The 55,026-nt window shown below is 67.0% G+C and carries 46 protein-coding genes and 2 tRNA genes; 16 read left to right on the top strand and 32 right to left on the bottom strand.

What is annotated here, in order from left to right; all coding sequences use genetic code 11:
• The 5 genes from U1E69_RS11500 to U1E69_RS11480 form a co-directional block, all read left to right on the top strand.
• Nucleotides 1-419: tetratricopeptide repeat protein (locus tag U1E69_RS11500; RefSeq protein WP_322244515.1), on the top strand; the 419-nt coding region annotated here is incomplete at its 5' end.
• 18 nt (nt 420-437) lie between these two features.
• Nucleotides 438-602, top strand: coding sequence for an adenylosuccinate lyase (locus U1E69_RS11495; protein ID WP_322244514.1), 165 nt, complete (start codon nt 438-440; stop codon nt 600-602).
• Nucleotides 603-668: 66 nt separating this feature from the next.
• Nucleotides 669-1,745: a flagellar motor switch protein FliG gene (locus U1E69_RS11490; RefSeq protein WP_416200277.1), complete on the top strand. Its 1,077-nt coding sequence runs from the start codon at nt 669-671 to the stop codon at nt 1,743-1,745.
• Nucleotides 1,746-1,999: 254 nt separating this feature from the next.
• Entirely contained in the window at nt 2,000-2,881 is an 882-nt protein-coding gene (locus U1E69_RS11485) for a DMT family transporter (RefSeq protein ID WP_322244513.1), read from the top strand.
• A 7-nt stretch (nt 2,882-2,888) separates the two neighbouring features.
• On the top strand, nt 2,889-3,776 hold the full coding sequence (locus U1E69_RS11480; protein ID WP_322244512.1) for a lysophospholipid acyltransferase family protein: 888 nt from the start codon (nt 2,889-2,891) through the stop codon (nt 3,774-3,776).
• 50 nt (nt 3,777-3,826) lie between these two features.
• Here U1E69_RS11480 and U1E69_RS11475 read toward each other — a convergent pair whose 3' ends face one another.
• Nucleotides 3,827-4,522, bottom strand: coding sequence for a DUF1223 domain-containing protein (locus tag U1E69_RS11475; protein WP_322244511.1), 696 nt, complete (start codon nt 4,520-4,522; stop codon nt 3,827-3,829).
• 176 nt (nt 4,523-4,698) lie between these two features.
• Here U1E69_RS11475 and acnA point away from each other — a divergent pair, with 176 nt between their 5' ends.
• Together acnA and U1E69_RS11465 are read left to right on the top strand one after the other, a co-directional pair.
• On the top strand, nt 4,699-7,386 hold the full coding sequence (acnA, locus tag U1E69_RS11470; protein ID WP_322244510.1) for an aconitate hydratase AcnA: 2,688 nt from the start codon (nt 4,699-4,701) through the stop codon (nt 7,384-7,386).
• Between the two features lie 111 nt (nt 7,387-7,497).
• On the top strand, nt 7,498-7,635 hold the full coding sequence (locus U1E69_RS11465) for a hypothetical protein (RefSeq protein ID WP_322244509.1): 138 nt from the start codon (nt 7,498-7,500) through the stop codon (nt 7,633-7,635).
• 138 nt (nt 7,636-7,773) lie between these two features.
• Here the strand turns inward: U1E69_RS11465 and U1E69_RS11460 are convergent, their stop codons facing one another.
• Genes U1E69_RS11460 through U1E69_RS11435 form a run of 6 tightly spaced genes read right to left on the bottom strand, consistent with a single transcriptional unit; the run spans nt 7,774 to nt 12,138 of the window.
• Nucleotides 7,774-8,313, bottom strand: a complete 540-nt coding sequence (locus U1E69_RS11460; protein ID WP_322244508.1) for a DsbE family thiol:disulfide interchange protein — start codon at nt 8,311-8,313, stop codon at nt 7,774-7,776.
• Nucleotides 8,306-8,464, bottom strand: coding sequence for a heme exporter protein CcmD (gene ccmD, locus U1E69_RS11455; RefSeq protein ID WP_416200276.1), 159 nt, complete (start codon nt 8,462-8,464; stop codon nt 8,306-8,308). Before ccmD ends, U1E69_RS11460 begins: the two co-directional genes overlap by 8 nt.
• Nucleotides 8,464-9,192, bottom strand: a complete 729-nt coding sequence (locus tag U1E69_RS11450; protein WP_322244506.1) for a heme ABC transporter permease — start codon at nt 9,190-9,192, stop codon at nt 8,464-8,466. Before U1E69_RS11450 ends, ccmD begins: the two co-directional genes overlap by 1 nt.
• Before the next feature lie 56 nt (nt 9,193-9,248).
• A complete protein-coding gene (ccmB, locus tag U1E69_RS11445) occupies nt 9,249-9,905 on the bottom strand; it encodes a heme exporter protein CcmB (RefSeq protein ID WP_322244505.1) in 657 nt (218 codons plus the stop codon).
• Nucleotides 9,902-10,516: a heme ABC exporter ATP-binding protein CcmA gene (gene ccmA / locus U1E69_RS11440; protein WP_322244504.1), complete on the bottom strand. Its 615-nt coding sequence runs from the start codon at nt 10,514-10,516 to the stop codon at nt 9,902-9,904. The genes ccmB and ccmA overlap by 4 nt, the downstream gene beginning before the upstream one ends.
• A 44-nt stretch (nt 10,517-10,560) precedes the next feature.
• A complete protein-coding gene (locus U1E69_RS11435) occupies nt 10,561-12,138 on the bottom strand; it encodes a N,N-dimethylformamidase beta subunit family domain-containing protein (RefSeq protein ID WP_322244503.1) in 1,578 nt (525 codons plus the stop codon).
• A gap of 115 nt (nt 12,139-12,253) precedes the next feature.
• Here U1E69_RS11435 and U1E69_RS11430 point away from each other — a divergent pair, with 115 nt between their 5' ends.
• From U1E69_RS11430 to U1E69_RS11415, 4 genes are all read left to right on the top strand, one after another.
• Entirely contained in the window at nt 12,254-13,627 is a 1,374-nt protein-coding gene (locus tag U1E69_RS11430; RefSeq protein WP_322244502.1) for an FAD-binding oxidoreductase, read from the top strand.
• Between the two features lie 72 nt (nt 13,628-13,699).
• On the top strand, nt 13,700-15,019 hold the full coding sequence (locus U1E69_RS11425) for a vanadium-dependent haloperoxidase (RefSeq protein WP_322244501.1): 1,320 nt from the start codon (nt 13,700-13,702) through the stop codon (nt 15,017-15,019).
• Nucleotides 15,019-16,581 carry a CRTAC1 family protein gene (locus U1E69_RS11420; protein WP_322244500.1) on the top strand — a complete coding sequence of 521 codons (1,563 nt, stop codon included), beginning with the start codon at nt 15,019-15,021 and terminating at the stop codon, nt 16,579-16,581. Before U1E69_RS11425 ends, U1E69_RS11420 begins: the two co-directional genes overlap by 1 nt.
• A gap of 452 nt (nt 16,582-17,033) precedes the next feature.
• Nucleotides 17,034-18,167, top strand: coding sequence for a serine/threonine-protein kinase (locus tag U1E69_RS11415; protein WP_322244499.1), 1,134 nt, complete (start codon nt 17,034-17,036; stop codon nt 18,165-18,167).
• Here the strand turns inward: U1E69_RS11415 and U1E69_RS11410 are convergent, their stop codons facing one another.
• The 9 genes from U1E69_RS11410 to tgt form a co-directional block, all read right to left on the bottom strand.
• A complete protein-coding gene (locus tag U1E69_RS11410; RefSeq protein ID WP_322244498.1) occupies nt 18,168-19,352 on the bottom strand; it encodes an efflux RND transporter periplasmic adaptor subunit in 1,185 nt (394 codons plus the stop codon). It lies immediately after the preceding gene.
• A 3-nt stretch (nt 19,353-19,355) separates the two neighbouring features.
• Entirely contained in the window at nt 19,356-21,713 is a 2,358-nt protein-coding gene (locus U1E69_RS11405) for an ABC transporter permease (RefSeq protein ID WP_322244497.1), read from the bottom strand.
• Nucleotides 21,710-22,426 carry an ABC transporter ATP-binding protein gene (locus U1E69_RS11400; protein ID WP_322244496.1) on the bottom strand — a complete coding sequence of 239 codons (717 nt, stop codon included), beginning with the start codon at nt 22,424-22,426 and terminating at the stop codon, nt 21,710-21,712. Before U1E69_RS11400 ends, U1E69_RS11405 begins: the two co-directional genes overlap by 4 nt.
• Nucleotides 22,427-22,511: 85 nt before the next feature.
• Nucleotides 22,512-22,587 (bottom strand) — tRNA-Val (locus U1E69_RS11395).
• An 86-nt stretch (nt 22,588-22,673) separates the two neighbouring features.
• Nucleotides 22,674-22,748, bottom strand: a tRNA-Val gene (locus U1E69_RS11390).
• A 13-nt stretch (nt 22,749-22,761) separates the two neighbouring features.
• Nucleotides 22,762-23,169 (bottom strand): HU family DNA-binding protein, encoded by a 408-nt coding sequence (locus tag U1E69_RS11385; protein WP_322244495.1) that lies wholly within the window; start codon nt 23,167-23,169, stop codon nt 22,762-22,764.
• Between the two features lie 173 nt (nt 23,170-23,342).
• Entirely contained in the window at nt 23,343-25,742 is a 2,400-nt protein-coding gene (gene lon, locus U1E69_RS11380; RefSeq protein WP_322244494.1) for an endopeptidase La, read from the bottom strand.
• Nucleotides 25,743-25,942: 200 nt separating this feature from the next.
• Nucleotides 25,943-27,037 (bottom strand): alkene reductase, encoded by a 1,095-nt coding sequence (locus tag U1E69_RS11375; RefSeq protein WP_322244493.1) that lies wholly within the window; start codon nt 27,035-27,037, stop codon nt 25,943-25,945.
• Between the two features lie 127 nt (nt 27,038-27,164).
• Nucleotides 27,165-28,295 (bottom strand): tRNA guanosine(34) transglycosylase Tgt, encoded by a 1,131-nt coding sequence (gene tgt, locus U1E69_RS11370; RefSeq protein WP_322244492.1) that lies wholly within the window; start codon nt 28,293-28,295, stop codon nt 27,165-27,167.
• Between the two features lie 155 nt (nt 28,296-28,450).
• Here tgt and U1E69_RS11365 point away from each other — a divergent pair, with 155 nt between their 5' ends.
• From U1E69_RS11365 to U1E69_RS11355, 3 genes are read left to right on the top strand one after another with little or no spacing between them, the layout of a single operon-like run.
• Nucleotides 28,451-29,068 (top strand): TetR/AcrR family transcriptional regulator, encoded by a 618-nt coding sequence (locus U1E69_RS11365; RefSeq protein WP_322244491.1) that lies wholly within the window; start codon nt 28,451-28,453, stop codon nt 29,066-29,068.
• Nucleotides 29,069-29,072: 4 nt separating this feature from the next.
• On the top strand, nt 29,073-30,260 hold the full coding sequence (locus U1E69_RS11360) for an efflux RND transporter periplasmic adaptor subunit (protein WP_322244490.1): 1,188 nt from the start codon (nt 29,073-29,075) through the stop codon (nt 30,258-30,260).
• 11 nt (nt 30,261-30,271) lie between these two features.
• Entirely contained in the window at nt 30,272-33,595 is a 3,324-nt protein-coding gene (locus U1E69_RS11355; RefSeq protein WP_322244489.1) for an efflux RND transporter permease subunit, read from the top strand.
• Nucleotides 33,596-33,854: 259 nt separating this feature from the next.
• Here U1E69_RS11355 and U1E69_RS11350 read toward each other — a convergent pair whose 3' ends face one another.
• From U1E69_RS11350 to U1E69_RS11290, 13 genes are all read right to left on the bottom strand, one after another.
• Nucleotides 33,855-35,537, bottom strand: a complete 1,683-nt coding sequence (locus U1E69_RS11350; RefSeq protein ID WP_322244488.1) for a hydantoinase B/oxoprolinase family protein — start codon at nt 35,535-35,537, stop codon at nt 33,855-33,857.
• Entirely contained in the window at nt 35,534-37,552 is a 2,019-nt protein-coding gene (locus U1E69_RS11345; RefSeq protein ID WP_322244487.1) for a hydantoinase/oxoprolinase family protein, read from the bottom strand. The genes U1E69_RS11350 and U1E69_RS11345 overlap by 4 nt, the downstream gene beginning before the upstream one ends.
• Nucleotides 37,553-38,254, bottom strand: coding sequence for an ABC transporter ATP-binding protein (locus tag U1E69_RS11340; protein WP_416200278.1), 702 nt, complete (start codon nt 38,252-38,254; stop codon nt 37,553-37,555).
• Nucleotides 38,241-38,951 (bottom strand): ABC transporter ATP-binding protein, encoded by a 711-nt coding sequence (locus U1E69_RS11335; protein ID WP_322244516.1) that lies wholly within the window; start codon nt 38,949-38,951, stop codon nt 38,241-38,243. Before U1E69_RS11335 ends, U1E69_RS11340 begins: the two co-directional genes overlap by 14 nt.
• Nucleotides 38,948-39,880 (bottom strand): branched-chain amino acid ABC transporter permease, encoded by a 933-nt coding sequence (locus U1E69_RS11330; RefSeq protein ID WP_322244485.1) that lies wholly within the window; start codon nt 39,878-39,880, stop codon nt 38,948-38,950. Before U1E69_RS11330 ends, U1E69_RS11335 begins: the two co-directional genes overlap by 4 nt.
• Nucleotides 39,877-40,755: a branched-chain amino acid ABC transporter permease gene (locus U1E69_RS11325; protein ID WP_322244484.1), complete on the bottom strand. Its 879-nt coding sequence runs from the start codon at nt 40,753-40,755 to the stop codon at nt 39,877-39,879. Before U1E69_RS11325 ends, U1E69_RS11330 begins: the two co-directional genes overlap by 4 nt.
• Before the next feature lie 83 nt (nt 40,756-40,838).
• Nucleotides 40,839-42,113 carry an ABC transporter substrate-binding protein gene (locus U1E69_RS11320; RefSeq protein ID WP_322244483.1) on the bottom strand — a complete coding sequence of 425 codons (1,275 nt, stop codon included), beginning with the start codon at nt 42,111-42,113 and terminating at the stop codon, nt 40,839-40,841.
• 80 nt (nt 42,114-42,193) lie between these two features.
• Complete coding sequence (locus tag U1E69_RS11315) at nt 42,194-43,594, bottom strand: hypothetical protein (protein ID WP_322244482.1); 1,401 nt, start codon at nt 43,592-43,594, stop codon at nt 42,194-42,196.
• The gene (locus tag U1E69_RS11310) at nt 43,591-44,172 is read right to left on the bottom strand and encodes an amino acid synthesis family protein (protein WP_322244481.1); all 582 of its coding nucleotides are present in this window, start codon (nt 44,170-44,172) and stop codon (nt 43,591-43,593) included. The genes U1E69_RS11315 and U1E69_RS11310 overlap by 4 nt, the downstream gene beginning before the upstream one ends.
• Nucleotides 44,165-45,016 (bottom strand): UPF0280 family protein, encoded by an 852-nt coding sequence (locus U1E69_RS11305; RefSeq protein WP_322244480.1) that lies wholly within the window; start codon nt 45,014-45,016, stop codon nt 44,165-44,167. Before U1E69_RS11305 ends, U1E69_RS11310 begins: the two co-directional genes overlap by 8 nt.
• Nucleotides 45,007-46,437, bottom strand: coding sequence for a 6-hydroxynicotinate reductase (locus U1E69_RS11300; RefSeq protein ID WP_322244479.1), 1,431 nt, complete (start codon nt 46,435-46,437; stop codon nt 45,007-45,009). The genes U1E69_RS11305 and U1E69_RS11300 overlap by 10 nt, the downstream gene beginning before the upstream one ends.
• Nucleotides 46,434-49,160 (bottom strand): molybdopterin-dependent oxidoreductase, encoded by a 2,727-nt coding sequence (locus tag U1E69_RS11295; protein ID WP_322244478.1) that lies wholly within the window; start codon nt 49,158-49,160, stop codon nt 46,434-46,436. Before U1E69_RS11295 ends, U1E69_RS11300 begins: the two co-directional genes overlap by 4 nt.
• Nucleotides 49,157-50,008, bottom strand: a complete 852-nt coding sequence (locus tag U1E69_RS11290) for an FAD binding domain-containing protein (RefSeq protein WP_322244477.1) — start codon at nt 50,006-50,008, stop codon at nt 49,157-49,159. The genes U1E69_RS11295 and U1E69_RS11290 overlap by 4 nt, the downstream gene beginning before the upstream one ends.
• Nucleotides 50,009-50,106: 98 nt before the next feature.
• Between U1E69_RS11290 and U1E69_RS11285 the strand changes: the two genes are divergently transcribed.
• Nucleotides 50,107-50,526 carry a MarR family winged helix-turn-helix transcriptional regulator gene (locus tag U1E69_RS11285; RefSeq protein WP_322244476.1) on the top strand — a complete coding sequence of 140 codons (420 nt, stop codon included), beginning with the start codon at nt 50,107-50,109 and terminating at the stop codon, nt 50,524-50,526.
• Here the strand turns inward: U1E69_RS11285 and U1E69_RS11280 are convergent.
• The gene (locus tag U1E69_RS11280) at nt 50,498-51,142 is read right to left on the bottom strand and encodes a TetR/AcrR family transcriptional regulator (protein WP_322244475.1); all 645 of its coding nucleotides are present in this window, start codon (nt 51,140-51,142) and stop codon (nt 50,498-50,500) included. The genes U1E69_RS11285 and U1E69_RS11280 overlap by 29 nt on opposite strands.
• A 124-nt stretch (nt 51,143-51,266) precedes the next feature.
• On the opposite strand from U1E69_RS11280, the gene U1E69_RS11275 reads away from it, so the two are divergent.
• Nucleotides 51,267-53,291 (top strand): NADH:flavin oxidoreductase, encoded by a 2,025-nt coding sequence (locus U1E69_RS11275; protein WP_322244474.1) that lies wholly within the window; start codon nt 51,267-51,269, stop codon nt 53,289-53,291.
• On the opposite strand, the gene U1E69_RS11270 is transcribed toward U1E69_RS11275, so the two are convergent.
• Both U1E69_RS11270 and U1E69_RS11265 read right to left on the bottom strand, forming a co-directional pair.
• Nucleotides 53,288-53,695 carry a Fur family transcriptional regulator gene (locus U1E69_RS11270; protein WP_322244473.1) on the bottom strand — a complete coding sequence of 136 codons (408 nt, stop codon included), beginning with the start codon at nt 53,693-53,695 and terminating at the stop codon, nt 53,288-53,290. The two genes, U1E69_RS11275 and U1E69_RS11270, sit on opposite strands and share 4 nt — an antisense overlap.
• A gap of 150 nt (nt 53,696-53,845) precedes the next feature.
• A complete protein-coding gene (locus tag U1E69_RS11265) occupies nt 53,846-54,844 on the bottom strand; it encodes an LLM class flavin-dependent oxidoreductase (RefSeq protein ID WP_322244472.1) in 999 nt (332 codons plus the stop codon).
• Nucleotides 54,845-55,026: the final 182 nt, after the last annotated feature.

Below are 55,026 nucleotides of genomic sequence, written 5' to 3'. Positions count from 1 at the left end.
GCACGGTCTGGGATGAAAAGACCAAGGCCTGCATCAAGGCCGAGGATCAAAGCCTCAACGACGACCAGCGCTACGACGCGGTGCGCGAACTGGCCTATGCGGGCCGCTATGACGATGCTCTGGCGGTCCTGGCCCTGATGACCGAGGGCGAGACGTCCCGCGTCATGACCTACCAGGGCTTCCTTCTGCGCAAGACCGGCCGGATCGACGCCGGCATCGCCGCCTACCAACGGGCCATAGCGTTGAACCCCGATAATATCCTTGCCCGCAGCTACTACGGCCAGCTTCTTGTCCAGATGGACGACACGGCGCGGGCACAGGTGCAACTTGACGCGATCCGCGCCCGCGGCGGCCAGGGCACCTGGGCCGAAACCGCGCTCGCCACCGCCATTTCCACCGGAGCAACCTACACCTACTGACCAGAAGGAGGACGACCGATGAAGACTGCAACGACCCTCGCCGCCCTGGCGATAGCCCTTCTCCCCGGCTTTGCCTTCGCCCAGTGCGTCGGCCAGCACAGCGAACAGACGGCGGCCAGCTGCATGGCCGGGACGACCTGGGACGCCGTGAAGGGCACCTGCGTCGAAACTCCGTCCAGCTAGGTCGCGGTCAAGCAGCCGTTAACCTGCCGGCGTCTAGGCTGACCTTGTCGAATCGATGAGGACCTGATGCCGCAAGACATGGCGCCCCTGGCCCGGATCACCCCGGATCGCCGGATCACGACGATGCAGACCCTGCCGAGGCGGGCTTTGACCTCACGGCAGAAGGCGGCGGTGATTGTCCGCTACCTTCTGACCGAGGGCAGTTCGCTGCCGTTGTCCTCGCTGCCCGAACACATGCAGTCCGCCCTGGCCGAACAGATGGGGCAGATGCGGCTGGTGGACCGGACCACGCTGGACGAGGTGGTGTCGGAATTCCTGGCCGAACTTGAATCCGTCGGTCTTGCCTTCCCCGGCGGGATCGAAGGGGCGCTGGCCATGATGGACGGCCACATCTCGCAATCCGCGGCCCAGCGGCTGAGGCGGATGTCTTCGGCCTCGTCCAAGGTCGACCCGTGGGAGCGGATCATCCAGCTGCCGATTGACCGTCTGATGCCGATCCTGCTGAACGAGGCGGTCGAGGTTGGCGCCGTGATGCTGTCGAAGCTTCCTGTCGCCAAGGCGGCCGAAATCCTGGGCAAGCTGCCCGGCGAACGCGCGCGCCGGGTGGCCTATGCCGTGTCGATGACCGGCAATGTCGATCCCGAGACCGTCCGCCGCATCGGTGCGGCCCTTTTGGCGGAACTGGACAACCAGCCGCCCAAGGCCTTTGACCAAGGTCCGGTGCAACGGGTGGGCGCGATCCTGAACATCTCGCCTTCGCTGACCCGCGATGACGTCCTGCTGGGTCTGGAAGCCGAGGATGCCGCCTTCGCGGCCGAGGTGCGCAAGGCGATCTTCACCTTCGTCCACATCCCGGCCCGCCTGAACCCGCGCGACGCACCGAAGATCACCCGCCTGGTGGAACAGCCCCAGCTTGTCACCGCACTTGCCGCCGCAGCGGGCAAGCCCGGCCTGGAGGAGGCGGCCGACTTCCTGCTGTCCAACATCTCGCAACGCCTGGCCCAGGGCCTGCGGGAGGAAATGGCCACTCGGGGCCGCGTCAAGGACAAGGACGCAGAAGAGGCGATGAACGCGATCATCGGCGCGATCCGCACGCTGGAAGCCTCGGGCGAGATCACCCTGATCCAGGAGGAGGAGGACTGAGGGCCGCTCGCCGTTCGCCCAAGCCGGGGCCATGCGCGCAGGAAGGTCTGCCGCGCTGGTCTGTGCGCAATACTTCAGATCCCGCGCTGGTCACTGGTTCCAGCCTTGCGCGATACTGGCTGACCCGGCCCGGGCAAACCGGCCCTGCAGCGACCTGCGGCGCGTGGCAGGTCGCCGCGCCGATATGACGGCCTCCGTCGGCCGCAGGACAGCCCACCCTTGCAGCCTCGCGCCCTGCCGCCTAGAACGGACCCATGTCCGCCGTCACCATCCCTTCCGTCACGCGCGGCGTGGCCTTGATGATCCTTGCGATCTTCCTCTTCACCGCGATGGATGCCACGGCCAAGGGCCTGATCGCGCGCTATCCCGCGCCACAGGTGATCTGGGTCCGGTTTGCCGGTCAGCTGGTGCTGGTCCTGCTGATCCTGCGCCACCACCTTGTCCCGGTCCTGCGCACCCGGTTCCCGGTCCTGCATTTCTGGCGTTCGGCCTCGCAGTTCGGGGCGACCACCTTCTTCTTTCTGTCGCTGCCGTTCATCGGTTTGGCCGAGGCCACCGCCATCGCCGACATCAACCCGGTTCTCATCACTCTTGGGGCGGCACTCTTCCTGGGCGAAAAGCTTGGCCCCCGGCGCATTGCGGGCGTCGTTGTCGCCCTGATCGGCGCGCTGATCGTGATCCGGCCGGGCGCGGGCGTCTTCACCTGGTGGGCGATCCTGCCGCTGATGTGCGCGCTGTCCTACACGATCAGCGCGCTGCTGACCCGCAAGATCGGCGCGCAGGAAAGCGTCTGGGCCTCGATGGTCTACGCCGCCCTCTTCGGCACCATCGTGGCCGGGGCCGCCCTGCCCTTCGTCTGGCAACCCATTGCCACGCAGGACCTCTGGCAGTTCGGCCTGATCGCCTGCCTTGGCACCGGGGCGCAGCTGTGCATCATCCGCAGCTTTTCCATCACCGAGGCCGGGATCGTCGCCCCCTTTGCCTATCTGGGGATCGTCTTCGCCACGTTCTGGGGCGCGGTGCTCTATGACCAGTGGCCCGACCGCTGGACGGTGATCGGTGCGCTTGTGATCGTGGGGGCGGGTCTTTATGTCTGGCACCGCGAACACCGGGCGTCGCGCGCGCCTGCAGCCTAGAAGCCGCATGTCACAGGATGCCGATCCCCCTTTCCGCCCCGACCATTTCCTGGTCAACCTCGCGGCGCGCGGGCTGATCGGGCTGGCCCTGGCCCTGCCCTATCCCTGGCGTGTGGGCCTGATGGGCTGGCTGATGCGGCGGGTGATCGGCCCCCTCGCGGGCTACCGTCAGCGCGCGCTGGAAAATCTCGCGCTCGTCTGGCCCGACCTGCCCGCAGCGCAGCGGCAGGCCATCGCGGCGGCCTCGCTGGACAATGCCGGTCGCACCCTGATCGAGAACTACTCGACCCGCGCCTTCACCGCCCGCGCCGCCAGAATAGAACCGCAGGGTCCGGGTTATCCCGCCCTTCTTGCCGCACGTCAGGCGAAGCGACCCGTGATCCTCGTCTCCGGCCATTTCGGAAATTACGAAGCCGCGCGCGCGGCTCTGGTGGCGCAAGGCTTCGACATCGGCGGGCTCTACCGGAACCTCTCGAACCGCTACTTCAACGCGCATTACGTCCGCACGATGGAGGCGTTCGGCGGCCCGGTCTTCCCGCAAGGGCGCGCCGGGACGGCCGGATTCGTGCGGCACCTGAAAGAGGGCGGGCAACTGGTGCTGCTCTTTGATCAGGACGTGGCCACCGGCGTCGCCCTGCCGTTCCTCGGCCACCCGGCCCGCACGGCCCTATCGGCCGCACAGCTGGCCCTCCGGCTGAAGGCCGACCTGATCCCCTTCTTCGCGACCCGCCAGCCGGACGGCCTAAGCTTCCAGGTCGATCTCGACGCTCCCATCCCGCACAGCGACGCCCGGACGATGACCGAGGCGCTGACCCGGGCGCTGGAGGCGCGGGTCAAGGACCATCCCGGCCAATGGTTCTGGATCCACCGGCGCTGGAAGGGCGGCGGCCAGTAGGGTGGGTCGTTCCGCGCCCTGGCGCGGGTTGACCCACCGCCCGCTCGGGATCAGTCGACCCGGGCCGCCGCCAGGATCGCTGCCGGTCCATCGTGCTGCACGATCACCGCGCCCGGCTGGTCCCCCGCGAACGGAGCCGTCAGCTCCAGCGGCTCCTGCCCGGACCAGTCGCCGATCCGCTCCCACGACGTCACGATATTGGTATAGGTCACCGTCTTGCCCGCATTCTCGCCACGCTCGATCAGCACCGTCTCTTCGGGCTTGTAGCGCACCAGCTGCACCCGCACCGGTTCGGTCAGCGGTGGATCGGCCTCGGCCCGGATCACCAGCCGGTCGCCCTCGCGCGTGACCATCAGCCGCACTGTCGTCCCCGCCTCCATATGGGCGCGGAGCCGGTTAGCGGTCTCTTCCGGCGCGAATCCCTCGATCCGGTCCGCCCCGCCGATGATCAGCTGTGGCGTGTAGATCGTCCGCGACCCCACCGCCTTGGCATAGGCGCGCTGGCGGTCGGTGAACTTCGGATTGGCGAACTTGTCCGCCCAGCCGATGTAATCCCAATAGTCGACATGCAGCGCCAGCGGCAGGATCTGCGGGTTCGAGGCCAGCATCGCCACGAAATCATCCGCCGGCGGGCAGGACGAACACCCTTGCGAGGTGTAAAGCTCGACAACCACCACCGGCTCGGCCTGAACCTGCGCTGCGGCCGCAAGCCACAACCCGCATGCCGCGCTGACGAAATGTCGCATGGTGCCTATCCCGATCATTTATCCCCACCTCGTTATAGGAAGCTGTCCCGCCACGAGCCAATCAAGGTTTTGCGAGAGACCTGTCACATGCTGTAGGAATGGCGCACAGCAGGGCTGGATATTCGGCATACAATGGTATACAAGCAGCAAGCCACCGCCTTTCAAGGGAGCAAGAGATGACCGTCACCGTTGGACATGACCTGTCGAAGACCCGCAAGACCCTGACCGCAGGGGGCCAGACGGTCCACTACTATTCCATCCCGGCAGCCGAGGCCGCGGGCCTGGGCGATTTCTCCCGGCTCCCCGCCGCGCTGAAGGTGGTGCTCGAAAACATGCTGCGGTTCGAGGATGCCAAGACCGTCACGGTCGATGACATCAAGGCCTTCTCCACCTGGGGCAAGAACGGCGGCCAGAACCCGATCGAGATCGCCTATCGCCCGGCCCGCGTGCTGATGCAGGACTTCACCGGCGTCCCCGCCGTCGTCGACCTTGCCGCGATGCGCGACGGGATCAAGGGCCTCAAGGGCTCGGCCGCCAAGATCAACCCGCTGGTTCCGGTGGACCTTGTGATCGACCACTCGGTGATGATCGACGAATTCGGCCACCCCCGCGCCTTCCAGATGAACGTGGACCGCGAATATGAGCGGAACATGGAGCGTTACGTCTTCCTGAAATGGGGCCAGAACGCCTTCAACAACTTCCGCGTCGTGCCCCCCGGCACCGGCATCTGCCACCAGGTGAACCTGGAATACCTCGCCCAGACCGTCTGGACCGACACCGACCAGAACGGCAACCTGGTCGCCTATCCCGACACCCTTGTCGGCACCGACAGCCACACCACGATGGTCAACGGCCTTGCCGTCCTTGGCTGGGGCGTCGGCGGGATCGAGGCCGAGGCCGCGATGCTGGGCCAGCCCGTCTCGATGCTGATCCCCGAGGTCGTCGGCTTCAAGCTGACCGGCGCGATGATGGAAGGCACCACGGCGACCGACCTGGTCCTGAAGGTCGTCCAGATGCTGCGGAAACACGGCGTGGTGAACAAGTTCGTCGAATTCTACGGTGAGGGGCTGGACCACCTCCCACTCGCCGACCGCGCGACCATCGCCAACATGGCCCCGGAATACGGCGCCACCTGTGGCTTCTTCCCGATCGACGATGAAACCCTGCGCTACATGCACATGACCGGCCGCGACGAAGGCCGCATCGCCCTCGTCGAAGCCTATGCCAAAGCCAACGGCATGTGGCGCGGCCCAGACTACGACCCGGTCTACACCTCGACCCTGCACCTCGACATGTCCACTATTGTCCCCGCCATTTCCGGCCCGAAGCGCCCGCAGGACTACCTGCCGCTGACCGACGCCAAGGCGTCCTTCGCCAAGGAGATGGAGGCCAGTTTCAAGCGCCCGCAGGGCAAGGAAGTGGCCGTCGAGGGCGAAGGCTACACCCTCTCCTCGGGCAAGGTCGTGATCGCCTCGATCACCTCCTGCACCAACACGTCGAACCCCTATGTGCTGATCGGCGCAGGTCTGGTGGCGCGCAAGGCCCGCGCTTTGGGTCTGAACCGCAAGCCGTGGGTCAAGACCTCGCTCGCCCCCGGAAGCCAAGTCGTGTCGGAATACCTGAACGCCGCGGGCCTGCAGGAAGACCTCGACGCCGTCGGCTTCAACCTTGTCGGCTACGGCTGCACCACCTGCATTGGCAACTCGGGTCCCCTGCAGCCCGAGATTTCCAAGGCGATCAACGAAGGCGACCTCGTGGCCGCCGCCGTCCTGTCGGGCAACCGCAACTTCGAGGGCCGGATTTCCCCCGATGTCCGCGCCAACTACCTCGCCTCGCCGCCGCTGGTCGTCGCCTATGCGCTGGCGGGCGACATGAACATCGACCTCACGACCGAACCGCTCGGCACAGGGTCGAACGGGCAGCCGGTCTATCTGAAAGACATCTGGCCGACGAACAAGGAAATCGCCGACATCGTCCACGCGGTCGTGACGCGCGAAGCCTTCCAGTCGAAATACGCCGATGTCTTCAAGGGCGACGCCAAGTGGCAGGCCGTCGAGATCACCGATAGCGAGGTCTACGACTGGCCGCCGACCTCGACCTACATCCAGAACCCGCCCTATTTCCAGGGCATGTCGGCCACGCCCGGGGTCATCAGGAACATCACCGGCGCGCGGGTGCTGGCGCTTCTGGGCGACATGATCACCACCGACCACATCTCGCCTGCCGGTTCATTCAAAGCCTCAACTCCGGCTGGCAAGTATCTGACGGAACGGCAAGTTCCGGTCAGCGAGTTCAACTCCTACGGGGCCCGGCGCGGCAACCATGAGGTGATGATGCGCGGCACCTTCGCCAACATCCGCATCAAGAACGAGATGCTCGATGGGGTCGAGGGCGGCTACACCAAGGGGCCGGACGGGCAGCAGACCTCGATCTACGACGCCTCGATGGCCTATCAGGCGCAGGGCACACCGCTGGTGATCTTCGGCGGCATCGAATACGGCGCAGGCTCGTCGCGCGACTGGGCCGCCAAGGGCACCGCGCTTCTGGGCGTCAAGGCCGTCATCGCCGAATCGTTCGAGCGTATCCACCGCTCGAACCTTGTCGGCATGGGCGTCATCCCGTTCGAGTTCACCGGCGGCGACACCCGCAAGTCGCTGGGCCTGAAAGGCGACGAGGTGGTCAGCATCGGCGGGCTGGAAGGCGGGCTGAAGCCGCTTTCGACCGTGCCCTGCACCATCCGCTATGCCGACGGCACCGAGAAGGTCATCCAGCTGAAATGCCGGATCGATACCGAGATCGAGGTCGAATACGTCGAGAACGGCGGCGTCCTGCATTACGTCCTGCGGAACCTCGCAGCGTCCTGATTCTGGAAACCGATTGTTTCCCAAGAAAGCCCGGGCAATCCCCGGGCTTTCACTTTTTGTTCTCACTTCGGCGCGCAATCTGGCCCTATCCCCAGCCAGAAGGCTTATGTCATGTCAGACCGTTTCCCGCCGCTCCGTCCGCAGTCCGCGCTGACCCGTTCCGACAGCCGCACCCTGCCCGTCCCGGCCCCCGTCGACCTCACGCTCCTCGCCGCGCTGGCCTTCGTCCTGGCGCTGGCGTTGATCTAAGGCGCAAGGCACGTAGGGTGGGCCGTTCCCGCGCCTTCGCGCGGGGTTGGCCCACCGCCCGATCAGGTTGACCGTTCCTGACCACCGGCGCCCAAGCCCTTGATGTCAGGGACACCTAACCCTGCCCAAGCGCGGTTTCTACGCCCCGCCGGCCAGCGCCTTCTGAAGTTCGGGCAGGAATCGGGTCTCGTAATCCGTCCCGATCAGCGGACCGACAAAGCGGAAAAGGACGGTCCCGTCCCCGCCGACGATGAAGGTCTCCGGCGGGGCGGTCACCCCCCATTCCACCCGGTTGCGTCCGTTCGGGTCGGTCGCGACGCCGATGAAGGGGTTCCCCTCCTCGGCCAGGTAGGCGACCGCCTTTTCGTCGTCGTCCATGATGTTGACGCCCGCCACCCGCACCCCGTCCGCCGCCATTGCCAGAAGCTGAGGATGCTCGGCCCGGCACGGCGGGCACCAGGTCGCCCAGAAGTTGACCACCGTCACCTCTCCGGTCCGCAGGTCGGCATCGGCCACGCCCGGGATGCCCGGCAGCGCCGTCATTGGCAGGACGGGGGCCGGTCGGCCGACGAAGACCGATTGCAGTTCGCCCGGATTGTCGCGGTACATCCCCGCGTAAAACAGCCCCGCCAGCCCCGCGAAGAGGACCGGGGGCAGCACCATCAGCCACCTAGCCATCCGACTTCCCCTGCCGCGCCTCGACCTCGGCCAGCGCACGGCGCGTCCGCGCCGCTTGCCACAGCGTCAGCCCCACCAGGGCTGCGATCAGCACCGCCGTCGCCAGATAGGACCCCAGTACCGCCACGGCGTATTTTCCCAGGTCCGGCATCATGCCACCCTCTCCCGCGCCAAGAGCGCCTTCAGCCGCCGCGCCCGGATTTCCGTCCGGGTCCGCAGCAGGACCATCGTCACGAACAGAAGGACAAACCCCGCGATGCAGACGAGGAGCGGGACCCAGAAGACGTCCGCGACGTTCTCTTCCTTGTCCAGGCTGAGGGATGCCCCCTGGTGCAGCCCCTGGTTCCAGAAGTTCACCGCATAGCGCGACAAAAGCGCGAAGACCGACCCCACCAGGCACAGGATCGAGGTCAGGTCGGCCGCCGTATCCGGGTCCTCGATCGCGGCCCACAGCGCCATGTAGCCAAAGTAGAACAGGGTCAGGATCAGGAACGAGGTCAGCCTTGGGTCCCAGGCCCACCAGGTCCCCCACATCGGCTGGCCCCAAAGCGCCCCGGTGACCAGCGCGATCAACGTGAAGGTCAGGCCCACGGGGGCGGCTGCCTTGGCGGCCAGTGCGCTGACATGGTGGCGGCGGACGATCCAGATCAGCGAGGTGACCAGCATCATCACCCAGGCATTGATCGCCATCATCGCCGAGGGCACATGCAGGTAGATGATCTTGACCGTCGAGCCCTGCTTGTAGTCGTCCGGCGTGAAGAAAAAGCCCCAGACCAGGCCCACCACCAGCAGAATGACCGTCAGCCCCACCGCCCAGGGCAAGGCCCGGGCCGAGAGTGCCATGAACTTCTTCGGGTTCGCATATTCCCAGATCGACATGGGCCGTTGCCTATCCTGTCCTTGGTTCCCGCTCAACACACCATCGCGCGAGAGGTTTAGCGCAAATTGACGCGGATCGCACTTGCGGCCGCAAAGGGCAGCAGGGCCGCCGCACCCAGGCTGATGGCCGCCAAAAGCGCAAGGGGGGTGGTCAGCGCCATTCCCTCGGCCCCGCGGCGCACGACCTCTCCGCCGAAGATCAGCGTCGGCACGTAAAGCGGCAGGACCAGAAGGCTCAGGAGAAGGCCGCCACGCCGCAGACCGACGGTCAGGGCGGCCCCGAAAGCTCCGATCACCGACAGCGCCGGGGTGCCAAGAAGAAGACTTGCCACCAGCCAGCCATAGCCGCCCGCAGGCAGGTTCAGGAACACGGCCAGACCGGGCGCGATCAGGGTCAGCGGCAGGCCGGTGACCAGCCAATGCGCCAGCGCCTTGATGGCAACAACGGCCTCCAGCGGGATCGGCGCGGTGGCCAGAAGGTCAAGCGAGCCGTCCTCGAAGTCCAGCGCAAAGATGCGGTCCAGCGACAGAAGGCAGGCCAGAAGCGCGCCCACCCACAGGATGCCGGGGGCGATGCGGCCCAGCGTCCCACCCTCGGGTCCGACGCCCAGGGGGACCAGGACCGACAGCAGGAAAAAGAATGCCAGCCCCAGCCCGAAGCCGCCACCCGACCGGAACGCCAGTGCCAGATCGCGAAGGAGCAGGGCCTTCATGCGAAAGCCTCGTCAAAGCCGGTGCTCTGGATCACCCGCGCGCGGTAGGGGTCAAGGTCCAGGATCGTCGCCTCGGGCAGGCCCAGGTCGACATGGGTGGCGATCACGGCAAGGCCCCCGTTGCCAAGGTGGCCGCGGACCACATCGGCGAACATCGCGACCGAGGCCACGTCCAGGCTGACGGTCGGCTCGTCCAGAAGCCAGACCGGACGACCCGTCACCAGCAGGCGCGCCAGGCCCAGGCGGCGCTTCTGACCGGCAGAGAGCTCCCCCGCGCGGCGGCGGGTCAGCTGGGTCAGGTTCAGCGCGGTCAGGGCGTGGTCAATCGCCGGGCCGCCATAGATACGCGACCAGAAGCTCAGGTTTTCGGCCACAGTCAGCGTCGATTTCAGCCCGTCGGCATGGGCGGCATAGGCGACGCTGTCAGGGGGCAGAGCGCAAGTCCCCTCCGCAGGCGGTTGCAGGCCAGCGAGCGTCCGCAGCAGCGTCGTCTTGCCCGACCCGTTCGGCCCGCGCAGGATCAGCGCCTGACCGGCCGCGACTGTCAGCGTCACGCCGCGCAGGACCGTGACGCCGCCCCGGGCCACCGCAAGGTTCGTCAGGCTCAACATGGCGCAAGGCCTAGCCTAAGGCCGCGCGCGGGGGAAGGGGGTGCTCAGCCCCAGGTCCCAAGCAGGATGTTCCGCGTCACCGCTTCGACCGGGCCGTCCCGGGCGATCAGCCCCGCGACCCATTCGCAAGAACCCGCATTGAACACCGCCCCCCTGCCCCGACGGTAGTCCGCCATGCAGCCATTGCCGCGGCTGGCAAGGCCCAGGGTCTCGGGCGTGACCGCGCCGTAGACCTTCTGCGCAACCTCCTCGGCGTCCAGCGTGCCGATGAACTGGTCCATGTCCTGCGCGCCGGTGTGGTGGGCCAGCGTCGTGGCGGGCGAAAGGGCGACGATGGTCAGCTCACCTTCCAGCCCGGTGTCCGCCGCAGGGTAAGGCAGACCCTTCCGGATCTCGTAGTCGATCCCGTCGACCTCGTAGCCGAAGATCGTCGATTTCGCGCCAAGGACGTCGCCATAGCCAAGCCCGGTCCCCGCCATCGACCAGTGGTCGGGGCGGTAAAGGGTGAAGCCGCCGGACCCGTGCGCGGCGCAGCGGCTCCATCCAGCATAGACACCCATGCTGCCGGTGAGGCCCATCGTGGCCACGGCAGGGCGGCGGGCCTGGGGGTGGTCCCAGTAGCTGGTGATCCGGTCGGTAGCCGCAAGGGGGTCCTCGGCCTCGGCCCGGGACTTGTAGCAGGTCTGGGTCAGCAGGTCGGACGAAAGCCGCGTCTGCCAGAAGAAGTTCCCGCCAAAGCGCGCCAGCTGGCCGCCCCGGTCTACCCAGGCGTCCAGGTGGTCGCGCATCTCCCAGGTCCAGTATTCGTCATGGCCGACGATGACGGCGCGGCCATATCCGTCCAGAAGCCGGGGATCGGCGTGCAGGTCGTGCTGGGTGACATAGTCCAGCGCGATGCCCTGCGCTTCCGCCCACAAGGCAAAGGGCCGCTCGAAGGCCGCCCAGCCCGACGAGGCGTATTTCTTCGAAATGCCGTTGGCGCGGGCGTAGTCCATATGCGGATAGCGCGGGCGGGTCAGCAGGGGCGAGGCATGGGGAATGCGGGGCGCATCTTCGGGCCAGCGGACAAAGCCCGTGGTCCAGGGGCGCAAGGTGCTGACCTCGGCCGCGAAATCGCCGCCCGTCGGGCCGCAAAGGCCCTGATAATGGTTCGAGCCACCCCAGTCGTTGTAGGCGCACCAGGTCCCGGTCGCCAGGATCAGCGCCAGCTTTGCGGTGGCTTGGGCGGGCTTCAGGACGAACATCGCATGTGAGCGGTGGCCCTCGACCTCCAGCGTTGCGGTGTAGACGCCCGTAGGCCAGTGGTCGGGGATCGCGGTTTCGAAAGCCACCGGCCAGCCGCAGCCCGTGACCGAACAGTCGGCGGGGGTCGTGGCGAAACGGGTGGCAATGGTCGTCTGCACCACACTGAACGGGGTCAGCCCGTCGCGGGCGATGGTCAGCCGGGCCGTTGGGGCGCTGGACATGGCGTGCAGGCGCAGGGTCTCGCCCGGCCGATAAGACAGCGCCGCCGTATAGCCCCAGACCTGCGGGCGCGCGGGGTCGTTCGAGGCGACCTCGTAATAATGCCCGGTGACCGGATCGCCGTCGTCAGCTGGCCCGGCAACGAAGAAGCCCTGCATCTCACTCCCCGTGGTTTTTGCGCAGCATCGGTGGAGGACAGGGCGAAGGCAACCGGCTTTCGGCCTTGAAAAGCGGGCAGGCCTGTGGCCCCTTGGCCGGAAACAAGGGGGAGCCATGCGGATCGGAGACGTCTCGTTCTGGTATGCCGACATCGGGCAGCCCTACCGCCGCGCGCCCCTGGCGGGGGACCGGACGGCGGATGTGGCGATCATCGGGGCGGGCTATACCGGCCTTTGGACCGCCTACTACCTGAAGCAGGCGATGCCCTCGCTGGATGTTCTGGTGATCGAGAAGGACTTCGCAGGCTTTGGCGCCTCGGGGCGGAACGGTGGCTGGCTCACGGGCGGCTTCGCCTGGAACCACGCGCGGTATCTGGAAAGCTCGTCCGAACACGCGGTCCGCAGCATGGTCGAGGCGATGAACGGCACGGTGGACGAGGTGATCCGCGTGGCCGGGGCAGAAGGGATCGACGCCGACATCCAGCGCACGGATGAGCTGATGGTGGCGACGAAACCCGCCCAGGTCGGCCGGATGCAAGCCGAGGTCGCGCATCGCCGCCACTGGGGCGAAGAGGGCCGGGTGTTCGAGATGAACGCCCGCGACCTGTCGGACCGCATCCGCATCCCCGGCGCGCTGGGGGCGATGGTGGTGACGAATGTGGCGCGCATCCAGCCGGCCAAGCTGGTCCGCGGGCTGGCGCGCACGGTCGAACGCCTGGGGGTGCGCATCGTCGAAGGCACCACAGTCACGGGCTACGAGCCGGGCGTCGTGACAACCGACCACGGCACGGTGCAGGCCCCGGTCATCCTGCGCTGCACCGAAGGCTTTACCGCAGGGCTGCCGGGGCGAAAGCGCGAGTGGTTGCCGATGAACTCGGCCCAAATCGCGACCGAACCGCTGCCGCCCGAGGTCTGGGATCAGATCGGCTGGCAGGCCCATGAAATTGTGGGGGATTTCGCCAATGCCTACTGCTACTGCCAGCGCACCCGCGAAGGCCGGATCACCGTCGGCGCGCGGGGGGTGCCGTACCGCTATGGCTCCAGCCTTGACACCAACGGCGCGCCCGACCCCGAGACGATCCGGCGGCTGACGGCGATCCTGCACCGGCATTTCCCGGCGGCTCGCAACGCGCAGATCGACCACGCCTGGTGCGGCGTCCTGGGTGTCCCACGCGACTGGTGCGCGACCGTGGGGCTGGACCCGGTGACGGGGCTTGGCTGGGCCGGGGGCTATGTGGGCGTGGGGGTGTCCACCTCGAACCTTGCCGGCCGGACGCTGGCCGACCTGACGCTGGCCCGCGACACCGACCTTGTGCACCTGCCCTGGGTCAACCGCCGCGTAAAGGACTGGGAGCCAGAGCCCTTCCGCTGGCTGGGCGTCCACGGGATGTATGCGCTTCTGAACGCCGCCGACCGGCGCGAGGACCGGCCCGGCGCGGGGCCGTCAAAGCTGGCGGCGGTGGGAAACTGGCTGACCGGGCGGCACTGACTACGGCCACACGGAAAGGATTTGCCTCACCTCTTGCCGCGTGACAGAAACGCAGCGATTGGGGAGGATACCATGCCATTTCATCGCCGCCAGGTGCTTGGGTTCACCATTTCCGCGCCGTTCGCGTTGTCACTGAAGCCCGCCCATGCTGCCAACCGCGCCGACGTCTCGCGCGAGGTGCTCTTGATGTGGCACAAGCTGATCCTGGAACTGGTGCGCCACACCGCGACCTATGTCCCCCCCGTTGCCGCCCGCGCCTTCGCCTATATCGGCATCACCGCGCATGAGGCGCTGGCGACCGGCAACCCCGCCTTGCGCAGCCTCGCCGGGCAGCTGACCGCCTTGCCCCCCCTTCCCCCGCGCGCCGCGGGTGAGCATGACGAGCCTTGCGTCCTGCACGCCGCCCTGACCGCCGCTGTGACCAACCTTTTCTCGAACACCGGCCCCACCGGCCAGCGCGCGATGGAGGCGATGGCGCGCAAGATGGGCGAGATGGCCAGCGACGGCATCGCCGCCGAGGTGGTGGCGCGCAGCGTGGCCGCCGGTCAGGCCGTGGCGGACCATATCCTGACCTGGGCCGCAACCGACGGCGGCGCGGTGATCGCAAACATGGGCTTCCCGATTGAGTATACCCCCGGGACCCGCCCGCAGGACTGGGTGCCCACGAACCTGATCCGGCTCCAGCAGGCCCCGCTTCTGCCGCAGTGGGCGCAGAACCGCCCCTTCGCCATGCCTGCCGCCGACGCCTGCGACGCCCCCCCGCACCCCGCCTATGACGAGGCGCCGGGCACAGACTTCCATGCCGCCGCGCTGGAGGTCTACGACACGTCCCGCGCCCTGACTGACGAACAACGGCTGATCGCCCGCTTCTGGTCCGACGACCCGATGCTGACCCCGACCCCGGCGGGCCACTGGATCGCCATCGTCCTGCAGATCGCCGACCGCGACGCGCTTCCGGTCGAGGTCATTTCCTCGACACTCGCAAAGCTGGGCGTGGCACAGGCGGATGCCTTCATCTCGTGCTGGTCCACCAAGTTCAAATACAACCTTCTGCGCCCCGTCACCTACATCAAGCGCCACATCGACCCGGCGTGGGAGCCGCTGCTGATCACCCCGCCCTTCCCCGAGTACACCTCGGGCCATTCCACCCAATCCGGCGCGGCCTCGACAGTTCTGACTTCGGTTCTGGGCAAGGATTTCGCCTTCGACGACGCGACGCACGTCGATGAGGGGTTCGAGCCGCGCCGCTTCCCTTCCTTCGCCGCCGCTGCGGAAGAAGCTGCGCTTTCAAGGCTTTACGGCGGCATCCACTTCCGCTTTGGCAATCAGGCCGGTCTGGACCAGGGCCGCGCCGTCGGGGCCTATGCCGCCGCCTTGCGGACGGAAGCCTGATGCGCGCAGCCCTTCTGACACTGGCCCTTGCCGCCCCCGCCCTGGCCGAGCCGGTGGTCCCGACCTTTACCGAGGAAACCGCCAGCGCCGGGATCACCACGGTCTTTGACGGCGACTGGGACTACATGGTCGGCGGCGGGGTTGCGACTTTCGACTGTTCCGGCGACGGTTTCCCCGAGCTCTTCCTGTCGGGGGGCGCGGGCGCCTCGGCGCTTTATCTGAACCGCAGCCCGCAAGGTGGGGCGCTGGCGTTCCAGAAGACCGATGCCGTGACGCTGGATGCCGTTCTGGGGGCCTATCCCCTGGACATCGACAGCGACGGCACGATGGACCTCGTGGTCCTGCGTCTGGGCGAAAACCGCCTGCTCCGCGGCCTTGGCGACTGCAGGTTCGAGGATGCGACCCAGGTTTGGGGCTTTGACGGCGGCGACGCCTGGTCGACCGCCTTTGCCGCGATCTGGGAACGCGGGCAGACCTGGCCCACGCTGGCCGTCGGCAACTATGTCGACCGCACCGAAGAGGCCTTTCCCTGGGGGTCCTGCACCGACAACTGGCTGCATCGGCCAGAGGGTGACCGGTTCGCCTCGCCGTTGCCGCTGACCCCGTCGCATTGCGCCTTGTCGATGCTCTTCACCGACTGGAACCGCTCGGGCCACCCGTCCTTGCGCGTGTCGAACGACCGGGAATACTACAAGGGCGGGCAGGAACAGATGTGGCATCTGGAACCCGGTCAGCCGCCACGCCTGTACACCGAGGCCGAGGATGGTTGGAAGCGTCTGCGCATCTGGGGAATGGGGATCGCCAGCGCCGACGTGAACCTGGACGGCTACCCGGATTATTACCTGACCTCGATGGCCGACAACAAGCTGCAGGTCCTGAAGGACCCTGCCTCGGGCAAGCCCGAATTTGCCGATATCGCCTTCAAGTACGGGATCACGGCGCACCGGCCCTATACCGGGGGCGACCTCAAACCCTCGACCGCCTGGCATCCGCAATTCGCGGACGTGAACAATGACGGGGTTCTGGACCTTTTTGTTGCCAAAGGGAACGTGGCGCAGATGCCCGACTTTGCGGCAAAGGACCCCAACAACCTGCTCCTGGGCCAGCCGGACGGCGTCTTCGTCGAAGCCGGGGACCGCGCCGGCGTCGCAAGCCTTGCGATCAGCCGCGGCGCGCAGCTGGTGGACTTCAACCTGGACGGCCTGCTGGACCTCGCCGTGGTGAACCGGTGGCAGACCGCACAGCTTTGGCGGCAGACCGGGGCGCTGGACGGCGGCTGGGTCCAGGTCCGCCTGCAACAGGACACCCCCAACCGCGATGCCATCGGCGCGGTCATCGAGATCCGGCGCGGCGACAAGGTCGAACGGCACGAGATCACCTCGGGCGGCGGGCATGTCTCGGGCTCGGTCGGCTGGCTGCATTTCGGGCTTGGCAGAGCGCAGACGGTCGAGATGCGGGTCCTTTGGCCGGATGGGACCGCAGGCGACTGGCAGACCCTGCCCGCACGCACATTCCAGATCCTGCGGCCAGGGCGCGCGCCGGAACCCTGGACTGCTGAGTGAACAAATCGAATCGCTTTGGAAGGATTAACCCTCAACGCGATTGCAATCCTGGGTTGTCGAAGGGGCCACTTCTGCGCGCACTGGATGACATTGCGGCGGGATAGCGGCGCATCCCACTGGGATTACTGACGTTTTTGTCACAGTGGATGCAAGCGAAAGTCGCGGCTCACGCGGCCGTCTGTTCCATTTTTACAATCAGGATCAACATGTTGCGCCCATGCCGAAACTGATGCCAAACTGCGCATACTGGAATGTGCGCATTTGCGCAGTCGAACCCATGCGTTGCAGGTTTGCGCGCCAAAGGTCGGATTGCGTAGAATGACCCACGGGCAGATCGCCGAGGGGGCGTAGTCTAAGGCGATTTACCCAGGGGAAAGCTTGTTCTGTGATGCTGGCGCGGCTCCGCTCTGCCGCCAGCGAGTGATGAGTGACCAGCCGTTTGGGAATGACCAGTGACGCAGAGCCCGACACAGATCAGCAATCAGCTCGAGGCCGAGTTGGGCCGCGTCGATCCCGACGCGTTCGCCGATGATCTGAAGCCGGGGACCCAGCTTCTGGGCGGGCACTACACGATCATCGGCTTTCTCAACAGCGGCGGCTTCGGGATCACCTATCTGGCCAAGGACAGCCTGGACCGGACCGTGGTCATCAAAGAGTGTTTTCCGAACACGCTGTGCCGTCGGTCGACCAGCTTTGTCCGCGCCCGGTCGCGCAAGCATCAGGGCGATTTCCGGGGTTTCGTCGACAGTTTCCTCGCGGAAGCGAAAAGCCTGGCCCGCCTGGTGCATCCGAACATCGTCGGCGTCCATCAGGTGTTCGAGGATAACGACACCGCCTACATGGCGATCGACTATATCGACGGGCGCGATCTGCACGACATCCTGGATTCCACCGACCAGGCCTTCACGCCCGACCAGATCGTCGGCCTGCTGAAGAAGATGCTCTCGGCGGTCGAATTCATTCACCAGGTCGGCATCCTGCACCGCGACATCTCGCCCGACAACATCCTGGTCGACAAGTCCGGCAATCCGATCCTGATCGACTTTGGCGCGGCCAGCGAACAGGTCGCCCGCGCGACCCGGGTCCTGACCGGGCGGCGGGTGATCAAGGAAGGCTACTCGCCACAGGAATTCTATCTGACCGGGGCCGAACAAAGCCCCGCCAGCGACCTTTATTCGCTGGGTGCCACCTTCTACCACGTCATCACCGGCCAGGCCCCGCCGGAAAGCCAGCGCCGTCTCGCCCGCGTGGCCGAAGGCGAGGCTGATCCCTACGTGCCGCTGGCCGGCCGGTACGAGGGCTACCCCAAGGGCTTTCTCGAGGCGATCGACAAGTCCGTCCGCGTCATGCCGCGCGACCGCATCCAGTCGGCCGGCGACTGGCTGGACTGGATCCGCATCGCCGAAGAGGGCGGCCCCCTGCCCGCCGCCCTGACCGACGCGCCGCCAAAGTCGCAGACCCCGCCCCTGGCCCATCATGTCCCGGAAGGCCGGTCCAGCCTTTGGCAGGACTACATGGGCTACATGATCGGCGCGGGCGCGGTTTTCGTGGTGGCGGGGCTGGCCGCGCTGTGGTCGATGCTGTGACTACTGTCCCGGCACCGGCGCAACGCTGACCCCGGCCGTCACCTGATCGGACGGGTGCAGGATCACCCGGTCCCCCGCCGCCAGACCATCCAGCACCTGAGCAAAATCCTCGTTCCGCTCGCCCAAAGTGATGCGCTGCACCTCGGCCCGGCCATCGCGGACGGCGTAAGTCGCCCAGTCCGGCCCATCGCGAAAGAGGGCCCCCACCGGAATGGTCAGAACCCCTTCCTCCCGCCAAAGCGCGATCCGCGCGATGACGCGAAAGCCGTGGCCCAGCCCCTGCCAGTCCCCGGCCGCGCCGGTCAGGCGCAGCACCACCGTCACCCGCTGCTCGTCAATCCCCAGGGCCGAGACCCGGGTCACCGCCGAAGGCTCCACCCGCTCCACCACCGCCGCGACCGAGGGACCGCCCCAGCCATAGACCGTGGCCGCTGCACCCTCGGCCACCCGCACCGCGTCGCGCGACAGAAGCTCGACCACAATCTCCAGATTGCCGGGATCACCCAGCTCCAGGATCGGCGTGCCGGGTTGCACCACCTGCTCGCTTTCCGTCAGCACCCGCAGGACCTTGCCCGACACCGGAGCAAGCATGTCGACGCAGCAGAAGGACCCATTGCCCGGACCCTCAGACCGCAGCATGGCAACCGCGCTTTCCAGTTCCTTTTCGCGCACGGCCAGGTTCGCCACCGCGCTTGAGACCGCAGCCTCGGCCGTCTTCTGTTCGCGGATCGCCGTATCATAGGCGCGGGCCGACATCGCCCCCTTCTGGAACAGCGCCACCGCCCGGTTCGCCTCGCCTTGCGCGAAGTCCCGGTTGGCTTCGGCCTGTGCCAGCTGCGCGCGGGCAAGGTCCGTGGCAGCCTGCGCCGCCGCCGCCGCCGCTTCGGCCACCGCGCGTGCGCGGCTGTCCAAGAGGACGGGCGCTGCCGGGCCGATGCTGGCGACGGGTTGGCCTTCGCTTACCTCATCCCCGGCATGAAGCCCGATGCGCTGCAACTTGCCCGCAATGGTGGCCGAGACGGTGAAGACCTCGCGGATGCGCGCCTCGCCCTCTTCCTCGACGGCCACTTCCAGCGGGCGGGCGGCAACCTCGGCCAGTTCCACCTCGACCGCGCGCGGCAGGAAGGCCCAGACCAGGAAGGCCAGCACGGCAAGGGCGGCAGCGATGGGGATCAGGCGGCGCATTGGCTACTCCCGTGTCTTGAGGACTTCGATCATGTCCAGATTGTTGATCCGCCCCCGGATCGCCCAGGCCGAGACCAGGGCCGCGGCGCAGACCACAAGGCTGGCGATGGCATAGACGTCGCGCTGAACGACGAAGGGCACGCGGTAAAGGTCCGACGAGAACGCCGCCGCCATCGCCGAGGCAATGCCGTAGCCGATCAGCCAGCCCAAGGGCTGCGCCAGCAGGACCACTATGCCCAGCTCGCCAAAAAGCACCCCTGAAACCTTACGGTTGGTGAAGCCCAGGACCCGAAGGCTGGCCAGCTCCCGCCCCTGTTCGGACAGCGCAATGCGGGAAAAGTTGTAGACGACGCCCACCGCAATGATCCCGGCCAGGACGACATAGACCGTAACCATCACGGTGATGTTTTCGGCCAGCGTCTCGCGGAAACGGGTCAGCATCAGGCTGGTGACGCTGACCAGCTCGGTCTTTGGCGTGGCCTTGGCGGCGGCATAGAAGGCGGCAGTCTGCAGCGGGTCAAGCTGAAGGCTGACGCCCGAAACGAGCGCCCCCTCGCCCATCAGCCGGTTCAGCGCGCCGATCTCCATCGCGGCACCAAGGCCCACGTAGCCGACCGACAGCCCGCTGACCGGCAAGGTAACGGTCATGCGGCGGCCCTCTTGCACCTTCACCGTCACCCGGTCGCCGGGGCGGACCTGCAGGGCCTCGGCCAAGGCCTCGGACAGGATCAGGCCCGCGTCCGGCATCGGCATCGGCCGCAACTCCGGGTCCAGGACCCGCGACAGGCGCGGATCGGTCGGGCGGCCGATGATGGCCAGCGTCTTCTCGCGCCCCCGGTGACTGATCGTCGCCGCAACCTGGCGGAAGGGTTCGGCTGCCATCACACCGGGCAGGTTGCGCGCGGCAAAGACCGCCGGCATCGGCTCGGGTGTGCCAAAGACGATCTGCGCATCGTGACGTTCGGATCGGAAGAAGGTGATGTCGATCATCCGGTCAATGGACCCGAAGGACCACAGCGAGGCGACCAGGATCGCCACCGCCATCGCCACGCCCAAGGTGGAACTGGCGGTCCGGAACGGCCAGCGCATCAAGTGGCGCGCGACCATCACCCCGGTCTGCCGCAACTGCATAACCCCGCGAAGCCAAGCGCCACGCGCGCGGTAGACCGCAGGCGACGGGGGGGCCATCGCGACGGCGGGCGGCAGTTGCACCACCGACCGCACCGCGTAAAGCGCACCCGCCACCGCGGCAGCCAGAGTGATGACCGCCGCCACCCCGTAAAGCTGCGGATCACGGGTAAAGACCAGGTAGGGAAACGAAAAGAACCGCGCATACATCTGCGCCAGCCCCACCCCCAGCCAGGCCCCTGCGGCAAAGCCGATCCCGATGCCCGCCACCGCGATCAGCACCACGAATTCCACATAATGCTGCGCCACCGCGCGCGAGGTATAGCCGATGGCTTTCAGAAGCCCGATCTGCTCGCGCTCCAGGGCGATCAGGCGGGTCAGCGTCATGTTCACCAGCATCGCGGCAACCAGCAGAAAGATCGGCGGCAGGACGCGGACCATCGCCCGTAGCTGCTTCAACTCGGCATCCAGGAAGGCATGGCTGATCTGGTCCGCGCGGCCCGTGGCCCCCACCCCGCCATAGCGTTCGGTCAGCCGGTCCAGCGCCTCGATCACGCGGTCAGGGTTGGCACCGGGGGCCAGGTTCAGGACCAGGTTCGAGAACGCGCCCTCCAGGTCATAGGCGGCCTCCAGCCCGGCGCGCGGCGCCCAGACCACGCCGAACCGGCGCGGGTCGGGCATCATCTGGCCGGGACCAAGCGCATAGATGAACTCGGGCGAGAGCGCGACGCCCGTGATCCGCAACGCGCGCCGCTGGCCGTTCATCAGCACCGGCAAAAGGTCCCCCGGCCCCAGCCGATGCGCAGCGGCGAACCCCTCGCTGACCACGATCTCGTCCGCCGACAGCGGCTCGGGCAGGCGTCCCCGCCGCAGATAAAGCCGGTTCAGCCCGCCCGGTTCCGGCAGCGAGACGAACAGGACCGACCCCGGCTCGACCATGCCCGGCAGGTCCATCAGCCCCAGCTTGACGATCCGCGCCTCGGCGTCCAGCACACCCTCGAGCGCGGCCACCTCGCCCAGCAGCGCCCTTGGCGCGCGGGTCACGTCCGCGAAGATCTCGGCAAAGCGGTTCTCGTCGTAATAGCGCGCCCGCGTCTCATAAAGCGAACTGTAGGCGCCGTTCCCCAGGATCAGCGTCGCCACCCCCGCCGCCAGCACCAGCGCGATGGCCAGCACCTGCGCCCAAAGCCGGGCGAGGTCGCGCAGAACCTTGCGTCGCAGGGGTGCGATCACCACGCCACCTCTGACGGCTGCTTTTTCACCGCGTTGACCACTTCCTCGACGATCCGCCCGTCGGCAAAGCGGATCACCCGGTCGGCGATATCTCGGATGGCGGCGTTATGGGTGATGACCAGCGTCGTCGCCCCCACGGTCCGGTTCACCTGGGTCAGCGCCTCCAGCACCTTGATGCCCGTGGCACTGTCCAGAGCCCCCGTGGGTTCATCGCACAGCAGCACCTCGGGGTTCTTGGCGATGGCCCGCGCGATGGCGACCCGTTGCTGCTCGCCGCCGGACAGTTGCGCCGGAAAGTGGTTCGCCCGGTCCTGCAGACCGACCAGCGCCAAGGCCTCGTCGGCCCGCATCGGGCGGCGGGCGATCTCGGTCACCAGCTGGACGTTTTCTCGCGCGGTCAGGCTGGGCACCAGATTGTAGAACTGGAAGACAAAGCCGACATGGTCGCGGCGGTATTGCGTCAGCTGGCCTTCGTCCAGGGCGGTCAGCTGATGGTCCTCGAACCAGACCTCACCGCCCGAGGCCCGGTCCAGCCCGCCGACGATGTTCAGGAACGTCGACTTCCCCGACCCCGAGGGCCCCAGGATGACGATGAACTCTCCTTTGCGCGCCTGGAAGTCGATCCCGCGCAAGGCATGCACCTCCAGCGCGCCGTTGCGATAGACCTTGGTCAGGCCGGTCGCGCGGAAAACGATGTCGCTGGCGTCGGGCATGGGGGGTCCTTTCGGGCCACCAGCCTAACCCGCAGGCCAGGTCCGGGCCTTGATCCGCATCAACAGGATCGGAAAGGATCGGGGATGGTGGGCGGTGAGGGACTCGAACCCCCGACATTCTCGGTGTAAACGAGACGCTCTACCAACTGAGCTAACCGCCCCCGAAATTTCCCTACCGCGATGGCCCGGACCTGACAAGCCCCGGAATGCCGAAGGCGCGCCGGTTGGGGCGCGCCTTGGGGAAGCATGGTGGGCGATAACGGATTTGAACCGCTGACATCTTCGATGTGAACGAAGCGCTCTACCGCTGAGCTAATCGCCCGATGGGCAGGCTTTTAGTCGTCCTCTCCATCGTCTGCAAGGGCCAATCCAGCCGCCTTCGCACCATCAGCCAGGCGCAACTTCAAAGTCAGCGCCGGACCCTTGTTCTTGACCCCGCGCAGCTTGCCCAAGGGTGGGATGGCCAGCGACTTGCCGGTGGCCAGCGCCTCGCCCAGGGCGGCCAGCGTCGCCTCGACCGTGGCTTTCACGTCGGCCTTCTTGCCGCCGGTCGTGCTGGCCACGCTGTCGATCAGGTCCTTCAGCTTGACCACCGCGGCCCTGGTTTCCGGCGCAGCCGTCTCGACCACGGTCAGGACGGGCTTGGCTCCGGCTTCGGCCCCGGGCTTTGCCTTGGCCGGCCGCGCGGGCTTGGGGTCCTTCACGGGTTTGGTCTCGGGGTCCTTGGGCGTGCGCGGAGCCATGATGCCTTCTTCCGGTTAGGTGTGCTGCCGCGATAGTACGCAGCGATTGTCGGGGCGACCAGCGATATGTGGTGCAGCCGGTCCCCCGATGCCACCATGCAAAGACGTCGCCCCGCAAAAAGACAACGGGCGCGCCAGTCTGGCGCGCCCGTCTGCATCTGTGGGTCGGACGATCAGTGCGCGGTCTGGACCGGAGGCACCACACCGCCCGCTGCCCGCGCCGCTGCGGCCGCTTCTTCCGCCGCTTCGTCCCATTCCACCGGCTCGGGCTGGCGCACCAGCGCCTGGGCCAGAACCTCACGGACGTGGGTCACGGGGATGATCGTCAGGCCTTCCTTCACATTCGCCGGAATCTCCGCCAGGTCCTTGGCGTTTTCCTCCGGGATGAAGACCGTCTTGATCCCGCCCCGCAGCGCGGCAAGCAGCTTCTCCTTAAGCCCGCCGATCGGCATCGCATTGCCGCGCAAGCTGACCTCGCCGGTCATGGCGATGTCCTTGCGGACCGGAATCCCGGTCAGGACCGACACGATCGACACAACCATCGCCAGACCGGCCGAGGGCCCGTCCTTCGGCGTCGCCCCGTCCGGCACGTGGACGTGGATGTCCATCGTCTCGAACTTCGGCGGTTTCACCCCGATCTTCGGGCTGATCGAGCGGACATAGCTTGCCGCCGCGTCGATCGATTCCTTCATCACGTCGCCCAGTTTCCCGGTCGTCTTCATCCGGCCCTTGCCCGGCAGCTTCAGCGCCTCGATCTGCAGCAGATCGCCGCCGACGCTGGTCCAGGCCAGACCCGTGACCACGCCGACCTGGTCTTCCTTTTCGGCCAGGCCATAGCGGTGACGCTGGACGCCCAGGAATTCCTCGACCTTGGCCGGATCGACGTCCACCCGTCTGGTCTTGCCCTTCAGGATTTCCGTCACGGCTTTCCGGGCCAGCTTGGCGATCTCACGCTCCAGGTTCCGCACGCCCGCCTCGCGGGTGTAGTAGCGGATGACATGGGTCAGCGCCTCATCGCTGACGCTGAATTCGCCCTTCTTCAGGCCGTTCGCGGCGATCTGCTTGGGCAGAAGGTGCCCCCGCGCGATCTCGCGCTTTTCATCCTCGGTGTAGCCGGCCAGAGGGATGATCTCCATCCGGTCAAGCAGGGGACCCGGCATGTTGTAGCTGTTCGACGTGGTGATGAACATCACGTTGGACAGGTCGTACTCCACCTCCAGGTAGTGATCGACGAAGGTGTTGTTCTGTTCGGGGTCCAGGACCTCCAACAGCGCCGACGCCGGGTCGCCCCGGAAGTCCTGGCCCATCTTGTCGATTTCATCCAGAAGGATCAGCGGGTTGGTGGTCTTGGCCTTCTTCAGCGACTGGATGATCTTGCCGGGCATGGACCCGATATAGGTCCGCCGGTGACCGCGGATTTCGGATTCGTCGCGCACGCCGCCAAGGCTGATGCGGATGAACTCGCGCCCCGTGGCCTTCGCCACCGACCGCCCCAGCGAGGTCTTGCCCACACCCGGAGGTCCGACAAGGCACAGGATCGGCCCTTTCAGCTTGGTCGACCGCGCCTGCACCGCCAGATACTCGACGATCCGCTCCTTCACCTTGTCGAGGCCGAAGTGATCGGTATCCAGCACCTTTTGCGCAGCGCCCAGGTCCTTCTTGACGCGGGACTTCACGCCCCACGGCACGCCCAGAAGCCAGTCAAGGTAGTTGCGCACCACAGTCGCTTCCGCCGACATCGGCGACATCGACTTCAACTTCTTCAGCTCGGCATCCGCCTTCTCGCGCGCTTCCTTGGAAAGCTCGGTCTTGGCGATGCGGGCCTCAAGCTCGGCGACCTCGTTCTGGCCGTCCTCGCCGTCACCCAGTTCCTTCTGAATGGCCTTCATCTGCTCGTTCAGATAGTACTCGCGCTGGGTCTTCTCCATCTGCGTCTTCACGCGGGTCTTGATCTTCTTCTCGACCTGCAGGACCGAAAGTTCGCCCTGCATGTGGCCGTAGACCTTCTCAAGCCGCTCGGCGACGTCAAGCGTTTCCAGGATCACCTGCTTTTGCGCCACATCGACGCCCAGATGGCCCGCCACCAGGTCAGCCAGACGCGCAGGCTCACGCGTGTCCGAAACGGCGGCCAGCGCCTCTTCGGGGATGTTCTTCTTCACCTTGGAATAGCGTTCGAATTCCTCGCTGACCGCGCGGACCAGCGCCTCGACCGAGGTGGTGTCGCCTTCCGTTTCCGGCAGGGTCTCGGCCGTCGCCTCGAAGAAGGACGGGTTCTCGACGAAACCGGTGATCTTCACGCGCGACTTGCCCTCGACCAGAACCTTCACGGTGCCGTCGGGCAGCTTCAGCAGCTGCAGCACATTCGCCAGCACGCCCACGCGGAAGATGTCGTCCGACGCCGGATCATCGGCCGTCGGGTCCTTCTGCGAGGACAGAAGGATCTGCTTGTCATCCTGCATCACCTCTTCCAGCGCGCGGACCGATTTCTCGCGGCCGACAAAAAGCGGCACGATCATGTGGGGAAACACCACGATGTCGCGCAGGGGCAGGACCGGATAGCTTTGGGTGCTCATGTGTCTACCTTCGTTCGCGGCAGCGCTGCGGGGTCCCGACCATCGGCAACCCTGCCCGCTCCGCCTTCAGAATTGTTAACTTGTGGTCCCTTTGCGGGGGATTCAAGTTCTGCTTTGGTTCGACAGAATGAACCTCTGCGTGAAGGGGTGCAAGATGGGAAAGCGCCGGACCCGTCACCGGGTCCGGGCATGGATATGGATCACGCGGCGGTTTTGGCCAGAGCCGGATAGTCGGTGTACCCCGCACGCCCGCCGCCATAAAGGCCTTCGGTCGGCAAGGGGTTCAACGGCGCATCCTGGGCCAGACGCTCGGCCAGATCGGGGTTCGAGATGTAAAGCTTGCCGAACGCCACCAGATCGACCTTGCCGGACGCCACGGCCGCCACCGCCGTCTCGCGGGTATAGCCGTTGTTGGCGATATAGGTGCCCTTGAAGCGATCACGCAGCGCTTCCAGCGCGCCCTCGGGCCAGTCGCGCGGGCCGCCGGTCTGCCCCTCGACCATATGCAGGAAGGCCACGCCCGCCGCGTTCAAGACGTCGATCGCCGCGCCAAAGGTGGCCATCGTATCGCTGTCGATGCCGACGTTGTTGGCGTTCGAGAACGGGCTGAGCCGCACCCCGACGCGTCCCGGTCCAAGGATCTCGGTCACAGCCGTCACCACCTCGGCCAGGAAGCGGACGCGGTTGGCGACCGACCCGCCATAGGCATCGGTCCGGGTGTTCGAGGTGTCGCGCAGGAACTGGTCGATCAGATAGCCATTGGCCGCGTGAATCTCGACCCCGTCAAAGCCCGCCGCATCGGCGTTGCGGGCGGCCTGGCGGTAGTCTTCGATCACACGCGGAATCTCGGCCAGGTCCAGCGCGCGCGGGACCGAGGTTTCGACGAACCCCGTGCCGTCAAAGGTCTTCGACGCAGCCCCGATGGCCGACGGCGCAACGGGTGCCGCCCCGCCGGGCTGCAGCGAGGTATGGCTGATCCGGCCGACGTGCCAGATCTGGGCCGCGATCTTGCCGCCCTTGGCATGGACCGCCTCGGTCACGGCCTTCCACCCGGCAACCTGCGCGGCCGAATAGATGCCAGGTGTCCAGGCATATCCCTTGCCCTCGGGCGAGATCTGGGTGCCCTCGGTGATGATCAGACCGGCCCCGGCCCGCTGGGCGTAGTATTCGGCGTGAATGTCATAGGGGGTGTCATCCTCGGCCCGGGCGCGGTTGCGCGTCAGCGGGGCCATGACGATGCGGTTCCTGACGGCGATGTCGCCAACAGTGGTCGCGGTGAAAAGCAGGTCGGTCATCTGGATACTTCCTTGAACGGTAGGTTCGGTATCCTAGGTAAGCCCTGCAAAAATCGTCACAACCCGCGTTTCAGCCCGGACCTTCGTGCAAATTTGCACAGGCCCGGATGCCTCACGCAGCCTCGGGTCAAAGCGGGTCAATATCCCCACCGGCCCGTGTCGCATGGAAACCGGCCACGAAAGCGGCCAGACTGCCCGCTGCAATCGCATCGCGCAGCCCCTGCATCAGCACCTGATAATAATGCAGGTTGTGCCAGGTCAAAAGCATGCTGCCGATGATCTCGTCCGCCTTCACGACATGGTGCAGATAGGCGCGCGAATAGCTTCGGCAGGCCGGGCACTGACAGCCGTCCTCCAAGGGGCGCGGGTCGTCCTTGTGCCGCGCGTTCCGCAAGTTCACCTGCCCCCGCGCCGTCCAGGCCTGTCCCGTCCGCCCGGACCGTGAGGGCAGCACGCAGTCCATCATGTCGATGCCCCGCTCTACCGCGCCCACGATGTCGTCAGGCTTGCCCACCCCCATCAGGTAGCGCGGCTTGTCGGCGGGCAGGAACCCCGGCGCGTAGTCAAGGACGCCAAACATCGCCTCCTGCCCCTCGCCCACGGCCAACCCGCCCACCGCATAGCCGTCGAAGCCGATGGCCTTCAACGCCTCGGCCGATTCCTCGCGCAACGCGCGCGTCACCCCGCCCTGCATGATCCCGAAGAGGGCATGTCCCGGCCGGTCGCCAAAGGCATCGCGAGACCGCTGCGCCCAGCGCATCGACAGGCGCATCGACTTGGCCACCTCATCCTCGGTCGCGGGCAAGGCGGGGCATTCGTCGAAACACATCACGATGTCCGACCCCAGAAGCTTCTGGATCTCCATGCTGCGTTCCGGCGTCAGCATGTGCTTGGACCCGTCGATGTGCGAGGAAAACCGGACGCCCTCCTCGGTCAGCTTGCGCAAGGCCCCCAGGGACATCACCTGAAAACCGCCACTGTCGGTCAGGATCGGCTTTGACCAGTTCATGAAGCGGTGCAACCCGCCCAAGGCCGCCACCCGCTCTGCCGTCGGTCGCAGCATCAGGTGGTAGGTGTTGCCCAGAAGGATGTCTGCCCCCGTCGCCGCCACGCTTTCCGGCAGCATCGCCTTCACGGTCGCAGCCGTCCCCACCGGCATGAAGGCGGGTGTCCGAATCTGCCCCCTCGGGGTCGAGATCACCCCGGTCCGCGCCGCACCATCCGTCGCCGCCACGTTGAAACTGATGCCCGTCGCCATGCCATTCGTCCTTGTGTTGCCGCTCCTTTGGGCCAAATCCGGCGAAAAGTGAAGCACAACACATCCAGTGTGCCCCATCTGCCGTAAAGACACTTGACCTCTGCGGAAGCTTCGCTATTTGCAGTGAATGAACGTTCATTCCCAGGCCCACTGACATGCCCCCGCTGCCACACCCCATCCCCGCGGCCGATATTCGCAGCCATGAGATTCTGGCCTCGATCCGTCAGGCTTTCGCCGAAAAGGGGTTTGACGGTGCCTCGATGCAGGACCTGGCCCGCGCCGCGGGGATGAGCGTCGGCAACTTCTACCGCTACTTTCCGTCCAAGGCCGCCATCGTCCAGGCGATGTGCGGCTATGACCTGGCCGAAATCGAAGGCGAGTTCGCGCAGATCCAGACCTCGGACACCCCGATGATCTGCCTGCGCGACCGCATCCTGAACCACTTCTCGGAAGAGTCGCTGAAGGACGGCCAGCTTTGGGCCGAAATCACCGCCGCCGCGATCCGCAAACCCGAAATCGGCGAGGCCGCGCGCCAGATGGAAGAGACGATCGTCTCCCTTCTGACCGCGATCTTCGCCCACACCACCCGCCGCCCGCTTGAAGACGCCCGCACCCGCTATGAAGGCCAGTGCCAGATGCTGGTCATGCTGGTGAAGGCGATGGCGACCCGCACGGCCCAGTGCGGCCCGGCCAGCCCCGCCCTTGCGGCCCAGGTGGTCGCCGTGATCGACGGCATCCTTGCCCATATCTCCAACGACAAAGCTGAAGGCTAAGCCCATGCGCCCGACCCTGATCCTTGCCGCCCTTATCGCCTTCGCCCCCCTTGTGCCCGTCCAGGCGCAAGAGGCTGTCGCCGCCGAGAACATCCCCGAAACCGCCCCGGTTCTGCCCGCCATCACCGTCAGCACGGTGGGGATGGCGCAGCTTTCCGACCGGATCATCGCCTCGGGCCTGATCGCCGCCGTCGAAGAGGTGCAGGTCGCCCCCCTGGTCGAAGGCCAGCCACTGGATCAGCTGCTCGTCGACGTCGGCGACATGGTGACGGAAGGCCAGGTCCTTGCCGTCCTGTCCAGGACCACGCTGGAGCTGCAGATGACCGAATCCGCCGCCTCGCTCGCCGCCGCGAAATCCGCCATCGCCCAGGCCGAGGCGCAGCTGGTCGAAGCCCAGACCGCCCGGGATGAGGCCCAGCGCGTCGCCGACCGCACGACGAAACTTCGCGAACAGGGCACCGCGCCCCAGGCCCAGGCCGATACGGCGCGCGCCAATGCGCTTTCGGCCAACGCCCGCGTCATGGTCGCCACGCAGGGCCTGGAATCCGCCCGCGCGCAACTCGCCCTGGCCGAAGCGCGGCTGGAGAATGTCAGCCTCATGCTGTCGCGCACCGAGGTGAAAGCCCCCGTCGCCGGCAAGATCGTCGCGCGGAACGCCAGGATCGGGGCCATCGCCACATCCGCCGGTCAGCCGATGTTCGTCATCACCCGTGATGCCGCCCTGGAACTGCGCGCCGATGTGGCCGAAACCGACCTTCTGCGCCTGGCCCCCGGCCAGAAAGCGCATCTGCGCGCCGTCGGCATGGGCGGCGTGCTGGACGGCACCCTCCGCCTTGTGGAACCGTCCATCGACCCGGTGACGCGCCTGGGCCGCGTGCGGATCACGGTCGACAGCTCCAACGCCTCGCTCCGCACTGGCATGTTCGTCGAAGCCGAGATTCTGGCCGCCCAGACCGACGCCCTGGCCGTCCCCGTGACCGCCATCGGCTCCTCGCCCGAGGGGGCCACCGTGATGCGGGTCACGGATGGCGTGGTCGAGCGCGTCGCCGTCAAGACCGGCATCCGCGACGGCGGCCTGGTCGAGATCACCGAGGGGCTGGCTCAGGGCGACCTTGTCGTGACCAAGGCCGGGGCCTTCGTCCGTCCCGGTGACCGGATCAACCCGGTCCCCGCCCCCACCCCCGTGAACTGAGGAGCGCGACCATGAACTTCTCCGCCTGGTCGATCCGAAACCCGGTCGCGCCGCTCCTCGGCTTCTTCCTTCTGCTGGTCCTGGGCTGGCAAAGCTTCAACGCCCTGCCGATCACCCGTTTCCCGAACATCGACGTCCCGCTCGTCGCCGTGTCCGTCGCCCAGTCCGGCGCTGCCCCGGCCGAGATGGAAAGCCAAGTCACCAAGGAAATCGAGGACGCCGTCGCCGGCCTGACCGGCGCCAAACGCGTCACCTCGACCGTCACCGACGGCGTATCGACCACCGTCGTCGAATTCCGCATGGAGGTGCCCACCGACAAGGCCGTCCAGGACGTCAAGGACGCCGTCGACCAGATCCGCGGCGACCTGCCCGGCGGGATCGAGGCCCCGATCGTCACCCGCATCGACGTCGAAGGCCAGGCGATCATGACCTTCTCGGTCACCGCCCCTGACATGACGATGGAGGAAATCTCCTGGTTCGTCGACAACACCGTGACCCGCGCCTTGCAGGGCAAACCCGGCATCGGCCGCGTGACCCGCATCGGCGGGGCCGACCGCGAGATCCGGGTGGAACTCGACCCGGTGCGGCTGGACAGCTACGGCGTCACCGCCCAGGCCATCAGCGCCCAGATCGCCCAGACCAACGCCAACCTTGGCGCGGGCAAGATCAGCCTTGGCACCGGCGAACAGGTGATCCGCACTCTGGGTGACCAGGGCACCGTGGAAAGCCTTGCCAACACCACCATCGCCCTTCCTTCAGGACGCTTCGTCAAGCTTTCAGACCTGGGCCAGGTGATCGACAGCTATGAAGAGCTGAAAAGCTTCTCCCGCATCAACGGCGAGCCGGGCGTCACCTTCCTGGTCTTCCGCGCCAAGGGCGCCTCCGAGGTTTCGGTCGCCGAAATCACCAACGGCGTGGTCGACGACCTGCGCCAGCAATTCCCGAACGTCGGCATCACGATGGTCGACGATTCCGTCTTCTACACCTACGGCAACTACGAAGCGGCCATCCACACCCTCCTGGAAGGCGCGCTGCTGGCGATCCTCGTCGTGCTGGCCTTCCTGCGCAACTGGCGCGCCACGCTGATCTCGGCCATCGCGCTGCCATTGTCCGCGATCCCGACCTTCTGGCTGATGGACATGCTGGGCTTCTCCTTGAACCTGGTCAGCTTCCTTGCGCTCACGCTGGCCACCGGCATCCTGGTCGACGACGCCATCGTCGAAATCGAGAACATCGCCCGCCACATCCGCATGGGCAAAACCCCCTACCGCGCCGCGATCGAGGCCGCGGACGAGATCGGCCTGGCCGTCATCGCCACCACCTTCACCATCGTCGCGGTCTTTGTCCCGGTCAGCTTCATGCCCGGTATTCCCGGCCAGTACTTCCGACAATTCGGCCTGACCGTCGCCATCGCCGTCCTCTTCTCGCTCTTGGTCGCGCGCCTCATCACCCCGATGATGGCCGCCTACCTGATGCGCACCAAGGACGCCCAGGGGCACGAAGACCAGTCCGACGGTTTCATCATGCGCGGCTACATGTGGCTGGTCCACGCGACGACCAAGGTCCGCCGGTCGAAGACCCGCAGCTGGCTGGCCCTGCCGACCTATTACATCACCCTTGTCGTCGCGGTGATCGTGGTGATCTTCTCGGTCATCGCCATGCTGCAGGTCCCCGGCAGCCTGTTCCCGCCCGAGGATGAAAGCCGCATCGTCGTGTCCGTGGAACTTCCCCCCGGCTCAACCCTCGACGACACCTCCGCCACCACCGACGCGATGCGCGAGATCGTCAAGGACATCGACGGGGTGCAATCCGTCCTTGTCATCGGCGGCTCCACCCCGCTGGGCGAACGCGACACCCGCCGCGCGACCTTCACCATCATCCTCGACCGGCTGGACAACGGGTTGCAGCGCAAGCTGATCGAACTGGGCGAGGCCCTGCCCGGCATCAATGCGCTCATCCCCGAAATCCCCTCCGAAGGCCGCATCCGCCCGCAAAGCGCGATCGAGACCGAGGTCTTCGACGCCCTGAAAACCATCCCCGACGTCCGCGCCTTCAAGGCCGCGACGATGGGCGGCGGCGCGCGTCCGTTCTCGTATGACATCCTGTCGGACGACGCCGACGACCTGGACCTCGCGATCCAGAAGATCGAAGAGGCGCTGCGCGAGGAACCGATGTTCCTCAACACCTCGACCGAGGCCGCCCTGCCGCGTCCCGAAATCCAGATCACGCCAAAGGCGGACGAGGCCGCGCGTCTGGGCGTCACTGTCCAGCAGATTGCCTCCGTAGTCCGCGTCGCCACCATCGGCGATGTCTCGGCCGCCCTTGGCAAGCTTTCCATCGACAACCGGCTGATCCCGATCCGGGTGCAGCTGGACGAGGTGTCGCGCGACAACCTCGCCCGCATCTCGGCGCTGAAGGTGATGACCGCAAGCGGCCCGGTGCCGCTGGCAACCGTCGCCACGGTCGAGGTTGCCGAAGGCCCCTCGGTCGTGAAACGCCTGAACCGCCTGCGCGTCGCCACTCTGGGCGCCGACATCGCGCCGGGCTTCGTCCTCGACCAGGCCACCGCGCGCTTCCAGGAACTGCTGCCAAGCCTGGGCCTGCCCGCGTCGGTCCAGGTCACGCCTTCGGGCGACGCCGAGGTTCAGGCCGAACTGCTGGGCAGCTTCCAGAATGCGATGATCCTGGGCGTCCTTCTGATGATGTTCGTGCTGATCCTTCTCTTTCATTCAGTCCTGCAGCCGATCACCATCATCTTCTCGCTGCTGCTGTCGGTGGGCGGCGTGGCGACGGCGCTGATCGTCACGCAGAACCCGCTCTCGATGCCCGTGCTGATCGGCATCCTGATGCTGATGGGGATCGTGGCGAAGAACGCGATCCTGCTCATCGACTTCGCCATCGAGATGCGGGCCCGCGGCATGGACCGCATCGAAGCGGTGATCGAAGCCGGCCACAAGCGCGCCCGCCCCATCGTGATGACCTCCATCGCGATGTCCGCCGGGATGCTGCCCTCGGCCCTAGGGGTTGGTGAAGGCGGTGCCTTCCGCGCCCCGATGGCCATCGCCGTGATGGGCGGGATCATCGTCTCGACGGTGCTCAGCCTGGTCGTGGTGCCGTCGATGTATCTGGTGATGGACGACCTGTCGCGGCTCTTCTCCTGGGTTCTGGGCCGGTTCATCGGCAAGAAGGACATCGAACCCGTCGCGCCGGATGCCCTTGTCCTGGCCGACAACATCGCCCGCAACCAGGTCGACGTGGCACTGCTGCAGGGCCGGATCTCGCTTCTGGAGGACGCCCTCGCCCGTCGCACGCCGAAACCGCACGCGGCCGAATAGGGCGCTGCCTTCGACCCTCGCGTCCCCTCTCCCCTCCGGGGGAGAGGGTCAGGGTGAGGGGGGGCTCCGGGTTCCCCCCGATTCGCCCAGACTGGTTAACGACCTGCTGTCCCGCCGCACGTCCATACGAAAGCCAGACGCTTTCCATACGCGTTCCAGACGTGGAAATTCGGTGGCTTCCCGCAGTTTAACCCAGCGCTCCCAGACACTTGCCAGAAGCCACACGTCCCGTTGCGCAGACCGCTCCACCACCCGCCCGTTATTCCGGCCTCGGCCACATCCGCGCGGCTTCCTCTGCCGAATACCGGCCCAACCGGACATCCTCGGCCACCAGCGCCGGATCGCGCTTTTCCGGCGGCCCATACCCCCCGCCCCCCGGCGTCCGGACCCGCACCCGGTCCCCCGGCTTCAGCGCGATGTCCTGCGCCTTCGACAGATGCTCCGGCACCATGACCACGCCGTCGCGGATCACCTCCACCCGGTTCACCGCGCCATCGCTACCCCCCAACGCCCCCTGCGGCCCGACCCGCCCGTGGTCCATCACGAAGGAGGCCCGCGCTTCACCACGCAACAGCTCGATCTCGTAGTCCAGCCCAAAGCCCCCCCGATGCTGCCCCGCCCCGCCCGAGCCTTCATGCAGCGCGTAGCGGCGGTACAGTACCGGATAGGTCTGCTCCATGATCTCGACGGGGGGAGCCTTGGAGATCCCGATGGTGGAACAGCCATTCGCGATCCCGTCGCCCCCCGCAAAGCCGCCATACCCCCCGCCCGAGATCTGGTACATCACGTAATCCCTGCCCTTCTCCGGGTCATGTCCGCCCAACCCGAAGTTGCCGGAAGTCCCCGCCGGGGCCGCCGTGACATGCTCTGGCACCGCCTGCACCAGAGCGGCAAAGACCGCCTCGGCGATCCGCTGGCTGACCTCGGCCGCGCAGCCCGACACCGGGCGGGGATACTGAGCGTCCAGAAAAGTGCCTTCAATCCCAAAGACTTCCAGCGGCTCGAACGCGCCCGCTGAAATCGGCACGTCCGGGAAGATATGCCGCATCGCCAGATAGACCGCCGACAAGGTCGTCGCCCGGACCGAGTTCATCGGCCCCATGCAAGGCCGCGACGACCCCGCGAAATCGAAGGTCAGACCATCGCCCGCCTTCGTCACCGCCAGCGCAATCGTCAGCGGCTCGTTGACCACCCCGTCACTGTCCACGATGGCCGTCGCCCGATAGACACCCTCCGGGATCAGCCCGATCATCGCCCGCATCTGCCGCGCTGCCAGCCGCCGCATCTCGGCAATCGCCTCGGTCACCGTCGCATCGCCATAGCGATCCAGCAGCGCCGCCAGCCGCTCGGCCCCCACCAGCAGCGCCGAGGCCTGGGCCTTCACGTCCCCGATCCGCTGTTCCGCCACCCGGATGTTCGAACAGATGATCTGATAAATCTCCTGGTCCAGCACGCCCTTCTTGAACAGCTTCACCGGGGGAATCCGCAGCCCTTCCTGCTCGGCGCTGATCGCACTGGCGCTGAACCCGCCCGGCACCGCGCCCCCGGTATCCGGCCAATGCCCGGTATTCGAAAGCCAGCAGAAGATGCGCCCCTCGCGCCAGACCGGCATGGCAAAGCGCACGTCCATCAGATGCGTGCCGCCCAGATACGGATCGTTCACGATGTATATGTCACCCTGATCGGGGGCAGCCGTCACCCCGGCCGCGATCCGCTCCAGAATCGTCCGCGTGGAAAACTGCATGACACCGACAAAGACCGGCAGCCCCTTTGCCCCCTGCGCAATCAAGCTGCCATCCACCGCAGAATAGATGCCGTCCGACCGATCATCCGCCTCGGCGATCACCGGGCTGAACGCCGCGCGCGAGAACGTCAGGTCCATCTCGTCGCAGACCTGCTGCAGGCCCGCCTGAATGACCGCGAGGGTGACGGGATCAATCATTCATTAACCTCGATGATCAGGTTGCCATCGGCGTCTGACGTCACCCTCGCCCCCGGATCTACGACAATCGTTGTATCCATTTGCTCAATGATCGCAGGGCCTTGCAGGTCGATCTTCAGAGGCAGATGATCGCGCCAATAGACCGGAGTATCCTGCCAGCCCCCGAACCAGACCTTGCGCGTCGTGGCGGCCTCGGCAGCCCCGCGCCGCCCTGCCGGATCGATCAACCGCGACAGGTCCAGCGCCGGACGCTCGCCGATGACCGAGACGTTCAGGTTCACCAGGTTCGCCCGGATCGTCGGCAGGTCCACCCGGAAGCGGGCGTGATAGGCCGCCTCGAACAGGTGCTGCAGGTCCTCCCGCGGCGGGGTGGCCGACGGTAGCGGCACCCGCAAGAGATGCGTCTGGCCCACGAACTGCATGTCCGCCGAATACTCCGCCCGAACCGCGGTCAGCGCGATCTTCTCCAACCCGATCAGACGCCTACCCTCGGCCTCCTGTGCGGCCAGAACCCTGTGGACCTCGCCCATCTCCACCCCGTCCAAGGGTCGGTTGAGGGTCCGCACAAAGTCGTGCCGCAGATCGGCCACCACACATCCCAGCGCGTTGGTGATGCCGGGCCGGGCGGGGATCAACACCTTGGGAACGTTCAACTCTTTCGCCAAAGCCACCGCATGCAGCGGCCCCGCCCCGCCGAAGGCGAACAGGGCAAAGTCGCGCGGATCGGCCCCCAGCGAGATCGAAACCATCCGGATCGCCCCCGCCATATGCGTGTTGGCAATGCGGATGACCGCCTCGGCGGCCGCTTCGACCGACAGCCCCAAAGGCACGGCAATCTGCTCTTGCATCGCCGCAAAAGCAGCCTCTGCCGCCTGACCGAACCGGCTGGCAGGCAGCCGCCCAAGGATCAGGTTCGCATCCGAAATCGTGACCTTCGTCCCGCCCCGGCCATAACAGACGGGACCCGGAGTCGACCCGGCACTCTCCGGCCCGACCCGCAGCATGCCGCCCGCGTCGATCCGGGCGATAGAGCCTCCACCGGCGCCGACTGTCCGCACATCGACCATCGGCACATGGATCGGCATGGCATATTCCACCTCGATCTCGTTCGAGACCGGCGCGGTACCATTTCGGATCATCGCCACGTCAGTCGACGTCCCCCCCATGTCATAGGTCAGAAGGTTCGCCATCCCGGCCCGCCGCCCCGTCGCCACCGCCGCCATCACCCCCGAGGCCGGACCCGACATCACGGTCTTCACCGCCTCTTTCGCGACGTCCTTGGCCGCAACCATCCCGCCGTTGCCGTTCATCACCAGAAGGTCGCGGGCATAGCCCTTTGCGGCCAGTTCTGAGGCCAGCCGGGCGATGTAGCGCTCCAGCAGCGGCTGGACCGAGGCGTTCACCGCCGCTGTCACGCCCCGTTCATATTCGCGAGACTCAGATAGAAGAACGTGCGCCAAGGTAATGTAATCATTGGGCCAAATCTCGCGCGCAACCTTGGCTGCCAGCAGTTCGTGGGCGGGGTTGGCATAGGCGTGAAGGAAGTGGATGACCAGCGCCTCGCAGCCGTCATCACGCAGGCGCGTCACCGCCAGACGAAGCGCGGCTTCATCCAGCGGCGTGACCACGCGACCCCGCGCATCCATCCGCTCCGGCACTTCCAGCCGCAGGTCGCGGGGGATGACGGGCACGAAGCGGCCATGCATCCCGTAGGCCTGCGGGCGGGTGCGACGGCCCAGCTCCAGCACGTCGCGGAAGCCCATCGTCGTGATCAGACCGGTCTTCGCCAACTGGCGTTCCAGCACGGCGTTGGTCGTCGTGGTGGTGCCGTGGACGATCAGGTCGATCGCGGACAGATCGGCCCCGGCCTCGGCAAAGGCGTTCAGGACCCCGCCGGCCTGGTTGGGCAGGGTCGTCGGCACCTTGGCCAGCCGGACAGCGCCGCTCGCCGGGTCGAAGATCACCAGATCGGTGAAGGTCCCGCCCACATCGACACCCGCCACAAGCCCGGTCATTCAGACACCCACATAGGTTCGAAACACATCAGCGTCAGGCGACAAGTCCTTGACCGGCATCACTTCCTCGATCCGGCCCGCGACCATGAACGCCACCCGGTCCGCCAGCTTCAGCACCGCATCGACCCGCTGTTCGACCAAGACTACGGCCACGCCCTCGGCCTTCAGGGTCCGGACTGCATCCTGGATCAGGGCGATCATCGACGGCTGCAGCCCCTCGGTCGGTTCATCCAGCAGCAGGACCTTGGGGCGCAGACACAGGGCGCGGGCGATGGCGAGCATCTGCTGCTCTCCGCCCGAAAGGGTTCCCGCGATCTGGGTCAGGCGTTCGCGCAGGCGGGGGAACAGGGTCAGGACATGGTCCAGCGTAGCGCTGTCGTTGCCACGGACAAGCCCCCCGACCGCCAGGTTCTCGGCCACCGTCAGCGGCCCGAACAACCTGCGGCCCTGGGGCACGTAGGCAAGACCACGCTTCGGGATATCGTGGGCGGGAAGACCGTGAAGCGGCATGCCGTCCAGCAATATGGTTCCCGAGGCAACTGGAAGAAATCCCATCAACGCCTTGAGAAAGGTCGATTTTCCCACCCCGTTGCGGCCCATCAGACAAATGATCTGCCCCGGCTCGGCCCGGAAATCGACGCCGCGCAGAACGGTGACGGGACCGTAGCCCGCCGTCAGGCCCTGGACCTCAAGCGCCAAGATAGGCCTCCTGCACGGACGGATTGGCGCGGATCTCGGCGGGTGTGCCGGTCGCAAGCACGCGGCCAAAGGTCAGAACGGTGATCCGGGTGGCAAGGTCCATCACCACCTCCATGTTGTGTTCGATCAAGAGGACCGTCGTGGCGGGGACCAGGCTGCGGACCAGAGCCTTGAAGCCCTCGATCTCGGACGCGGCAAGGCCCTGGGTCGGCTCGTCCAGGATCAGCAGCCGCGGATTCAGCGCCAGGCCCATCGCCAGTTCCAGCAGGCGCTGGTGGCCGTAGGACAGGGTCTGCGCCTCCTGGTCCTCCAGCCCCTGCAGCCCAACCCTTGCGAGGGCTGCGCGGGTTCGCGTGGCGAGGTCTCGGGTCCCGTGCGACTGGACTGCCAAAGCCACGTTGTCAAAGACGGTCAGACGCGGAAAGATCGAGGTGATCTGGAACGTGTAGGCGATGCCCTTGCGCACGCGCTGATGCGCGGGAAGCTGCGTGATGTCTTCCCCGGCCAGAAGGATGGTGCCGGACTGGGCCAGACGGCGGCCGGACAACAGGCTGACGAAAGTGGTCTTGCCCGCACCGTTTGGACCGATCAGGCCGTGGATCTCGCCCTGACGCAGGGTGAAGTCGACCCCGTCGACGGCCTTGAGCCCGCCGAAATGCAGCGTCAACTGCTTGGTCTGGATCAGGAGCTGGTCGATCAGGGCAGCCACCGGACCCACCTTTCCCGGACCGTCCCCAGCAAGCCCTTTGGCGCGAATAGGATCAGCACCACCAGGGCGGCACCGACGATGAACTGGTGCGCCGTGGTGACGCCTGTCGCGGCCTCGATCAGGACGAACATCAACAGCGCGCCAAGGAAGGGGCCCAAGGTCGTTCCAGCCCCGCCCATCAGCACGTAAAGCATGGGGAGGATGGAATACTGGATCGTGGCGAAGCTGGCCCCGACATAGCCGAAAAGTATCGCATAGGCGGCCCCCGCGGCCCCGGCGTAAAGGCCGGAAATCGTCAGGGCCACAAGTTTCACAGTGAAGGGGTTGTAGCCCAGCATCCGGCTGCGTTCCTCGTTTTCCCGCATCGCAACCATCGTCCGGCCGAAGGGAGAGCGGACCAGGGCAAGGCTGGCAAGCAGGCCCACGCCAAAGATCGTCAGCGCGGCGAGAAAGCGGGGGGTGTCGGTCGAAAGGTCAAAGCCGAAAAGCCTCCGGCTGGTGGCGGCCACGGCAAACCCGTCGTCCCCGCCGGTAATCGGGGCGAAGTACAACAGCGTCAGGAACCCGGCTTGCGCGAACATCAGCGTCACGATCATGAAGCTGACGCCCGCCGTGCGCAGGGCCAGAAGGCCCAGGGTCGCGGCCATCAGCCCGCCTCCGGCAATGCCCGCAATGAACGCGGGACCCGCGCTCCAGCCCCAAAGCTGGGCGGGCAGGCCTGCAGCATACATCCCGGCGGCAAGGAGAAGGGCATGACCCAGGCTGAGCAGCCCGGTATAGCCGAAGGCCAGGTTGTAGCCCATCGCGAAGACCGCCAGCACCATGATCCGGGCAAGGTTGGTGGCGTGATACGGCGACAGCCAGAACTGCGCGGTGAAGAGGATCGCCAGAAGCACCAGATGCAGGGTCCAGACCTTCACGCCTTCGCTCCGAACAGGCCCTGCGGGCGGAAGACCAGGACCAAAGCGACCAGAAGCGTGGCCAGGATCTTCGCCAGCGTCGGGGTGAAGAACATCGAGATCACGCCGTCAGAAAGCCCGATGACCAGAGCGGCGATCAGAGTGCCGCGCAGGCTGCCAAGCCCGCCGATAATGACCACGATGAAGGACAGCAGAAGCGGGTCGTGGCCCATCAGGTACTGGGCCTGGCTGATCGGTACGACCAGGACCCCTGCCAGCGCGGCCAGCCCAGCGCCAAGGGCGAAGGTGCCCATGTAGACCCGGTCCACGTTGATCCCGAAGGCCTGGGCGGTCATCCGGTCGACTTGCGTGGCGCGCATGATGAGACCTGCCCGGGTCCGCGTCATGAACAGCCAGAGGGCAAGCAGCACCAGCACGGCGGCTAGGACGACGAACAGCTTGTAGCCGGAATAGCCGAACCACGGAAGCTGGATGCGCCACTCGAAGGGGGCGGTGACGGGGTAGGCGTTCGGGCCATAAAACGACAGCGCGGCCTGCTGCAGGATGTAGAGAAGGCCGATGGTGGCGACGATGGTGGCCTCGGGGTCGTAGTTCAGCCGCTTCAGGATCAGCCCGTCGGCGGCGGCGGCAAGCGCGGCCACCAGAACTGGCGCGATGATGACGGCGGCCAGGAAGGCCAGCGCGGGCGGGCCGGGGATCATCGTGGTGACCGCCCAGGCCAGGACCGCGCCCAGCATGTAGAACTCGCCATGCGCCACGTTGACGACGCGCATGACGCCGAAGACAAGGCTCAGCCCGGCCGCCGCCAGCGCAAGGACGGCGGCGGTCACTAGGCCCTCCATTAGGGCAAGAAGCAGGAAGGGTCCGAAGGCCATGTCTGTCCGTGGGTGGGGAAGGTGGGCGGATCGCCCACCCTACGCGGGGGAGTAGGGTGGGCGATCCGCCCACCTTCCGTTCGTCAGAAGGACATCGTCGTGTAGTCGACCGCGTCCTCGTACAGCCCCTCGTCGATCGTCGTCGTGTGGACCTTCACCAGCTTGCCGCCCTGCACCTGGGCGATGTGCTGCGACCCGAAGACCTGGTGCGTCTTGCCGTTGAAGCGCTTGGCCCCCTGCGGCCGTTCGATCCCGTAAGGCAGATCGGTGATCGCCTCCATCGCCTCGACCAACTTTTGCCGGTCGGCGGGGCCTGCATAGCCCGAGGCCTCCATCGCCTGCTTGACGAAGAACAGGGTCTCCCAGGTCGAGAACATGTGGCTGTAGGTCGACACATCCGCGGCATCACTGACGGATGCGCCGTTGTCATCCACACCGACGGCGGCGCGGTAGGCGGCTTCATGTTCCCCGGCATCGGCGGCCTTCACGCGGGGATGCGCCTCCCAGAAGTGGCTGCCTTCCAGGAACTCCAGGCCCGGCGTCGCGGTGTCCACCGCCTCAAGGCTGTCGATGAACCCGAAAAGCTGCGGCTTTGCACCCGTGCCGTAGAACTCGCCCAGCTCCTTGACGAAGGTCAGGACGGCCGGGCCGACCATGACGTGATAGAGAACCTCGGTCTCGGCGGGGATCTGCGGGAAATAGCGGGTGAAGCTGGTCTCCGTGGGCGGCACGGCGATCTGGGCGATCACCTCGCCGCCCTGAGCCTGAATCGCGGCGGTGAAGAAGTCGCGGTGATCGTGGCCAAAGGCATAATCCGGGAAGACCATCGTGACCTTCTTGCCCAGGTTCGCCGACACCCAGGGCGCCATCGTCGAGATCTGTGCGCGCACGTCGGTGATGCCGGGCTGCAGCGTCCAGCGGTTCAGGGCACCCGATGCGACATGGTAGCCCTCGGAGCAGACGAGGTAGGGCACCTTCAGCTCCCCTGCCCTTGGCGCGGACCCCATGACGACATGAGAGAAAAGCGTTCCCATCACCAGGTCGCAGCCGTCGGACTGGGTCAGCTTGTCGACGACTTCGGACCCGCGCTTGGGGTCGGTCGCGTCGTCCTCGAACAGGATCTCGACCGGCCGCCCCGCGATCCCGCCGCCGTCGTTGATCGCCTTCAGCGCGGCTTGCGCGGTGCGTTCGTACCAGCGCCCGTAGGCCGCGCCGATGCCGGTGCGGTGCAGCTGGAAGCCGATCTTGATCGGAGCCGCCTGCGCGGCCAAATGGCCCGGCAGCGCGGCGGTCAGAAGACCCGCCCCCCCGGCCATCAGAAGCCCGCGGCGGGTGGGGTGAAGCAATCCGTTCGTCATGTCCGTCTCTCCACTGTTGCGGCCTCTCTTCGGGCCTTTGGTTGCATTGGCGGGCCAAGGCCCGGATTTGTCCAGCCTTTTCACCCGGACCTGGCGGTGGACAGAAGCCACAGTCCGAGCACCGTATACCCCACCATCAGCAGCGTCATCGGCAGGTGCGCCAGCGGACGCGCGCCCTGCCCGGCCAGCTTCAGCCCCAGAAGCACCGCCAGAAGATGCGCGCCCAGGATCGCGGCGAACTGCAGGCCGTAGATCACCGGCATGACCCGCGGATCGGTCAGAAAGCCGAACGAGACGAAAAAGGGCGGCAGGCCCAGCCAGTTGTCCCCCGTCATCAGGGGATCGTTCAGCGCGGCCAGAGTGTATTGCCCGGCGGTCAGCAGCATCACCAGGTAATGCGCCGCGTGATAGCCCGCCGCGATGGCCAGAAACGACAGCATCACCGGCCCGGTCGCAAAGCCTCCTCCAATCCGGCGACCAAGGAGGATCGACCCCAGGATCAGGCCCAGCGTCAGCACCCAGATCGCCAGCAGTCCCCCGGTGTTTTCCCACATCACCGCGCTGCGTCCGGTGGGCTCCAGCGGGTTCTCGCCGATCAGCGCCTGCCACCAGAAGGTCTCGGCCAGACCGTCGAAGGTCAGGGCGGCAAGCGCAAGGCTGACGAAGACCACGGCCGAGGGGCTGAGCGGCGGCATCGACAGGACCTGCGTGCCGGGCCACCCCCGAATGAGGCGCGTCCGCTGGACGTCGGATTCGTGCCAAAGCGGGGCAACCTTCGCGATGAAGCCGAAGAGGACGGTCAGGAACTCGCCCTGGGCCAGCCAGTCCTCGCCCTCCAGCACGGCAAGGGCGAAGATCGCCGCCCAATAGGTCAAAGCGACCTGGGCCAGGACGGCGGGGTCGTCGGGGTAAAGCGAGACCATCTGGAACCACACGAAGCCCGCGTAGCCTGCGACGGCCGGCCAATGACCCAGGCGCGCAAGGCCGATACTGCCGGTTCGGCCCAAAAGCGTGCGCGCGATGCGGACGGGACCAGTCCAGGGGTTCAGCGGCCGCCAGAGGTTGCCCAGAAGCATCGAACCCAGCGGGACCGCGATCCAGACCCCGGTCCAGAAGACCAGAGTCATCAGGTTGTGCATCGGGTCGCGCGCACCAAAAAGGCCGACAAGGATCAGGCCAAGAAAGGCAAGGAACGACAGATACGAAGTCAGGCTGGCGGGCAGCAGAACCCGCCGCTCCCACACAAGATGCGGGGCCATGACCGGAAGGCGGTGGGCCGTGACGCCCATGATCGCGGTCAGGGCCACGGTCAGTGCCGCCGCGGTGATGTAGTGGCCGGTGGGCAGCGTCAGGATGACCGAAGGCGGCAGTGCGCAGGCGAAGGCCACGCCGGGCGCCAGAAGAACGGCCAGTCCGCCCGCCCCCAAAGCTTTCGAAAACTTTGGATAAAATCCGTCGAAGGATTTTGGGGTGCGCTTCACCTCAGCCCGTCCTCTCCCTTGACCTGATGGACCTCCAGCCCGCCCATCCGGCTGTGCACTCTGCCCCCGCGCGCCATGCCAAGCGCGAAAAGGACCTCGTTCGCACGGGGTCCGTCAGCGCAAGCCAGCGTGATCGTGTCGAACCGCGAGCGGACATAGGCCGCGTTCAGATGGCCCAAGGGCAGGTCCAGCGTCGCCCCCATGCCGCCGACCTTCATCACCGAGGGCACGATGGCCCGGCATTCGCCCAGCCGCTCGCGCATCCCGTAGCCGCCTGCAACATGCCAGAGCGCACCGTGTTCGCTTTCGCCACCCTCACCCACGATGGCCCCCTTGCCATAGGCGTCGATCCCCTCGCGGCCGCCCAGGACTGCAACCAGACGGTCGGTCAACTCCAGCGCCAGGGGCTTGAGATCCTCCATCGCGGGGTGGAGGTCGGCACTGTAGCGCCCCGCGAAGGGGTTCTGGCAGATTGCATAGATCGCCCCCCGGACCGGCGGAGGCTGCACCAGCGGCCCGCCTTCGTGCCGGATCTCTTCCAGCTGCACAACGATCTTCCGGACTGCGAAATCAGCCACTTGCACCCCCCTGCGCCAGCGCCAGGCCACCCGTCACCTGCATCTCACCCTGCAGGAAAAGTGCAGCATCTTCAATCAATCCCCGCGCGCGGAACGCTTCCGCCGCCCGCAGGCCCGCCGCAAGAGCCTTTGCCCGGTCATCTGGCGCAAGTTGCGGCACCGCGACGGTCACCTGCAGGTCGCCCAGATCGCTGTCGCTCTGCACGTCGCGCGCCGGTCGCCGCCGGACGCCGGGATGATCCAGGTCCACCGCATTGGCCACCATCGTCGCCGCCGCATCAGCCATCGCCGCCGTGCGCGCCACCACGGTGACGGCATCTGCGATCCCCAGCGAGAAGCTGCGCCCCCGCCAGCCCGACGTCGCGATGCCCCGGACCCGGTCGGCGGCGCGCACGGTCACCCGGTCCAGTGGCGAAGCGGCCAGCGCACAGGTCAGGCTTTCCCCCGGCCCCAGCCAAAGCGCGATGTCGCCGCCGTTGTTGGCATAGGCGCGGGAAATGCCGGGCCCGGTCAGCGCGGCCAGCACCTCTTCGGCGACCGATCCAGCAACAGCCGCCATCGGAGTGATGAAGGCCGGGCGGAACGGGGCCACGGCCGCGGCCATCCGTCGGGCGACACTGCCGGTCACGTCCGCGGCAGGCGACCGCAGGGCGGGCAGTTCGGCCACCAGGTCGTCCAGGATGCCGGCAAAGCGGGCCGCAGCGCGGGCATAGGCAGCGCGGATGGCGGGCGCGTCGCCAAAGGCCTCGGCCACGATGTCGATGGGGCCGTGCTGCAGATGCAGCCGCCCGCCCGGCAAGAGGGCGGCGACGGCTTGGTGCGGGAGGGGGGAGGTCAGGGCCACGGCGTGACCCGTGCTGCGGTGGGATACTCGCCCCCCTCGGCCACCGACTGGTCCAGCGTTCGGATGTTCTCTTCGTGGCCGCCCATCGCCAGGTATTCGGCGCGCGGCAGGGTGAATTCCAGGGGCGCGACAAGCGCCGGGGTGGGCACATAGCCGAACGCCCCCTTGGGCAGGCGGGTGACGTCAACCATGAAGGTGATCCCTCCGCCGGGCCAGACATAGGTCTCGGCCCCGCCCGAGGTCAGCCGCGTGGCCCCGCCCTGGACCGAGCGGGTCAGCCGCACCGGGTTCTTCGCCACTCCGGCACGCAGGGACCCGCCAGCCCCGCCCACGAAAAGGACCGTGCACAGAGAGGATTCGCAATTCTCGTCAATGAGTTCGACCGAGGCCTTCAAGTCCTGTGGCAAGTCCTGCCGGACGGGTTGCAGGCTGTCGTCGAGGACGTAGTAAGCATATTGCTCGCCGGTCGTGGAGACCATCAGCAGCCGCAAACCCGGTCGCGCGCCCTTCTTGGGGTTCCATTCGCCCAGAATCTCCAACGGGTCGGACAAGCGGGTGCCGCCCCAGCCCTGGCCCGGCTCGGACACCTTGAAATACCGCCCCGGCGTCGACCGGTGACCCTTGATCCGGATGCCCGACGGCGGCCAGCCGATCACCTTGCCCGCCTGGTGTTCGCTGACGACGCCGGTGATGTGGTCGTCGACCACCACGACCTCGTCCACCAGCCCCTGCCATTGCATCGCGAACATGCCGATGGTGGCCGAGCCGCAGCCGACCCGCATCCGGCGTTCGCGCAGGCCGTCCACGATGGGCGCCTGCCCCGCCTGCACGACCACCGTCGAGCCGCCGTCGATCACCAGTTCCACCGCCTCGCCGTTGCAAAGCGCCAACAGCGCAGCGCAGGTGATCCGTCCTTCGGCCTTGGTGCCGCCGGTCAGGTGGTGGACGCCGCCCAGCGACAGCATCTGCGACCCGTATTCGGCGGTCGTGACCTGGCCGATGGGTTCGCCCTGAACCCACACGACCGCGCCCTCCGGGCCAAGGAAGCGGTCGGTGTCGATCGTCACCGTGACGCCGCAGTACGAGAAGATCGCCTCGGTCACCACGGTGACCATGTCGGCCCCGTCCACCTGGGAGGCGATGATGAAGGGCGCGGGCTTGTAATCCGGGTAGGTCGTGCCCGAACCGATGCCGGTGACGAAGGCGTCGGCCGGGACCGGTGCGCCGTCCCAGTCACGTGCCGCGAAGGGGACGATGCGGCCCCCGGCTTCCACCGTGTGGGACAGCATGACGACGGGGTCGGTCCGCACGATCCGGCCCGCGTCATTCGCGTAGCGGTCGCAGGCCCCGGTCTGGCCCGGGGCGATGTAGCACATCACCGGGCAGGCATCGCAGCGGAGCTTTTCACCGGTATCGGTCATCCGCGCCACCCGCCGGGGGCCAGCCCCCGGACCCCCGGGATATTTTCGCCAGTATGAAAGGCCGGGCCAAGGGCCTCGCGGACCCTGTGCGGCAAGGCGGGAACGCAGGTGATCTCGGCCCCGGTGGCGTGGCGGACCGCGTTCAGGATGGCGGGGGCGGTGGGGATCAGGACGTGTTCGCCAAGGCCTTTGGCACCGAAGGGACCTTCGGGATCGGGGACCTCGATCAGCAGGCTTTCGATCGGGGGGACGTCGCCGAAGGTCGGGATCAGGTAGTCGTGCAGGTTCTCGGTCCGGCCGGGGAGGTATTCCTCCATCAGCGCCATGCCGATTCCCTGGGCGATGCCGCCCTCGATCTGACCCCTGGCGAGCATCGGGTTGATTGCGCGGCCCAGGTCATGCGCGGCGGTGATCTTCAGCAGCCGGACCGTGCCAAGGGCCGCGTCCACCGCCAGTTCCACCATCTGCGCGCCGTAGCCGTAGACGGCATAGGGTGCGCCCTGGCCGTGGGCGTCGAGGGGCGATGTTGGCGGATCATAGGTGGCTTCGGCACTCAGGGCGTGGCCGTTGGCATCCGGGGGCAGGCTGGCAAGGTCGATCTGCGTCGCCGTGCCCCGGTCGCGGACGCAAAGGGTGCTGCCGTCAAGCGACAGGACAGCGCCCTCGCCCGCATTGACGCGGCGCAGGATTTCGGCGCGCAGGCTTTCGCCGGCGGCCTTGGCGGCGCGACCGGTGACATAGGTCTGGCGGCTGGCCGAGGTCTTGCCCGCGTCCGGAGTCAGCGCGGTGTCGGGGCCGATCAGCTGGAAGGCCGTCAGCGGCAAGCCAAGCGCTTCCGCGGCGATCTGGGGGATGACGGTGTTCGAGCCCTGGCCGATGTCGGTCGCGCCCTGGTGCAGGATGACCTGGCCCCCGGGCGACAGGCCGATGCGGATGGTCGACGGGTTCGGCAGCGCCGTGTTGCCGCAGCCATACCAGCACGAGGCGACGCCGACCCCCCGTCCTTTTTGGCCCTTTGCTTCCGCCAAGGCGCGCGTCCAGTGCGGCTTCAGCGCCGACAGGCAGTCGTGGATGCCGACCGCGCGCAGGGCCTGACCCGTTGCGGACGGATCGCCATCGCGCAGGGCGTTGCGCAGACGAAACTCCAGCCGGTCGATCCCGGCCTTGTCGGCAAGGCGGTCATAAAGCGTTTCCTGCCACAGCGCCCCTTGCGGCACGCCAAAGCCCCGGAACGCACCCGAGACCGGCCCGTGGGTGTGGATCGCCTTTGCCTTGGCGGTGATCGCGGGCGTCAGGTAAGGACCCGAGACATGCACCGGCACCCGGTTCGCCACGGTCGGCCCCCAGCTGGAATAGGCCCCGGTGTTGAAGCGGCCCTCGAACTCCAGCCCCGTGATCCGGCCTTGCGCGTCACAGCCGATCCGGCCCCGCATCTCGGCCGGGTGGCGCTTGGTGGTCGAGGCCATGCTTTCGGCCCGCGTGTAGATCATCCGGCAGGGGCGGCCTGTCTTCAGCGTCACGAGCCCAATCAGGGGTTGCAGCGAGATATCAAGCTTGGAGCCGAACCCCCCGCCCGTGGCCGAAGGGATGATGCGGACCCGGTCCAGTGGCAGCCCCAGGATCGCCGCGGTATCCTCGCGGTCCATGCCGGGGGCCTGGGTGCAGGCGCGGATGACCAGCGTGTCGCCCTTCATCCAGGCGGCACCCGCCTCGGGCTCGATATAGGCGTGCTCGACAAAGGCGGTGGTCATCGTCCCTTCGACGACATGCGCGCTGCCGGCAAGGGCGCTGGCCGCATCGCCCTTGGCCACGCGGCCTTCGACGAGAAGATTGCCGGGGCGATTGGGATGAAGCGGCGCGCCTGCCTCGGCTGCCTCGGGCGTGGCAAGGGGGGCAAGCGGGGTCCAGGTGATCGGGAAGCCGGTCAGGTCGGGCTCTGCCCCCGGCTCGAAAGCCACCAGGGCCACACATTCCCCCCGGAACCGGGCGGGAGAGGCGGCGATGGCGGGCTGGTCGGCGAAGGGCGGGATCACCGAAAAGGCGTTGCGTCCGGGGATGTCAGCCGCGGTGAAGATGGCGACGACGCCAGGCCGGGCGCGGAAGCCGGTCAGGTCGCCGATCTGGAACGCCGCATGGGGGTGGGGCGAACGGACCACCTTCACCATCAGAGCGCCTTCGGGCCAGTCGTCAGCCCCGAAACTGTCGCCCGCGACTTTGGCGGCACCGTCGAGGCGACGCACGCTGGCACCGATGCCGCCCGCCGGCTCATCCGGCAGAACGCCCTGCCCCGCCGCGACGACCGCCGCGATGATGCTGCGATAGCCGGTGCACCGGCAAAGGACGCCGCCCAGCGCCTGCTCCACCTCGGGTTCGGACGGGCGGGCAGTGCGCGTCAGCAGGTCGGCCGCCGTCAGCAGCATTCCCGGCGTGCAGATGCCGCATTGGGCCGCGCCGTGGGCATGAAAGCTGGCGCGCAGGCGGGAAAGCTCGGGCGTGTCGCCTTCGATGGTCGTGACGAAGCGCCCCGAGACCCGCGCGGCGGGCGTCAGGCAGGCGCAGACCGCCGCGCCGTCCAGAAGGACTGTACAGGCCCCGCAGTCGCCCGCATCACAGCCAACCTTGGTGCCCGTCTTGCCCAGCCGCTCGCGCAGGGTTTCGGACAGCCGTTCCGTGGGTGGCGCGTCCACTTCGACCAAAGCCCCGTTCAGCGAAAAGCGGATCATGACAGCGCCTCGGCCACGGCCCGGCGGACAAGCTCGACCGCCGCCTCGCGCCGATAGGCCGCTGTCGCGCGCACATCTTCGATGGGGGTCAGGGCTGCGGTCACGTCCGTCGCCTGGATGCGGTCCCCGACTTCGGACACGGGTGAGTCGCGCAAGGCCGCCTCGACCGCCGGAAGCCGGACCGCCACGGGCGAGCAGGACCCAACCGCAACTGCCGCGTCGACCACCCGGCCCGCATCGACGAAAAGCCGCGCTGCCACCATCGCAATCGAGATCACCAGATGCGACCGCGCGCCCAGCTTCACAAAGGCGGACCGGCCCTGCCGCCCGCTGTCCGAAATCAGGATCGCGGTCAAAACCTCACCAGGCCCAAGCGCCGTGCGCCGGGGGCCCAGCAGAAAATCAGACAGCGCCAGACGCCGTGTGCCGGACTGGGAGATCAGTTCGACCTCTGCCCCCACGGCCAGCAAGGGCGGCACGCCATCCGCCGCGGGGGAGGCATTGCACAGGTTGCCACCGATGGTTCCGGCATTCTGGACCTGCCGCCCGCCGACCTGCCTTGCCGCCTGCTGCAAGGCGCGCAAAGCGGGGGGGAGATCGGCCTCGGCCAGCGTGGTCCAGGTTGTCCCGGCACCGATGCGCAGACCTGACTGCAGACCTGACTGCAGACCTGGCCCTGATTGCAGACCGGAAAGCCCGGCCACGGCGCCCAGATCAACCACGGGACCTGCCAGCCGCGCACCCGCGCCCGGGTAAAGATCGGTGCCCCCCGCCAGCACGCGGGACTGGCCCTCCGCCATCAGACGAAGAGCCTCGGTCAGTGTCTGAGGTCGGGCATAATCCGCCACGGCAGCCCCGAAATCATTTGCGTAACAACAGACTGTGACCCCTGCGGGATTCTGTCAACGGTCTTGCGCCGATCAACCGCAAGTCGTATCGCGGACCCATGACCGATGCCAAGTCCTACCGCCTTGACGACCAGATCGGCTATGTCCTGCGCCGGGTGACGCAGCGGCATCTGGCGATCTTTGCCGCCGCGATCCCCGAGGTCACGACAACCCAGTTCGCCGTGCTGGCGCGGCTTGTTGAAATCGGCCCGCAATCGCAGAACCATCTCGGCCGCGAGACGGCGATGGATGCCGCCACCATCAAGGGCGTCGTTGACCGGCTGGCGAAGCTGGGACTGGTTGCGACGAACTCGGACCCTGCCGACCGCCGCCGCCTGACGGTCAGCCTGACCGAGGCCGGTGAACGGCTTTTCGCCGACCGCAGGCCCACGGCCTTGTCCGTGTCGGCCGAGACGGTCGCGCCTCTGACGCCGGACGAGGCGCGGCTTCTCAAAGAGTTGCTGCTTCGTCTGACGTGACCGGGTGGCGCGCCCGGAAGGCCGCGACTTCGGCCTTGGTCGGTGCGACACCTGAAAAAGTCAGCACATAGGCCGGAATCCGCCCCATTCGGACCTGAAAACTCTCCTGCGACCGCAGTGCTATGTAGCCCACCTGGGTCAGATACAATGTCCGCGCCCGGGTGTCGGCTTCCGTCTCGTCATAGCCAAAGCGGCGGAACAGCGCCGTGATCGCCGCAATCCGCGTTGCGTCGGCCTCGGCCATCGCCCGGTCCACCGCCGGGTCGGTCAACCCCCAGGTCCGCATCGCGAATTCCAGCCTGCTGTCAAAAAGCTGCGGGTCCACCCAGCAATCGACCAGGTTCAGCATCGCCTCGGCGATCGTCGCGGCGGGCGCTTCGCAGCGCGCGACCAGATTGCCGGTGTTCCTGGCCCTCCAGCGGTCGACAAGCGCCGCCAGCAGCGCCTCGCGGTCGGGGAAATGCCAGTAGAAGCTGGTGCGCGACAGCCCCAACCGCTGCGCAAGCGGCATGACCTTTACCGCCTCGACGCCACCTTCGACCAGAAGTGCGTAAGCCGCGTCCAGCCAGAGATCCGGCGTCCCCCGCCAGCCGCGCTCGGTCTTCTGTGTGTTCATGCCCCCGACCTAACCATCCCCGATCCCGCCACACAAGGCGGATCAGAACAAACTCGACACATATGTCAAGTTTTGCGATAGTCGCTGCAGACGCCGATTCCCACCCCCAAGCCAGGCCGGTCCCATGTCGAACGATCCGCTTTTGCAGCCCTTCCACCTGAAACACCTGACCCTTCGCAACCGGATCATGACCACCAGTCACGAACCCGCCTATGGCGACGACGGGATGCCGAAGGACCGCTACCGGCTGTACCACCTGGAACGCGCCAGGGCCGGGGTGGCGATGGTGATGACGGCGGGTTCCGCCAGCACCAGCCGCGACAGCCCGCCGGTGTTTTCCAACCTTCTGGTCTGGAAGGACGAGATCGTGCCGTGGATGAAGCGGCTGGCCGACGACTGCCACGAGGCAGGCGCGGCGGTAATGATCCAGCTGAGCCACCTGGGCCGCCGGACCCGTTGGGACAAGGGCGACTGGCTGCCCGTCGTCTCGTCCACCACCGACCGCGAGCCGGCGCACCGGGCCTTCCCGAAACCGGCCGAAGACTGGGACATTGCCCGCATCATCCGCGACTATGTGGACGCGGCGGAGCGGATGGCCGAGGCCGGTCTCGACGGGATCGAGATCATGTGCCACGGCCACCTGCTGGACCAGTTCATGTCGCCGCTGACCAATTCGATGGAGGCCCCCTACGGTGGCAGCCTGGAAAACCGCGCGCGCCTGACGATGGAGATTCTGGCCGCGATCCGCAAGCGGATCGGCAACCACATCATCATCGGCATGCGCTACGGCGTCGACGAGATGCAGCCGGGCGGGATCGACATCGAGGAAGGCGTGGCTCTGGGAAAGCTGTTCCGCGACAGTGGCTTGGTCGACTATCTTAACATCAACCGCAGCCGCATCCACACCGATCCGGCGATGACCGACCTGATCCCAGTGCAGGGGATGCGCTCCGCCCCGCACCTCGACTTCGCGGGCCGCATCAAGGCCGAGGTCGGGATGCCGACGCTGCACGCCGCGCGCATCCCGGACGTGGCGACGGCCCGGCACGCGGTGGCGACGGGCCAGGTCGACATGGTGGGGATGACCCGCGCCCACATCGCCGACCCGCATATCGTGCGGAAGATCGTCGAGGGGCGCGAACATGACATCCGGCCTTGCGTGGGTGCCACCTATTGCCTGGACCGGATCTACCAGGGCGGCATGGCGCTGTGCATCCACAACCCCTCGACCGGGCGCGAAGAGACCCAGCCGCATGACATCGAACCGGCTTTGGTGAAGAAGAAGGTCGTCGTCGTCGGCGCGGGCCCGGCCGGGCTGGAGGCCGCGCGGGTGGCCGCGGAGCGTGGGCATTCCGTGGTGGTCTTCGAGGTGGCCGATCAACCCGGCGGCCAGATCCGGCTGACGGCGCAGACCAAGCGGCGGGCCGAGATGATCGGGATCATCGACTGGCGGCTGGCGCAGTGCACGGCAAAGGGGGTGGAGTTCCGCTTCAACACCTGGGCCGAGGCTGGGGACGTGCTGGCCGAAAAGCCCGACGTCGTTGTGATTGCGACGGGGGGGCTGCCGAAGACGGATATCCTGGCCGCGGGGAACGATCTGGTGGTGTCCGCCTGGGACATCCTGTCAGGCGACGTCAAGCCGGGGTCGAACGTCCTGCTCTACGACGATGCGGGCGACCATGCGGCGCTGCAGGCGGCACAATTGATTGCGGAATCCGGCGCAAAGGTCGAGGTGATGACCCGCGACCGCAGCTTTGCGCCCGAGGTGATGGGGATGAACCTGGTCCCCTACATGCGCGCCCTGCAGGACAAGGCGGTGACCTTCACGGTGACCTACAAGCTGGACGCCGTGCGCCGCGCGGGCAACCAGCTGGAGGCGGTGATCGGATCGGATTACATGAAGCTGAACAAGACCGCGCTTTACGATCAGGTGGTGGTGAACCACGGGACGCAGCCCCTCGCCGACATCTACTTCGCGTTGAAGCCCGCTTCGGGGAACAAGGGGGCCGTGGACTATGACGCCCTGATCGACGGAAAGCCGCAACCGGTGGTCGAAGGGTTCCAGCTGTTCCGGATCGGCGACGCGGTCGAGGCCCGGAACACCCACGCGGCGATCTATGATGCGCTGCGGCTGGTGAGGACGGTTTAGGTCTTCTTCCGGCAGTACAGCTCCATCCGGTGGTGGATAATGTCGTAGCCAAGCTCGGCTGCGATTTCGCGTTGCAGCTGCTCGATCTTTTCCGACCGGAATTCGGTGATCTGGCCGGTGTCGAGGTCGACGATGTGGTCGTGGTGCGGGGCGTCGGCGACCTCGTACCTTGCCCCGCCGTTTTCGAGGGCGAGCCGCAGGACCACGCCTTCGCGTTCCAGGACCGAGAGGGTCCGGTAGACGGTGGCGAGCGACAGGCTGTCGTCAAGGGTGCGGGCACGGCGGTGAAGCTCGGCGGCGTCGGGGTGGTCTTCGGATTCGGTCAGGACCTTGAGGAGCGCCTCGCGCTGGCGGGTCACGCGAACTCCGGTCTCGCGGAGGGCCTGTTTGGGGGTCGGTTTCATGGAGCGAGATGCTAGCGGGACCGGGGGGCGGGGTCAAATATCTCGGATGTGTCCACGGTGGACAAACTTTGGAAGTCTATTGAGTCCAAGGGGTTGGGATTTTCTGTTAGGGTGGTGTTAACACTTTCCCCGGGCCGGTTTCGCGGCGTTTCAGGCGGCTGCGGCGGGCTGGATCAGGTCTGCAAGGACGCTGGCCGCGATCTCCAGCGAGCGGACCCGGGCGGCGGGATCGTGCATCATTCCGGTGATCATCACCTCGTTCGGCTCGTAACGGGCGATGAGCGCGGTGAGTTCGCGGCGCACTGTCGCGGGGGAACCGACGGCGGAGCAGGAGAGGGCGTAGCGCGCCTGAGCCAGGATGGCCTCGGGGATGTCGCTGAGGTCCTTCGTCGGGCGCGGAAGTTGGCCGGGGCGTCCGGTGCGCAGGCGGGCGAAGGCGAGGAGTTGGGAGGAGCGGAGGTAGGTGGCTTCTTCGTCGGTGGCGGCGGCAGAGACGCCGATGGCAATCATGACGTAGGGTTTGGTGAGGCGGTCGGAGGGGCGGAAGGTGCGGCGGTAGATGTCCAGCGCCTCGTCGAGGTGGGTGGGGGCGAAGTGCGAGGCGAAGGCGTAGGGGAGGCCGAGGTAAGCGGCCAGTTGCGCGCCGAAGGTGCTGGAGCCGAGGATCCAGACGGGGACATTGGTGCCGGTGCCGGGGATGGCCTGCACTTGGCCGGGAGTGTCGCCTAGGTAATAGATGAGTTCCTGCACGTCCTGCGGGAAGGTGTCTTCCTGCGCCATGTTGCGGCGAAGGGCGCGGGCGGTGCCCATGTCGGTGCCGGGGGCGCGTCCTAGGCCGAGGTCGATGCGGCCGGGGTAGAGGGTGGCGAGGGTGCCGAACTGCTCGGCCACCACGAGGGGGGAGTGGTTCGGCAGCATGATGCCACCCGCGCCGATGCGCAGGGTCTTGGTCTGGCCCGCGACGTGGCCGATCACGACGGGGGTCGCGGCGGAGGCAATGCCGGGCATGTTGTGATGCTCGGCCAGCCAGTAGCGGTGGAAGCCTGCTTTTTCCGCCGCTTGCGCGAGGTCCACGGTGGCTTTGAGCGCCTGGGCGGCGGTCTGGCCTTCGGGGATCGGGGCCAGGTCGAGGTAGGAATAGTGCTGCATGTGCGGCCTCCGGTTGGGACAGAGGTAAGCATTGGAGGCGTTGGGGGAAAGGGGGATGTGCGTAGGGTGCCCTACAGCGCACCGTCGGATGGTGCGCTGTAGCGCACCCTACGATGGGGACGGGTCCGGTGCGGTTGATTGAGGCGGTGTGCCTGGTGGGACGGGCGGACCGGGGGTTTCAC

Source organism: Tabrizicola sp. (genome assembly GCF_034366665.1).
Taxonomy (GTDB): Bacteria; Pseudomonadota; Alphaproteobacteria; order Rhodobacterales; family Rhodobacteraceae; genus Tabrizicola.
The sequence above is the reverse complement of the archived record's forward strand: the minus strand, read 5'-3'. Positions and strand labels throughout refer to the sequence as shown.

Excerpts from the sequence above, each read along its gene's own strand:
- U1E69_RS11495 (WP_322244514.1), top strand. The coding sequence starts at position 438 with ATGAAGACTGCAACGACCCTCGCCGCCCTGGCGATAGCCCTTCTCCCC.
- U1E69_RS11490 (WP_416200277.1), top strand. The coding sequence starts at position 669 with ATGCCGCAAGACATGGCGCCCCTGGCCCGGATCACCCCGGATCGCCGG.
- U1E69_RS11485 (WP_322244513.1), top strand. The coding sequence starts at position 2,000 with ATGTCCGCCGTCACCATCCCTTCCGTCACGCGCGGCGTGGCCTTGATG.
- U1E69_RS11480 (WP_322244512.1), top strand. The coding sequence starts at position 2,889 with ATGTCACAGGATGCCGATCCCCCTTTCCGCCCCGACCATTTCCTGGTC.
- U1E69_RS11475 (WP_322244511.1), bottom strand. The coding sequence starts at position 4,522 with ATGCGACATTTCGTCAGCGCGGCATGCGGGTTGTGGCTTGCGGCCGCA.
- acnA (WP_322244510.1), top strand. The coding sequence starts at position 4,699 with ATGACCGTCACCGTTGGACATGACCTGTCGAAGACCCGCAAGACCCTG.
- U1E69_RS11465 (WP_322244509.1), top strand. The coding sequence starts at position 7,498 with ATGTCAGACCGTTTCCCGCCGCTCCGTCCGCAGTCCGCGCTGACCCGT.
- U1E69_RS11460 (WP_322244508.1), bottom strand. The coding sequence starts at position 8,313 with ATGGCTAGGTGGCTGATGGTGCTGCCCCCGGTCCTCTTCGCGGGGCTG.
- ccmD (WP_416200276.1), bottom strand. The coding sequence starts at position 8,464 with ATGCCGGACCTGGGAAAATACGCCGTGGCGGTACTGGGGTCCTATCTG.
- U1E69_RS11450 (WP_322244506.1), bottom strand. The coding sequence starts at position 9,192 with ATGTCGATCTGGGAATATGCGAACCCGAAGAAGTTCATGGCACTCTCG.
- ccmB (WP_322244505.1), bottom strand. The coding sequence starts at position 9,905 with ATGAAGGCCCTGCTCCTTCGCGATCTGGCACTGGCGTTCCGGTCGGGT.
- ccmA (WP_322244504.1), bottom strand. The coding sequence starts at position 10,516 with ATGTTGAGCCTGACGAACCTTGCGGTGGCCCGGGGCGGCGTCACGGTC.
- U1E69_RS11435 (WP_322244503.1), bottom strand. The coding sequence starts at position 12,138 with ATGCAGGGCTTCTTCGTTGCCGGGCCAGCTGACGACGGCGATCCGGTC.
- U1E69_RS11430 (WP_322244502.1), top strand. The coding sequence starts at position 12,254 with ATGCGGATCGGAGACGTCTCGTTCTGGTATGCCGACATCGGGCAGCCC.
- U1E69_RS11425 (WP_322244501.1), top strand. The coding sequence starts at position 13,700 with ATGCCATTTCATCGCCGCCAGGTGCTTGGGTTCACCATTTCCGCGCCG.
- U1E69_RS11420 (WP_322244500.1), top strand. The coding sequence starts at position 15,019 with ATGCGCGCAGCCCTTCTGACACTGGCCCTTGCCGCCCCCGCCCTGGCC.
- U1E69_RS11410 (WP_322244498.1), bottom strand. The coding sequence starts at position 19,352 with ATGCGCCGCCTGATCCCCATCGCTGCCGCCCTTGCCGTGCTGGCCTTC.
- U1E69_RS11400 (WP_322244496.1), bottom strand. The coding sequence starts at position 22,426 with ATGCCCGACGCCAGCGACATCGTTTTCCGCGCGACCGGCCTGACCAAG.
- U1E69_RS11385 (WP_322244495.1), bottom strand. The coding sequence starts at position 23,169 with ATGGCTCCGCGCACGCCCAAGGACCCCGAGACCAAACCCGTGAAGGAC.
- lon (WP_322244494.1), bottom strand. The coding sequence starts at position 25,742 with ATGAGCACCCAAAGCTATCCGGTCCTGCCCCTGCGCGACATCGTGGTG.
- U1E69_RS11375 (WP_322244493.1), bottom strand. The coding sequence starts at position 27,037 with ATGACCGACCTGCTTTTCACCGCGACCACTGTTGGCGACATCGCCGTC.
- tgt (WP_322244492.1), bottom strand. The coding sequence starts at position 28,295 with ATGGCGACGGGCATCAGTTTCAACGTGGCGGCGACGGATGGTGCGGCG.
- U1E69_RS11365 (WP_322244491.1), top strand. The coding sequence starts at position 28,451 with ATGCCCCCGCTGCCACACCCCATCCCCGCGGCCGATATTCGCAGCCAT.
- U1E69_RS11360 (WP_322244490.1), top strand. The coding sequence starts at position 29,073 with ATGCGCCCGACCCTGATCCTTGCCGCCCTTATCGCCTTCGCCCCCCTT.
- U1E69_RS11355 (WP_322244489.1), top strand. The coding sequence starts at position 30,272 with ATGAACTTCTCCGCCTGGTCGATCCGAAACCCGGTCGCGCCGCTCCTC.
- U1E69_RS11350 (WP_322244488.1), bottom strand. The coding sequence starts at position 35,537 with ATGATTGATCCCGTCACCCTCGCGGTCATTCAGGCGGGCCTGCAGCAG.
- U1E69_RS11345 (WP_322244487.1), bottom strand. The coding sequence starts at position 37,552 with ATGACCGGGCTTGTGGCGGGTGTCGATGTGGGCGGGACCTTCACCGAT.
- U1E69_RS11325 (WP_322244484.1), bottom strand. The coding sequence starts at position 40,755 with ATGGCCTTCGGACCCTTCCTGCTTCTTGCCCTAATGGAGGGCCTAGTG.
- U1E69_RS11320 (WP_322244483.1), bottom strand. The coding sequence starts at position 42,113 with ATGACGAACGGATTGCTTCACCCCACCCGCCGCGGGCTTCTGATGGCC.
- U1E69_RS11300 (WP_322244479.1), bottom strand. The coding sequence starts at position 46,437 with ATGACCGATACCGGTGAAAAGCTCCGCTGCGATGCCTGCCCGGTGATG.
- U1E69_RS11295 (WP_322244478.1), bottom strand. The coding sequence starts at position 49,160 with ATGATCCGCTTTTCGCTGAACGGGGCTTTGGTCGAAGTGGACGCGCCA.
- U1E69_RS11285 (WP_322244476.1), top strand. The coding sequence starts at position 50,107 with ATGACCGATGCCAAGTCCTACCGCCTTGACGACCAGATCGGCTATGTC.
- U1E69_RS11280 (WP_322244475.1), bottom strand. The coding sequence starts at position 51,142 with ATGAACACACAGAAGACCGAGCGCGGCTGGCGGGGGACGCCGGATCTC.
- U1E69_RS11275 (WP_322244474.1), top strand. The coding sequence starts at position 51,267 with ATGTCGAACGATCCGCTTTTGCAGCCCTTCCACCTGAAACACCTGACC.
- U1E69_RS11270 (WP_322244473.1), bottom strand. The coding sequence starts at position 53,695 with ATGAAACCGACCCCCAAACAGGCCCTCCGCGAGACCGGAGTTCGCGTG.
- U1E69_RS11265 (WP_322244472.1), bottom strand. The coding sequence starts at position 54,844 with ATGCAGCACTATTCCTACCTCGACCTGGCCCCGATCCCCGAAGGCCAG.